A 57,671-nucleotide genomic window follows, 5' to 3' on the forward strand; every position below is an offset into this window, starting at 1 on the left:
ATAATTCAGAAACACTGCTGACAGTTGATTCATTCACCGCAGTGCAAGAAGTCAATAAAAATGTTGCTGTTAATAATGTCGCAAAAGCTTTCTTCATGGCAGACTCCTGTTATTCTTAATGCAAATCAGAACATATCAGGTGTGTATTCTTTAAATATCATATCATCCATCGAAAGAACACGCTCTGAATTATCCTGACTATTAACGAATACTAATTGGTTTTTATCGGCAGAGTAACAGACCTTATATTTATTGGCGCCAAAAGCTGTGCCAAGTTCTTTTTGGATCTTTTCCAGATCAATCATGCCTACTTCGACTGCTCCGTTCCTGTTGCGGAAAACATAGGCACGCTCAGCTCCGTCTGCGTCATAACAGCAGTTGCTTATCAGTTCATCACTGCCGTCACCATCAATGTCGGCTATTACGATATCAGGCTTGCTGTCGCACCCGTAAGAGAATTGGCAGGCAATCTCCTTGCCTTCAGAATTGAAAATATGCCAAATATAGTAATTGGAGGCACCTTGCTCGATCTCGGCATAACAATTCTCAAAACCAAGAACAGAACCCAGCTCGACTCTTTTGGATATCTCTTTTTCAGTTTCAGATTCTTCTGTAGTTGTTGTTTCTTCCGTCGTGCTTTCAACTGCTGTTACAGACTCGCCAGCTGTTATTTCATTCTTAATCTGTGAGCATGAACATGCAAGGAAAGCCGTTATGGTTCCCAACAACATGAAATAACATAAATGCTTTAAGTGCTTACACATTTTCCTAACCCCGTTCGTCAAAGAATTCATACTCAATTATATATAAGTGCTTCTCAGCAAATTAATGAAAACTGAATTAATACTAAATGGGGTTGAGTAAGTTTTACTGCAGTTATGTTGACAATATAGCAATGAGAACTAAATTCTTTGTTTTCTTCGAGCTTTTTTTACAAGATACATTTCTGCATCTGCCTGTTGGATGAACTCAATCAGTGTATCAGACTTGTCCGGGATCGCATTTATAAAGCCGACACTTGCCGAAAGCTCATATGGCTTATTCATTTCTTGGTTTTTCCTTTCGAGTTCAGCATCAAATCTTTTCTTGAATATTTCAGCAAAATTATCCCCACGGCCTATGATTACGAATTCGTCTCCGCCAATTCTTCCGCATACATCCATAGAGCCGCATGACAATTCAATAGTCTCTGACACGGATTTGATCGTAAAGTCACCCTCAGAGTGACCATAAGTGTCATTAATTATCTTGAGACCGTCAACATCGATGAAAATAACAGAGAGTGCCGCTTGAGCCTGAATACATTCTTCAAATATATATCCGGCATTGATATTAAATCCGTTTCTGTTATAGATTCCACACAGAGGGTCAAGCACATTCAGTTTGGATATAGTTTCTATAGCGTTGCCTATACTCATTGTTATTGTATGACAGTGATTGCTGTATATAGGAAAATCTGTGTTCGACATGATGTAATATCCTAATATACGTGGGCCAAAATGAAGCGGAATATAGTAACTGACCTTGCCGCTGGTCAATTGCTGTTCAGGATGGAGTTGTTTGCTCGGGAAGGATTTTACAGCACTTCTTTCGCCGTGATCCCAAATAAGCGGAGCAGTCATTGCTTCAGGATAATTACCGCCGTCGTCATAGGAAAGTGTGTTATATGTCTTCTCCCAGTTGCTTACAAGACACAGAGAAAACTCTCCGCAATCTATTGCTTCTAGCCATTTACAGATAGCATCAGAACATTCATCGATGTTCTTTGCGACAGCTAATGCTGCGATCAGTCTGTTAAGAATATGGATACCCATATATGTCCGTTCGATCTTTAATGCTGTCTCTTTTCTGAATTCCAGAGCGTTATCTCTGTTGTCAGGATTACATCCGCAACTCTCGGCAAAGACCGGTTCTGCATCCATTATCGTGCTGCGCGGACTCTTTTCTCCCTGCATAAGGGAATACAAAACCTCGCAAGCTTTTACACCTGAGGCATACAAAGGTCTTTTCACGGTTGTAAGAACCGGGAATGCATTACGAGCATTGAAAGTGTTATCGAATCCGGTCACTGCAACATCTTCAGGCACTTTAACACCATTCAACTGAAGCTTATTCATTGCAGTCAGAGCCATGCTGTCGTTAGCACAGACAAAAGCATCGGGCAAACTGATTCCGGAATGCATAAAGTCATCTATAGCCTTAATTCCATCATAGCTGCGGAATTGACCTTTATGAAGGCGTCTTTCATCAAATTCCAAACCGTTCTCAGAAAGAGCGTCACGGAAAGCTTTGTATCTCTCCTGAGCCTCAGGATTGGTTTCAGGGCCGGAGATATAATTGAACACTTTATAACCATGCTCATTTATAAGATGCTCCACCAATCTTTTCATTACGGCATAATTATCAATACTTACATCGTGGAACTCCTCATAGTCATTGCACTCGAAAATAACTGTAGGAATGTTTGCAGCTTTAACCTTATCAATGATCGAATTCCTTATATCCAAGTTTGAAAAAGTGTTTGTCAAAAGAAGTGCACCATCAAAACTCGCGAGCTGTGCCAGTTTGTATATGCTGTATTCTCCGTCATCAAATGAACTGTTTTCTACAACACCGCCGAAAGACGCAAAATACGAAATATTGATTGCATGATTTCTGGCAAATTCATTGATGCCTTTTATTATCTGATATGGGTATTCCTCATCCATACCGCAAACAAAGGCTGCTACATTAAATATCTTTTTCATATCATGCCTCCTAATCTAATCAAACCACTGCTTTTCAAAACTCTCCAGATCAACCGGTTTTGAAAAGTAGAAAACCTGATACAGCTTGCATCCCATAGCATATAATCTCTCAAATTGTTTTGCTGTTTCTACGCCTTCTATGAGAGTATCTACACCAATCTTCTTTGACATGTCTATAATACTGTTTATCACGACTATCAGTCGTGACAGTTTCCGTGCCTACATTCATGGTCTCCGTGACCACATTCATGTCCTTCTTCGTGACTGTGATGATCGCATTTAGCATCGGGGTCGTATGCCAGATTACCTGCTAAGAGAGCATTAACTGCTTCATCAGCATTTCCTCGAACACCACCATAAAGCTTGATGCCTGCCTCAGCCAAAGCCATCTGAGCACCCAGGCCGATACCACCGCAGATAAGCGTATCAACGGAATGTTCCTGAAGGAAACCTGCAAGAGCGCCGTGTCCGCTACCATTTGTATCTACAACCTGGCTGCCAACTACTTTGCCATCATCAACAGAGTAGATCTTAAATTGTTCTGTGTGACCGAAATGCTGGAAAACATTTCCATTCTCATATGTAACTGCAATATTCATGATAACAGTTCCTTTCTATCCTTTATCTATTAGTAATTATATCATCCAAGTAAAGAATCCTTGGTTATAAATATATTCCTTGCTCTCAAAACCATACTCAGTAAGGGTAATGGGACACCTTCCGGACGAAGAAGTTCAGGCGATAGCAAGCGCCATCGATTTGAATATCTGATTGCACGAATCTCCTTCTTTAATCTCAAATATTAGTTTTCGATTCATTTACAGTGCGTTAACCGATATATCCTTATAATATACTTATACGAATATATGAAAGGAGCCTTTTACTATGGAAGACGGAAAATCCTGTAAACTCTTAACTTTAGATGAAATAGAAAATGTTGCCGGAGGCATGGGGAGGCTGGAGGAGTTGATTACGCGCATAAAAGCGGACGGACATGCTAAAGAACTGAGAGAATTGCTTCAAACGCAAGGAAAGCCAGCCGCAGCTGCGAAATGCTGTGAATACTACCCGCAACTTTGTGGATTTGCTGGCGCTGCCGTAACTATGCTGTGATAGCATAAGAGAGTATTCCTATTATAGGCTTTATCGATATCAGGTGCTTATCATAATCAATATCTTGCCATTCAAGGCCTGCCGCTTCTCCCTCCCGGATACCCGTATTCAATACCAGCAAAATAAACATTCTTGCTCGCTGATCATGGTATTTAGGGAGCTTGGTAATAATCTTCTGCACATCTTCGAGTTGCAGAGCGTTAACATCTGAATGAGATTTGGCTGGACTCTTGATTCGCTTACAAGGGTTTTCATCTATGATTTCCCATTCGTATGCTTTGCCAAGAATAGCTGACAAAGTACGGAACCAACTGCCGGATGTATTTTGAGAAAGTTCTTCATCCCGACCATCCCTACGGTCAAGACTTGATAACCATCCTCGGATATCTAAGGGAGTAATATTCTTGATCAGCATATCTCCAAAATACGGCATCAATCTCTTTTCAATTACGATTTTATAACCGCTCGCCGTTTTAGGTTTCCCTAAATTATATCAATGTAGTTTGGTTCTCTTGATAACTTTTGAGCCCACATCTGCCAGCCTCGTTAGTAAGTTTTATTCAGGATTTTCTGTACTAAGGGACCACTCCCTCACAGGTCCATTCTGAACGTCCAGTTTCCAATAGATTTTGCATTGCATTCAAGCGTTTCTTCTTTTACAAGCTTGAACCCGTTATCAATATAGAAAGCCACGTTATTTTTAGAATTGGTGGTAACGGTGATCAGATTTCCACCATTGGATCTTACCAAAGGGATAAGAAAATCCTGTATCGCGCCCGATCCGATGCCCCGCTTCTGATATCCCGGATCAACTGCCAAGAAATACAAATGCCAACGGGGTTCAGGGATGCTTCTTACAACGATTTCCGTTATATCTGACATTTCCATAAACCTAAGCGTATCACTAAGCCCGATCCTCGCTATGATACCCGCCATTCCGCTTACAGCATAATCCCAAAACCCAACCGGTTTGTCTGATGGTTTCTCAACGATTACGATAGCTTTAACCTTTCCGTCCGCAATACCCATATAGCAGTCATCTTTGCGGACAGTAGCTCTGAATATCCCCTTCATCAGACGTTCATAAAAACTGCGCAGCTCAGTCTCTGACTTGAACCGGTCTTCGAAAACTCCCCAAAAAAGAGGATAGTTAACAAATGATTTCGTGAAGACCTTTAACACCTCGTCTTCATACGATCTGTCATAACGCTTATACTCGATCATAATATCATTTCCCCCCCTTCTTCCTGAGTCTCATCAGATATCTATCCATACGGAAATCACTCATCTTCAAAGGGAATTTGCCGCTTGAGATCCATACAATGACCAGATTCAGGATAAATGCCGCAAACTCTCCAACAGCTCCTCCCATACAAAAGCCGGCAACACCAAAGATCTCTCCGAGAAGGATCTTGGCTCCAAGCGGAAATAACAATGCTTCTGCCAAAAACAGAACATGAGCCTGAATATAGGCACCGATGATCTTGTAATAGCAGACCAGTTCCGAATTAAGCAGATAGAATACGAATCCGAGAGCACAGGATACGGTAAGCAAAACAGCACTCCCGGCAGCTGCAGGATCGTTATCTGTAAGGAACAGGGCTGTTGCGGGTCTTGCTGTAACGATAAGAAAAGCTGCTGTCACAACGGCACCTGTTAGGGCTCCTAATGTCAGTTTCTTTGCTTCCTTATCTAAGATCTCCTCTGCTTTTCTGATACTTGTTTCCGACGATGCGGCTTTATGCTTTCCGACGCATGTTCCCAGACAGGCGGTCACAAGGAAAGAAAAGCCTACGCAGATGATCTCCGGCAGATTATCTATTGCCTCAAATACCCCCAGACCGGCTATGACCGATTCTGAGAAGCGGCGAAGGATATAGAGATTTTCAACAAGATACAATACTGACACAAATGCGTATTCCATAAAATCAGGAAGTCCCGTAAAGAATGATTCTCTTATATCGGAAATCCGGAGACTTATGGCCGTAAAAGCTGCCTTTGAGCTCTTTCTGCGGATGATGAAACATGAAATAACGATATAAATATCCGCTGCCATAATGCTGACCAGATTAACCAAAATATATCCCGTCATTGACGGCCCTGTTGCAGTCACAAAACCGCATCCCGCAAACATCAGAGTATAAAGGATAATGTTAATGATCAGGAGCTGAACCTTTTCTTCAAAGAAAAAAAGACAGCAGGCAATACTGAAAATGCTCTGAGGCACAAAGCATAAAAGGAACATAGAATAACACTCACGGCTGAGTATCGCGAGAGTGTTGCTTCCGTCATTAGCTCCCAACAGATCAAGTATCGGAACCTTGAATATGGCAAACACCAATGTCAGTACAGCCGTTGCGACCAGCAGCCATGTATATCCCGCATTTCTGTGACGCTCAAAAGCTTCGTGGTCATTTGAGCCATAATCCTTTGCACAGACAGCCTGTATACCATTATATCCCAGGGCAACAAAGGCAGAAACGACCATGACACACGGCATGACCAGCTCATATGCAGCAATGCCTTCAGAACCAAGATTCCGGCTAACATAAAAGATGTTGATCAGATTCTTGACCACCAGATCCATCTCAGCGATGAGTGCAATTATAGGCGTTATTATCTGTTTCTTACTCATAATGACTTGTCTGACGCAAATTTCAGTCTTCGTTCTTATAGAAACGTATCATATTACGGTTATATCCTGTTGTGGTCTGATAAGCCTTTTCTTTATGCGATTCCATAAGTCCGCTCAGGATAAAGCTGCTCAAGCCGTCGATCTTAATATCAGGATCGGTAATGTCAAAGACTTTACCTGCGTCACGTTCGACCAAAAGAACGGATGTTTTCTCGAACATCAACGAGATCTCCACTAACACAGCATGCTTGTTGTCTTTGTTTTTCTCGATGATAGTCCGTCCGATCTCTTCAACAAAAAGCGCTGCCTTCAAAGATTGTTTCTTGGAGTATTCGTGTTCGAGCATGATCTTCTGCACCTGTTCGGAGAGTTCAGAACACTTATCAAGTGAGAGGATGTTTTCAAGCACAGTGATATCCGTGTGCTTCGGTATGAGCAGATCAGGGAATTGTGCTTTACCGTAATGCCAGCGGATAAAGATCATTGCGATTATCAGAGCCACAACCGGAGCTACAGCAAAAGCTGCCCACATTCCGTTCTTTCCGAAAACAAGTGAACCCAATACAGGAAGCACGGAGTATAATATCCCGTCTTTAAGGAATGTAACACCCACAGCCAGCCCGACACGGTCAACAAGCATATAGTATGATGTCATCAGAGATATCATGCTGCAAAATATCAATCCGAGTGAGACTATCCTTACAGCCAGTATGGTCGGTTCAAGTGCAATGCCGTCTTTAATGCCGAACAGTCCGCAAAACTGTTTGGCAAATATCAGTATCAGGATGTTGGCTATACCGCCTTCCACTGCGGCAGCTGCCTTGGCAGCATTCATAAGACGTTTGATCATGACATTGTTATTCTCGCCCAGATATGTCCCGAGCAGAGGCTGAACGGCAAGTCCGACACCGTCCATAACGACACCGAATTCAAGAAGGCTGATAACCACAGCCAGAGAGATAAGGCCGTTTTCGCCATAGCGTCCGGAGACATGCGCTATCAGAACATAGTCAGCTATGGCCCAGCATATATAGATAACCGCATCGACAGCACTGAATCTTACGGCCTGCATAATGTCTTTTACCGACAGATGCCATGTAAAGTGAAGAGTATTACACTTGCGCATAAAGTGGACAAGTGCAGGTATAAGTCCGAGGCCATTTCCGGTAATAGTACCGAGGATTATTCCCTGCATTCCCAAAGGTCTTACAAGTATTATCGATACCGCTATGTTTCCGATGATCTGAAGAACATATGATATGTTGGTACAGGTCTCATCTCCGTCTGTATATACCATCTGGCCAATGTATGAATTTAAGATCGTAAACACGGCACAAAGCGGTGTCCATTTATAATAATCCGAAGCGAGAATGTAAATATCTCCGGTAACACCGTTAACTGAAAAATACAGTTCCTTTCCCAGGAGCAGCATAACTGCGCAAAATAAAGAAACAGCCACGGAAAGGATCAATCCCTGTCCGTAAAGCTCATCAGCGTGTTTCTTGTTCATGGCACCTATGGCCCTGCTGTACAGGATTCCGGTACCGATCGTGATAATGTTGGCAAAAAAGGTGGTTATTCCCGTGACCGGTGTTATGGCATTTATGGCAGCGACACCGGTCTCGCCGATAAACATACCCGCAATGATACTGTCGCAAAGAAGCATCAGATAGATTATTGCCATCGTAAAAGTACCGGACAGCAGCATCGATCTGAACTTATTCTCACAAAAACCGTTTTTCACCATGTTTCAAATGCTCCTCCGTTCATCATACTGTATATCTTTCACGGAGCTGTTCCATGTCCGGTTCTGTGAGTCCGAGTTCATCCGTCAGATATCCGCACACGCAGCCATATTTGTTTTCCAAAGTATCAATCGCATGTGTCATATAGCGCTCGAAAACACCACCGGAGGCGAACTGCAGTGCCTCGATCTTCTCAGGAGGCATACCTAATGATTCACAGTCCTTACGGATCTTCCCGAGCTTCTCTTCCTTGCCTGAATTTGACATAAGATAATCTTCAATGATGGTCTGTTTGTCAGTACCTAATATACTAAGCAGAAGCATCGTGGCAAGACCTGCCCGGTCTTTGCCGTCAACGCAGTGCCAGAGAACCGCGCCTCTGCCGGGATCTGTTCTGAGCAGTATCCGGAAAAACTCCGCATATGCCTTCTTTCCCCTGTCTCCAAGGAGGAACATGACATACATATCCGGGCTCAGAAGGCCGCTCTCATACGCCATGTCTATCATGGCTCTCTGATCCGCATTTCCTGACATAAACTGCTTTGCCAGCTTAAGATCCTTAACCATGGAAAGATAGTCTTCCATCTCGACGACCGGCAATCTTATGTACCCGGCACCCGGGATCTCTTTGTCGGGAGCACCGTCACGCACACCGCTCATGCGGAAGTCGACAACAGTCTGAACACGATATTCAGTACTAAGGATGTCTATTGCTCCGGGTTCGGCTTTATTAAGAACACCGCTCCTTATGAGAACACCGCTCCTGACGGTTCTGTTCCCTGCGGGATAACCTCCGAGCTCTCTTGCGTTCAATACGCCGGGAAGATTGATCGTGTTGGCTTTCATTTTCGATCTCCTGAAGCGGTTACAGTTCGGGGATCGGATGAAGGGTATCGATCACCTTGAACATTGCCTTCTTTTTCGAAGCAGAAAGAGGCTTACGGAGAATACCGGGAACCGACGGCGAAGTTGCCAGTCCTCTGATAAGCTTGATCATCGAATAACCTTCGAGGATCCGGTTGATCTCAGCGATCTCTTTAGGATCATTGGTGTTGAAATACTTCCTGATAACGATATCCCAAATGCGCGAGAATTGTTCTTTGGTAATTCCCATGTTCGTCGACTTCCAATTCGTCTTGGCAGCGGTGACATAGACAAGATACATCGACGACAGATCGAGAACGGGATGACCGAGACCTGAATCTTCAACATCAATAAGGACGATCTCTCCGTTTTGCATCATCAGGTTGCCGGGATGGAAATCCTGATGGATAAACGTATTTCTGTAAGGGATCTGATCGACGATCTTATACAGGTGCTCGACTTGCGCCTCTGTGTAGAAACCCGCTTTGTAGGTCGCCTGTATGTCAGCCTTGCACCGTTCTCTTGAATCAGTGAGCGAGCCGGGTTCAAATTCAGTATGGTGAAGAACTTTCAATGTATCTGCGATCATGTCTGCATACATATCCAGTCTGTCAGGATTAGCCGCGATCTCCTGTGCCAGGGACCTGGCATTGATCATCTCGTAGACAACGCCGTAGTTCTCCCCAACCTTGACCATATCAAAAGCGATCGTCGTCGGGACACCGTGAACAAAAGCTTTCTTTGTCACTTCCCTGTTCTGATCAATCTTTTCCATACTGTTGCGCTTGCCGAAATAGACCTTAACTATGGTCTCAGGATCCAGCTTGTAAACAATGCCGTTCCCGCCTTTGCCGAGTACTTCGCAACCCTCTATCGAGATCTCGCGCATGGGTCTGTCAGTCATGAATATATCCTCCGATCCAGGTGCTTATAACCGTTTTATTTATCAACAGGTCCCTTATATTCCAGACAAAGCATGGTAAGATCATCAAACTGCGGCGCATTCTGTACGAATCCGTCAACTGCATGCCTCATATCTCCGAGAAGATCCTTGGCGGTATCTTTGGAATTGATGTTCAATGCTCTTACCATTCGCTCAACACCGAAAAGTTCATCACCATGGTTCGTTGCCTCGGGAACTCCGTCTGTATATACGAATATCTTGGAACCGGGTTCAAGCTGAACCACATATTCCTTATATTTCACACCTTCCATTCCTCCGACTACGAAGCCGTGCTTATCCTTAAAGAGCGAGAACGTGCCGTCAGGCGACATTATTGCCGGATATTCATGGCCTGCATTTGCAGCGATGACCTTACCGGTCGATATCTCGAGGATGCCAAGCCATACCGTTACAAACATATTGTTCTCATTGTTGCTGCAGATAGTATTATTCGTGTCCTCAAGTATCTGCGCAGGGGATTTGCCCGACTTGGCATTGTTGGCAAGGATGATCTTCGATGCCATCATGAAGAGTGCGGCAGGAACGCCTTTGCCGGAAACATCTGCTATAACCATACACAGATGGTCATCATCTATAAGGAAGAAGTCATAGAAGTCTCCTCCGACTTCCTTGGCAGGATTCATCGATGCGTATATCTCGAATTCTTTCCTCTCGGGGAATGCCGGGAAAAGATTCGGGAGCATGCTGTTCTGGATGTTCGATGCCATATCGAGTTCTGCTCCGATCCTTGCACTGCTCTCGGTAAGTTCCTTCTGCTTCTGCATGACATCCTGGCAATGTCCGACGAGCTTGACTGCCGACACGGCAATAATGACATACTGCAGGAGCTTGACGAAATAATTGGATATCATCGTATTCTGGATCATCAGCATCCCGTCATACGGAATGTCCCTTACAGCATCATCAAGCCACATCTGGTCATTCGTGACTATTGTCGTTCCGGGCTCATATTGGACAAAATTCAGATCGAGCATGCCGTGATTAGCGCCGTAAAGATAAGCTATGAAGAACACCACGATCGATAACACGGCTATAAACATCGTATATCTCTTGCTGAAATACCTTACCGAAAGGATGATGGGGATCGCGATAAGTAATGCCACATTGTAAGTAAGTGCAGAGGTCGTACCGGCATATACGAGAGTAAGCGTTCCCATCAGCAGATATTTGATCCATTTCTTCTCATACTTAAAGTACCGGCTGATACCGCTCGCAATGCCCATGATAACAACGTTGAAGATCATGAGAGCCCTGAAATGAATACGTATATAGAAGAACCCGCTCTCAAACAACAACCAGGTCACCACGACGACCAGGATCGTAACGTTCAAGATCAGCGTCAGCATGCGGTTCGCTTTGGTCTCGTTCTCTCTAAGGATACTTTCAGAGTTGACAGATACACCCTCTTTGCTCATAGATGCCTCCCTGGCACTTGAAAATCTGAATAGATCTATATACAGTCTGTGTTCTTCCTGAAAACAGTAAACGCTATGTTTATAGTACTATCATTCTGTTTTCAGAATATTGTGTAAGTGTAAACCGATAGAAAAATCTTATTGATTCAGCTCTCTGAAATTCGAGGCATTGGTCTTATAAAGCTTCTTGAATACTTTATAGTTGCGTTCATACACATCTTTATTCTTAGGATCCGGAACATAGATATGGTCGGCTTTAACGATCTTTTTCGCAAGTTCCAATACATCAACACCGTTTATGCCTGCAGCTACAACAAGAGCCGTCCCTATCGCGCCCACTTCCTGAGTATTATTTTCTCGACGAAGGAGCCCTTCGTCATCCCTAAGCTATTTTATCATATGAACAAATAGCCTATCCCTGAGTATCCTTATAGAACAAAAGCGTTCAGACTTCACCATTGGCGATATCGACCCATACTTCTGAGTCGCGCTTCTTCCTCTCACTTTCCATCACACTCACTGCATCTTCTTTCGTTTCATATAGACGATGCTTCTTAAGCCTCATATCACTTCCATCGACTTCAACAGAACGAAGAGTATAGAAATCTCCAGATATCCGCATTATCTGCATCTCCATAACATCGGAATCTTAAGACCTTTGCCTGATCTGACCTAAAAAACAATAAAGGCATTGATCATCAGAATGACCAGAGAAACGATTATGCTTACTGCATAAGGAACGGATATCAGTCTCTTGTCGATGTAATAAACCCCGATAAAACAAGCCATGTTACAGGCAATACAAATACAAATCTCTTTTTCATTGCTCATGTCCGGGGCACGAAGTTGTCTCCATAAGACAATCCGTACCCTTTTTCAAATAAGCAGTCATTCAGACCTATTATCTGCCTGTCTGATCCATACCACGGTGAGGGAAGACGTCCTGTAAAATCGGCATATCCGCAAAGGACATCCGAGACCCCCTTTCCTTCAGAACCGGGCAGATAACACATGACCACACTATCCCAGGTGTCATAATACGACTTGCCCAGGAAGAGGTGTCGTCCGGCTACGATGCAGGCAACAACAGGTTTGCCGAGCGACTTGGCCTGATTGACCGCGCGCATGTTATTGGTCAGGCCGTTATTCCCGTTCAGGCTGAGATCCATGGAATCGCCGAACCACTCGGCATAGGCATCTTCACCGACACAGAGGATGATCACATCCGCTTCGCCGAAACGATCCGGATCAGTTATGACTTCGATGCCGTATTCATCAGCATTCTCCATAAATGCTTCTTTTATGGTGGTAACGCCCTCGATATCGGCAACAGGACTCTTATTCCATCCCAAAGTCCATCCGCCGACCTGAGCCGCGCAGTTATCAGCTGCAGGTCCCAATATCAAAACTTTGGTTCCTTCTTTGATCGGCAGGGTGTTATTTTCATTTTTGAGAAGGACAAGACTCTTTTCAACAAGCTGCTCTGCCACTGCTCTCGATTCTGCTGAGCCCACTTCGCTGCTGACCGTTATGTTCTCGCAATACGGATCGTCGAAAAGACCGGCATCTTTCTTAACTTTTATTATCCTTGTGACTGCATCATCAACACGCTCTGTTGAGAGCTTTCCGCTGTTAACTCCGGCAACGATGATCTTCCGTGCTTCTGCATATCTTTCGCCTTCCATGAGCATATCGATACCGCTGTTGATCGCCGTGATGACCTGTTCCTCATAGGTGTCCGGGGAAGTATATTGTATGGCCATGCTGTCGCTTACGACAAATCCCTCAAAGCCCATCTCGTTCTTCAGCTTCCAGATGTATTCACCGTTCTCATGCATCTTTACCCCGTTGAGTGAAGAATAACTGACCATTATGGTCTGCACACCGGCATCGATCTGGGCCTGATAAACCGAAAGGAGCTCATTGATCTCTTCTTCTGAAAGCGAAGCATTACCTCTGTCTATAAGGCTTATGTAACTGTATTCTTCATGATCTCCCGTACCGAATAACACGTTACCGTCACCGAAAAAGTGTTTCGAGCAGGCTATGACTCCGCCGTCGACAAGGCCTCTCGTATATGCCGTGGAAAGTCTTTTTATGGTTTCGATATCCGAACTGTAGCATTCATAAGTCCTGCCCCATCTGGGATCTGCAGACTGGGCTACGCAGGGGTAAAGGTTCCACATCATGTGACACTGCTTGGCTTCATTGGCCGTGATGAGTCCCATCTGATAAGCAAGCTCCTCGTCACCTGCAGCACCTATTCCGATATTATGCGGAAAGTAAACAGCACCGGTGCAGTATCCGACACCATGAACATCATCCTGAGCCATCAGGAAAGGTATTCCGGCTTCAGACTCAATAGCGGCTTTCTGATAATCATCAACGATCTTACTCCACTCTGCAGCAGTATGTACTCCTTCATCACCATAGATGCTTCCGTAACAATAATCCTGCATTCCCTGGATCTTCGAATTATAAAGGATCGGCTGTACCATCTGGGCGGCCTTCTGTTCCAGAGTCATTTCCGCGACGATCTCTTCGGGAGACATAGCCGCATATCTCTGATACTTATAGTCGAAGTTATCTTGGGTTGTTTCAGTGGACATCTCAATCTCTTGCGGTCTGCATGCGGCCACAGGTAAGATCAGAGAAAAAACCAACACCGGAATGAGCGCTCTTTTCATAACAGTTTCCCCTCCTGTGGAGAAGCTCCTTTAACGGATCTTCTCCATGCTTATGAATGGATTATAACAACGCTGCCTGTTTTTTATGTGTAGGTATTATGTAATTTAAGTGAAGAACGGCAGAAAATATATGATCTTGAGCCTGTCAGCCGTCCTGTGCCGTCGTAAACAGCTCCTTCAGGTCAAAATAAGCGCCTGACACACCCGGCATTTGGTCCATTGACGCACCGGCCATCTTCCCGCCATCCCAGTAACTGACAGACCGGTTGCCGCCCATCATTCCGCTAAGGTGGCCCTTATATTCTTCCCACTTATCGATCTCATACTTTCTGATTATCTCCATGGCAGGCTCGATCACCGTTGCCGGGATGAAGCGGTAGTTTTCGCCCCGTTGCATTATGAGCCGGGTATCTGAGAATTTCCATATTGTTATGCCATCATAACTGGGAGGGTTATTCGGGATTTATCGTTCTAATTAATTTGCATCCACCCAAAGATGATATTTGTTGCAATGGATGCATTTGAACAGATATCCCGACATATCTCCGTCCTTATACAAATACTCTTCAACTTCTTCCAATGGATATGCGTCTTCACGCTTGGCATATTCCTGCAGCACTTCGTCTTTTATCCCAAGATCATTTAATTCATCAATTCCGACCCGCCCAAGATATTGGCAGTAATCATCACAACATGCAAGCCAGTTTTCATCTTGCCATCCAAGATATCCGGGGGTTCTATGAAACAGTTCATCACTTTTTTCAGGATCACTGACAGGTTCCGCCCACGAAACAAATTCCGCATCAAACTTTTGGGCTGCAGTTCCATCGCTTACACATTGTAAACATATGCAATCGACATCCTCTGCTGAATAAATATGTTCGATATACTCGCTTATTTGTTTACCGCAGCACTGACATATACCGCTCTTATGAACAAGAACGTCATCCTCATAAATATTGGGATGATATTTAAACTGTATTTTTCCCATACCTATATTCTCCTTAATCGTTAAAACTATTGATTATATGTTCCAATATACAATACGAGCCAGGATTGCTCCTGGCTCGTACAATTCCTGATTATTCTTTTTACTATTGTCCGCAAGTTCTTTTTGCGTTAATCCCTGAGCTTTTCTCTGAGAAGATATGAACGAACCTAATTCCTTTGTATCCATTTGAGTTCTCCCTTACATCTTTTCTTACATCTGTTGCCCCGAAAGGTATAGTGGGCAGGCGGAAGGCTTTATTCTTAACTGTTGATCGCCATGTCCTCGTCCCAGTATTTCTTCTTTTTGCCGAGCATAAACATTATGTCGTCATCACTGAATAGTCTGAAGTGGTTCAAGTCAACGCCGACATTAAATCCGAAAGGCTTCCATAGCCCGCCGTATCTGTGCGTGTGGCCGAACAGGGTCTGACAGTCTTTAGCGTGGTCAGTAGGCTTATGCGTCAGGAAGAACTTCTCACCCTTTATATCGACATAGTCATTCAGCTTTACGTCATCGAATTTGCATGAGGGATCATTCAGGCAGTATTCGCGGAACTTTTCAAAAGAACCGTCAAAATATACGTCGATGGCACGCTGCTCATTGTTTCCGATAATGAGGATGATGTGCGCATTTATCTGCTTTGATACGGCAATACCGCTCCTGAAATCGTTTTCAAGCTTAGGAAAGCAGTTACAAAAATCTCCGATGACGTATATGGTGTCATCCGAAGATGCCTGTTCGTTCCAGATCCTTATCTGCTCTTTTGTATACTCATTAATATCCTTGAACGGCCGGTTATCACGAACCAAGACCTCTTTTGAATCCGAGCCGAAATGAGTATCCGCAGTATACCAGTTGCTCATTATGCGCTGTCCCCCATCAGCAATGGTGTAGAAAAATTAATAAATGACAAGAATCATTATAGTACAGATAAGGCAATAGCGCCTTGGTATAATGAACGTGTTGGAGCAGAAATCTGATTATTATCCCAAAACATAAACAGTTTTTTCGCAAAAGCGGTCGTACTTGTGCGTTGGTATAAGTCGGCCTATTTTCGAATTTACTGAAATCAAAAGAACCCAATAGCCGTACGGTTTTCGGGCTCCATATTATTAATACTTTTAAGATGTTTTTTTGCGTCGGAAACTGCTCGAAAAATTTTTATTTCCGCTTACAGCTTCTTAAGTTCTTCGTAAAAACTTGTGACATCACATGATGCGTCACCCTGAAGTCTTCTTCCGATCCTGTTGTAAACGAACGCATTAGTTCCGTTGATATTTACACCATAACCGATATTGGAACTGATGAATCCGCCGCCGATATTTCTCCATATGACAACGCTCAAAAATCCGGACGCCTTTTTCATGATGTCGCCGCCTGCTTCAGGGGGGATCTTCTTTGTAAGTATAGCCTGGCTGAGAGCTGCGATTATCTGATCCAGCTTAGGGATCGATCTTACAAGCCTCAACGGGACCTACCTTCAATTCAAAATCAGCCATCTTTTTGCTCCTTCCTGATAAAAGAAATCAGCATAAGTATATAGCATACCGTCTTGGGAAGCATCAGCATCCCCAGTATAGGAAGCAACGGTGCAAATATCGCAACCGGAATATAAAACAGGAAAGACAATGTCGTATAGAGCCATAATCTGCCGAGATACTTGTCTTCTTTCCGCACTTTGAAATAGAGATAAACAACTATGCCGCCGATAACGATGAACGGCAGATTGCGGATAACTCCCCACAGCATTGATCCTTCACCCGTAAACCAGTTGTTTCCCGGCGCCAGGCAAAGAGCGATTCTCATCGCAGCAAGAATACAGATTGTGATGCCAACGTTTTTTGTGTTCTTGTCATCCTTGTTGTAGACGCATTTATAGAGCAGGAAAACAAGGATGTAAAAGATGGTCATGGTAATGGAAGTTACAAGCTTACCAAATCCCAGATACCACGTGAAATCTTTATCAATGAAATAATTCAATACTCTCGGAACAAGATGGAACGAATCACCGAGTCCTAATACCAATGCCGCCGTCCCCATGAGGACATCGTTTTTATTGCGATGCTTTATCAGTATCACGATGCCTGTAAGTATCGCGAAGACAAGATACAAGACATCAAATGTTGATTCGCCGTATTTCATGTTCTGTTCTGGCTCCTGATAAGATTTCTCCGACAGATGTATTTTACCATCTCATCAAGGCTTATACCTTAACCATATAAAGCGCGTGGAAATATTTCTTCATTGCCATCAGCTCATCGAAAGTTCCCTGCTCTTCTATCCTTCCGTCCCTCATGACGAGGATCTTATCGTATCTGCGCATTAACCTTTCTTCAAGCGAATGAGTGACAACGATCCTCGTTATGCCTGTAAGGTCCAGAATATCAGATGAAACTTTATATGCAGTCTGTGAATCAAGTGCTGCTGTGATCTCATCGGCAACAAGGACAGAAGATTTTTTAAGAAGACTTCTTGCAATGGATATTCTCTGCTTCTCTCCTCCTGATAATGCATTTCCGCTTTCACCGCAAAGATAATTACTTCCGCGTTCTTCTATCAGTTCGTTAAGATTGGATCTCCTGATGGCATCTTTTATCTCATCCTCAGGGAAATCACGGAACATCGTGATGTTGTCCCTGATCGAAGAATTAAATACAAACACATTCTGATCGATCGACGACACCTGGTCAAAAAACGAATCCGAAGACGAATCCTTAAGATCCGTGTCATCCCATCTGATCTTGCCGCTGTATCCGGCGCCGCAAGCACCGGACATAATGAGATTTAAAAGAGTTGATTTACCGCTTCCCGAAGCGCCTACGATCGCATAAGATTTGCCTGCTTCAAAATCGAATGACACATCGTGAAGGACTTCTTTTCCTTCTTCATATGAGAAAGATACTTCTTTAACCGATATTCCTTTTTCAAGAGCAGAAAGCTCTGTGCTTCCGCCTGTGCAAACGCTCTCGCCAAGAGATTTTGCGATCTTTTCTATCAGCGCTCTTGATGCTTTCCTGGCTGCTAAAAGACCCGGAAGTTCTGCTACGGGAGCAACAACAAAGTTCATCAGATTTACGAAGATCATGACCGTGCCTGCTGTAATTCCCTTCCCCGCAAAAGCCATATATGCTCCCGCGAAAAATACTGTGACCTGTGCAACTACACCGGCAAACTGGCCCAGCGTGCTGATCAGGATCTGAAGACTCGTTCTGGAAAATTTAGAGTTTTCAAGTTTTGTATTCTCTGATGAGAAAAGACCCGTAACAGGTTTCTCTGCACGGAATGCTTTCACTACTGAAAAACCGTTAAGACAGTCAGTTATTGTTGCCGTAAAACTCTTATTCATATCAGAAACATTAACTTCAGCTTTGCTCAGTTTCTTACCTGATGCAAGTGATACAACAAGCGGCAGCAAAGTCACGGCGATCGCAATCAGTGTCAGCAAAGGTGAGTAGTAGATCATCATGCCAAGCGATGTAAAAAACAACGTTAGCCTGTATATAAACCAGAACTCTTTATCCAGATAATTTGTCTCGATCGAGATGCTGTCATTGGTCAGTGCTGACAGATAAGTTGACTTGCTTTCAGAACGGAAAGACATGATGTTTTTCTTCGTGAGTTCGGCAAACAGAGTCTCCTTATAATTCCGCATAGCTTTCCTGATATATCTCGGTTTTGCATAGTAAGTCAGATATGAAGAAAACAGGAAAAACACAGCGATCAGAATGCATATTATCAGGAGCTCACTAATGCTCCATCTGCCGTTTCCGGAGGCCGTATCTATCAGTTCTCCCATAAACCAGGAGATAGCGATTCCCATCAGTCCCGACAGGAGTGCACCGATAACCGAAAGGATAAAAAAGACATGGTTGTCCCTATGGAACTGAGATTTCAGTTCCACATATAAGTTTTTGTTTTTCATGTGAATACCTACCTGTTGATCTTATTCCACAACGCGTTGAATTTCTTGTCATTGATCAGACAGAGTGTATAATCGATCGATTCTTTTGCAGTCTCACCTAGCAGGCTGAATGTACTAACAGCGTTGTGGCTTTCAAACAGCTTGATGATGTCTGTCGTTTTCTCTTCTGAAGTGTCGAAAACGTCTGCCAGATCTCTTGCTTCTATAAGAAGCTCTTCCGCTTTTTCTTTATCACCGCTCTTGAAATACGCATAACTTTCCGAGGTTAAATACGAACACTTCGTCTTATCAAAGAAACACATTTCGTCCGTTTTTCTGATAGTTTCAGTAAACTCGATGCACCATCTTGAGAGCATCTTGATCCTGTTTAGATCACCTATATTTTTATAGTAGAAGAGCAGTCCCGAAGTAGTGTTGATCATCTCGAAAGTGAGTTCGGTAAAACTTAAGATCAGCTTTCTGTAGCAATCATCTCCGCTATCGCCGCTCAAAGATGTAAGCAATCCGATCTTCGAATTGAAGACACCGGCTTCATTGTTTTTGAGCATCATGGAAATAGCTCTGTCACTATCACCTGTCAGGAAATACAGAAGCGCAATGCTGCCTATCAGCGAGAGCCTTCCAAAACGCGGATTGATATCATATGGAACGATCACCAATGCTTTTTCGAAAAGCGAAATCGCTCTCTTCATCATATCGTTATTCTTCTCTTCGATACCGAATGCGGAAAACACATTTCCGGCAGCAACGATCACACCGAAATCATTAGGATATTTAACAAGTGCTTTCTCCGCTTCTTCGAATACCGAACGGTCTTTTTTACCCAACAGTTCATAGATATGATCTGTGATCATTCCCTTTCTCTTATCCGCCATCTCATAACCCAAAAGGTTATCAACAGATGTATCAAAAAGATCGGCGATCCTGACGAGCATACTGATCTCAGGAGACGTAAGGTTTGCCTCCCACTTATAAACTGCACCCACCGTAACGCCCAAAGCATTTGCCAATGCTTCCTGTGTAAGCGAACGTTCTTTTCTCATTCTCTTGATGTTTTCAGCCAGTTTGAGTTCCATGTCCGTCACTCCTTTGAAACTTCATTTGATCTAATGATAGCGGAAATCAACTCCGGTTTGAACTGACTGCCAATACTATTTGGATATTTATTTTTATACCAACAGGGAGGGTAGTTTCACAAAAAGCAGACATCAATCTATTTTATTCTCTATAATTTCAGACAAAGAAAACATATTAATCAGGAGGCAGAGCCATGAAAGGAATGAAGAGAATCACGACACTCTTATTAGCAGGTTCCATGGCTCTTACTTTCAGCGCATGTGTACGAAATGACCGCATGAAGCGAACCCCGGAAGTTGGACGGAATAAATAAGCAGAAAAATCTCAGACGTTAACCAAAATCCTGAGCATGGTTATGTTTTTTACCATAGCATTTATTGTTTTCGAGAACTCGCGAAAACACCCCAAAAGACTTATCAGATATGATAAAGACCTGTCATCTCCCGCTCCATGTATTCAGAAGTTCCAACCATAACCCCAACAAGTACAAGATTCCCACTCCCATCAACACTTCCGAAATTAAGCCTGTAGATGACACCGTTATCGCCAAGATAATAGAGGCTATCGCCATAGAACGAATTATCGATCTCATAAGCAGGAGTTCCGTATTGCGCGATAAAATCTTCTTTAGTCATACCGAATGCAATGTCATTCAGTTCAAACCCGATTCCCAAATCATTTCTGATTTTTACAGCAGCGACCTGGTCAAAACCTCTTGTATGGGCATAGCTGTCATAACCGTAGCTTCTGTCTAAATACACAAAGAACTGCGGAGCATCGTAATGCATATTATCGCTGCCAAATATCCACAGCATAATACATCCGTCGAAATACTCGTAATCCGTGTCGTACCCCAATTTAGTCAGATCATCAACGGTACAAGGAAGCGTGACTTCATCTCCATCGATCTTAAACGTCCCAGAGATTGGTCTAGAGCCTTCGGCAGGAGTAAACTCTGTCACTGCAGGTATATTGCTGACTATAGTGTTTATTCCGATTATAAGCTGTCCAAATAATCCGTATACGAAAAAAATCATTCCGCAAAAAACGATCAAAGCGCCGCAAATGATTCCTGCAACAAATGTTTTTTTACCCTTTGCAGTGAAAACTATCGATACGATCAGCAGGACTGTTCCCACAAGAAATGCGATAGCACTGACCGTAGTGATTATCGAATAAACTAAAGTGTTATCCATAATCCTGCCCCCTCTGAAATCAATTAATTCAGACACTATGTATTTACTTCAGAAAACCGTCTTTTTCTTCACAACAAAACAATATGGCGTTATTGAGCATGTTGCTAGATGACTATCATTCGTTAACTTTTTCCTCTGTTGTTCTCAAAATCTGTTATAGCCTTGCGCACTTTAAAAAGGTCTTTTTTGATCTTGTCTCTTTCTTCGATAAGCGGTTTAAGCTTTCTTTCGAGGTCTTTAGCTGTAGATTGGGTTGCAGAATAACTTAATAACGGCTCGTAAACAATATATTCAGCAAAAATATCCTGGTATCTCTTGTAATGCTCCCATTTTTGTTTAACAGGCTTGATCTCCGTCTCTTTCTTCCAAAGGAGTTCAAACGTGTTGATAAGCTTTATGCAAAGTGAAAAAAACTCTTTGTCTTTCTCCCATGCGCGGAGCTTACCTTCTTCGGCACGTTCTCTGACATTCTTGATCCTGACTGTTGATAAAGCGGAAGGAACCTCAACATCGTTAAAAGATTTCCATTTGCCCGCGCAAAGGATGCGTCCCCGCAATGCTTCAAAATCGTAGGAGCATGTCATAAGAATACATTTGTACCATATGTCTGCGTCATTAAACTCTCCAATCGCTAAGGATTTTCTGGCCTTGGATGCAGCATCCCTGTCAAAGATGACCGAGCTTCCATACGACACGCCACAGTGAGTGCATCTGTAGATCTTATTCTCCTTGTCAGGGAGCAGTTCAGCACCGCATTGAGTGCAAGTCACCTTGATACTGTTATTCATTCCCTGCTCCTCTGAATAATCCTGAAGCGAGCTGTACACCGGTGCCTGCTTATCCGAGCCGGAATGATCCATCAACAATAACTCACGGTAATAGTTGTCATACTTATTCTCAATCTCATCGAGCTTTTTTCTGGTTTCAATTAACTCTTTCCTGATGTAATACATTTTCTTTTTATGGGAATTACTACCAAAATGTCCCGTCACCTTGACCAGTACTACAATAATTATAAATAAAACAGCACATCCTATGCCACAATATATGCCTGACACGGGGGTACCGCTTACGAAAACTCCCAGAGTCAACAGTATAAACAGGAACATGAAAAAGCACAGTAATCCACGACCGCTTTCCTCTGTCTGATTTTGTTTTGCAATCTCATTCTTGGATTTATTTTCTGCATTAGTCAGCTCACTTTGGAGCCTGGTCTGTTCTTCTATGGTAACAAGCAGTTCTCCGATCCTTGTGAAAAATGGAACATCTTCTTTCTTTGCGCGCTTCTTTACATCAGTCAGCTCATTAACCATGCCCGTCCACTCACAGGACCTAATCCTGTCCATCGACTGGAAAGATTCGAGACTTCTGAGTTTTCCCGCGCAGAGCACAATACCCTTAAGAGCATCGAAATCCTGTGGTTCACTTTTCAGAATGGAATCAAACTTATCTTTGGCGGCATTGAACTCCGTTTGCTTCATGTTTGTTTCCGCATCATTCAGGATCTCTCTTTTATGCATTTTGGCAGCATCGAAACCATTTCCGCAGAAAGGGCACTTAAATACTTCTTCGCTTCTGTTAACGATCAGAGCGCCGCCGCAAGTCGCACATGTATACCTGACTAATTCTCTCATTGGTCTTATCCCCATTAAATGAAAAGCAAAGTCAATTAGCAGATAGATATTCTTCCTTCAGTATCTCCATCTCCACTACATTCCATGGATCTTTTTTTACGATCTCCGTATCATGGAATCCGACTCTCTTATAACATGCATGTGCACGACTATTATTCTCAAAAACACCGATCGTAATCTTTTCTACTCCGAGGATCTCAAAGGCATATTTCATTCCCAGACGGAGCATCTCAGTACCATAGCCTTTTCCGCGTATATTTCCGTCAACGATGACCCAGCCGAACCTAAGCGTCTTATTATCACCGTTAAGATATCTCATGATAAAGTGTCCGACGGCACCGCTTTCATCAAAGGCGATCCAGGGATAGAAATTATCCTTTTCCATGCAAAGACCATTCTTGTTCTTATATACATCGGCTATGATGTCTCCATTAATCGGAAAATCACCGAAGAGTTCTCCGCCCCATTTCATAAAGGTATCTTTGTCCTGTATCCACTGTGAGATCGTCTCGGCATCAGCTTCCTTATACTGTCTGAGTCTTAACATAGATTCCTCCAACTCCCGATTTATCTAACAAATTGTATCATACGACCGATGGCTGGTCTGAAGTGAACCCCGGAAGTTGGACGGAATAAATAAGCAGAAAAATCTCAGACGTTAACCAAACGTTAACCAAAATCCTGAGCATGGTTACCAAATAGTTACCATTTCGGTCCTTTTATTGCTTATCTAACGATTCCCCGGGCAAAAGAAAAACCCTTGAAACGCTATGTTTTCAAGGGTTTTAGTAATGGAGCCATTTGTGGGACTCGAACCCACGACCTGCTGATTACAAATCAGCTGCTCTACCAACTGAGCTAAGATGGCAATTACGCCTTAAGCACGCAAGATTATAACTAATCGTTTATTCAAAGTCAAACAGATTTCTGCATTTTTTTCAGGTTTTTTATCAGATTTGCTTCTTTTCGCATTTTGAGCACCTATACTATTGGGGTATAATTGTCATATCAGGTCCTTTTGGGGGTTTTTATGGCGATAATCACAATCTCAAGGCAGAACGGAAGTTTAGGCGATGAGATCGCCGAAGAACTTGCCTTACGCCTCGGCACAAAGGTGATATCGCGCAAATACGCACTAGAGAATTTCTTTGGAGAGATAAACTGCGGAACTCTTGACAGACTGAACGAGAGCGCCAAATTCTTTTCGACAACAGTTCCAGGCGGCAAAAGAACATATGCGGACATACTCGTCGAGAGGATCCGTGAGATGGCAACCCAGGCAAAGGACAGGAATCTTGTCATCCTCGGAATGGGAGGCAGTGTTCTGCTTGCAGGTTTCCCGGGAACAATTCATGTTAGAGTCATTGCAAGCGAGACCACGCGTCTCAACTTAATAGCCCGGCAGTACAGGATTACGGCCGATGAAGCGGTTGAGGTTCTCAACATAGCCGACCGCAAGCACAGAAAATTCGTCCGCACAGTTTACGGTGCTGATATTACCAATCCGGAGCAGTTTGACCTTATCCTCAACACCGACAGGCTTAGCGTCGATGAATGCGTCGATTCGATAATCGAACTGGCCAGAAAGCACGATATCAGAGTCAGGCTCGCACAATCCAACAAAAAATCAGGTACCATAGATCATCAGACGCGTAAAGTCGTTTTCAAAAATGAGACTGAAGAAGAGTTCGCAAAGATACTGACGATGTACAACATCGAATGGCTTTATGAGCCCAAGACGTTTCCCGTCGAATGGGACGCTGAAGGCAATGTCACCATGGCGATATCTCCGGACTTCTACCTGCCAAAGTTTAATCTGTATCTTGAACTCACGACGATGGATCAGCGTTATGTGACTAAGAAAAACAAGAAGATGCGCCTTGTAAGGGAACTATATCCCGGCACAAACATCCGTATCGTTTATAAGAAGGATTTCATGGAACTCCTGGACCGTCTGAAGCAATTCGGGGGCCAGGGTGATACAACCCAGGGGGATTGATCTAAGTGGCTAATCTCGAAGAAACACTCAATATCGAACACGTTGTCTACAGCGAAGAAACGATCAAAGCCAGAGTAAAAGAACTCGGAGCACAGATAACTGAAGACTATAAGGACAAAGAACTTGTCGTTATCGGCGTCATCCGCGGCTCCTTATATTTCCTTTCCGATCTTACAAGAGCGATCGATCTTCCGGTAAAGATCGATATGGTCGGCTTTTCAAATATCCCGGATACAACATCAAAGACAGGCATTGTCAGGATAATAAAGGATGTCGATATCGATATCACCAATAAGCACGTACTCGTTGTCGAAGACGTAATAAGGACCGGTCTTACGACTGCCTACATAATCCAGAATCTTGAGATGAAAAAACCTGCAGACATCACGCTCTGCACGATGCTTCTCAATCCCGACAGACTGCTTATGACGATACCGGTCAAGTATTACGGATTCGAGATCAACGATCTTTGGCTCGCAGGTTACGGCCTCGATCATGACGAGATAGGCAGAAACCTTCCTTACATCGCCCAGATACCCAAGAAAAAATAATATCTCAAACACAAAAGATCCCGATGACCTGAATCACCGGGATCTCGTTTTTTGCTCCAACGAACCAAATTAGATTACTTACAAAGACCACGCATTCACGCTCATCTTCCTACGCACTTCCTTCCTACCAAAAGGCCCTTTACTAAACCTACCCGAGCTTTATGTGATATCGTCACAACTAATCGATCTGCTGCGACCCTCTATCACACCGTGCATTTCATGTTTCCTTTCACCGAACTTCACGCTATTCGATTCAGGTCTGCTTCGCATCTGCCATAACAGCTTATTGACGCTTGCAGTTCGACAGCCATATCGGCTACTCGGTTTGCACGATCCGGTGTAACATCCGCCGCGGCATCGGTTCTCTCCTGTCGATGGTGACATCTCACCTACTCGCGGTTCCGAATACCGAATCAACTAATTGTTACAACCTGTGGCTTGCATGTCCTAAGACACCTTCAACCACTCGCTCGTCACTCCCTCAGCTTCCTCTCTCTGACTTCGTATCCACCTTCGATATTATCATCTTCAGCTTCGTTTCCACGGCTTCGCCACAAGTTTTTTACCACTCTGGTTCTTCCCTGCGCCTGCTCGATCATCTGCTTCGGGCGGCCTTCCTCGGACTTGGAAGTTATCGCTTCCGTATTCCTTGGAGCTAGCTTAATGATATATGCTGCACTTTCACTTAGCAATATCGCAGAAGATACCAAATGAAAATCATTTGATTGTGCATTATGCACAATACTTGGTATATCAAAGTGTTGCCATTTTATGCGTAATGGCTTAAAAGCATTGATTTATATGATATTTAAGTTACAAACTCAGAAAAGATCGGAAACCGAAGTAATGCCCGCTTTTGCGAGGAGACTGATTACGAGCATGATGATTCCGGCCATAAGGACTCCGAGAACAACTGCCTTGGTCGTCTTTTTAAGATCAAAGTCGAGCATGGAAGCTGCTAAAGTTCCTGTCCATGCACCTGTACCGGGAAGCGGTATTCCTACAAACAGCATCAACGCGATAAATGCGCCATGCTTCTTAGAATTGGCGGTCAGCTTCTTTCCTGCCTTCTCGCCCTTCTGGAGGATCCATTTAAAGATACCGCTGCCATGTTTCCAGGTGCTTCCCCATTCAAGGACCTTCCTGGCAAACAGATAGATAAACGGAACCGGGATCATGTTGCCGACAATACATACAGCCAAAGTTATATATTCATTCAGACCGAAATATGTAACTCCGATAGGCACAGCGCCACGGAGCTCAATGATCGGGACCATCGAAATAAAAAAAACCAGAATGTATTTAACTATTGTCGGCATATTCGTTCCTCCACACCGCAATAATTTAACACATAACGGTCTAAAAAACCAAATAAAAGATCAGATGACTTTACTTTTATTAAGATGTGCTCTTATCTCGTCTCTCATGTGATACATCTTCTGCACACTGTTCTCAAGAAAATAGTAGTGCATGACATATCCTACCGACAGGCCGAAGAATATCAGCACCAAAAAGATCCCTGCAATAAGGAACTCAGGAGGAAGAACAAACAGACAGAAGATCTCGAAAAGGAGCCAGGATGCAAAAGCAAGCGTTACCATCAGGTGGATGAGCCTTTCATGCTGGAAATATGCGATCTTCGTCTCAAATTCGGAAAGGACTTCACGGGTCTTTTCCTCAGGCGCATTCTTCATCTCTCCGTCCATATACTGCTGAACCGCATTCATAGTCTGCTGTACGTATTTTTTCATAGACCAAACCTCCGGTTGATGTAGTTGATGACCTGTCTCTTGTTTTTTGTCCATTCCGGAGCAATGAGTATCTTCTTCGGACCATCACCCGTGAACCTGTGGACCACGGCCGTCTCCGGCAGAAGTCCAATAGCATCTTCCACAATATCAAAATACTCTTCCATCTCAAGTATCTCAACTTTATTATCTGCAAACAGTTTTTCCAAAGGAGTGTCTTTCAGCACATAAAGACACGTGAACTTATATCCGTCACTTCCTGCAGCAACACATGTCCTGACTGTATCCATCATCATTTTGCGCGTCTCGCCGGGAAGGCCGAAGATAATGTGCGTTATAACATCAGCGCCTATGGCCTTCAGAGCACTTACGGCTTCGACATATTCTCCGGTCTTATAGCAGCGGTTAATGAAGCGCGCAGTCTCATCATTTGATGTCTGAAGACCGAGCTCGATAAAAAGCGGCATTCTCTTGGCCTGTTTTTCGAGCACTTTCAGTATATCCGGACCAAGGCAGTCCGGCCTTGTGGCAATGGAGACTGCTTCTATCTTTTCTGATGAGGATGCTTCTTCCAAAACCTGTTCCAGATAGACAGGATCGCAGTATGTACTCGTAAAGCTTTGGAAATATGCGATGTATCCGGCGTCTTTTCCTGCCTTTTTGCTGACCTGGTCAATGGCAGTTTTTATCTGCTCTGTTACGCTTCCGCCAGCTCTGCAGTGAGCGGCGAATTCACCCGATCCGCCTTCCGAGCAGAAAATGCATCCGCCCGTACCTTTGCTCCCGTCTCTGTTCGGGCATGTGACATCCAGACTGACGGAAGCCTTATACATCTTGTGCCCGAACAATTCCCTGAAATACCTGTTTGCCGTTATCATCAAAGACCGTCCTCCGGGTGAAACGGGTCTGACATGGTCCCTGCCGTCCGGTTCTTTACCGGCACGGGTTCAGCTTCCGCCGCGCTTTTTATCACACTTGAACCATATCGCCTGTTCAGATCATCTATGGCTTTATTGAGCCTGCTGTCGCGCTCTGCCACCTGCGTTTCAGTAAAGATGGAAAGCTGTTCTCCGCAGCTGTCACTGACGAGTTTTGTGCATCTGACGCCAATGCTCCTGACGCCCTTCTTCCAGTCATACGACTCTTTGAAAAGTTCTTTTGCAGCTGCAAAGATAACTCCTTCATCATCTGTCGGCTTATAAAGGATGCGCTGCTTTTCATAGATCCCCAGATCCCTGTCCCTTACGGTTATCTGCACTACACTGCCTTTAAGCGAATGCTTGCGGAGTCTTCCGGCAACGCTCTCTGAAAGCATGTGCAGGGTTTTCTCGATCTGTCTGTCAGAGGTCATGTCTTCGGCTGTCGTTGTCGAATTGCCGATCGATTTCGGAGTGCGTTTATACCCCGATTCCGCAACCGGGGAATCGTCCATTCCGTTTGCATATTGCCAGAGCGTAATGCCCGCTCTGCCGAGATATCTGCTGATGTATCCTTCATCTGTTCCGGCAAGATCACCTATGGTGTTTATGTTTATCTTTGAGAGTTTTTCGGCGGTATGTTTCCCGACGAAAAGGAGATCTGACACTGGCAGCGGCCATACCTTTTCCTGCCAGTCCTCATCACTGAATACAGTCGTCGCGTCAGGTTTTTTGTAGTCGCTTCCGAGTTTTGCAAACACCTTATTGAAACTTATGCCTACAGAACAGGTAAGTTTGAATTCCTCCTTAACCCTGTTCCTTATCTCAAGCGCAAGTTCCTCAGCCTGAGCGTAATCACAGACTATCCCCGTCAGATCGAGCCAGCATTCATCAAGTCCGAACGGCTCTACCAGATCGGTATATTCCGAATACATCTCCCTGAGTTTTTTTGAATAAAACACATACTTCTCATGGTGGGCATCGACCAGCACAAGATCAGGACATTTTGCCTGCGCCTGCCATATCGCTTCGGCGGTCTTTATGCCGTACTTTTTTGCCGGTTCGTTCTTGGCGAGGATGATACCGTGCCTGACCTTCGCATCACCAGCGACAGCCATCGGAACATCTCTGAGTTCCGGTCTTGATATCATCTCCACTGAAGCAAAATAGCAGTTCTGGTCAATGTGAAAGATAATCCTCTTCATGCTGAACATAATAACATCAAACGAACATATTTTCTATATGTGGCATATCCGTAATAATTATGAAATTAATTGTAACTTATTGCTTTTAACTATATAAAAACACTTTGACGTGTTGTATACTTACTCTGTGAAAATCAAAAAATTGCTATCATATAAAACCGTGTGCCGGCATATCCGGCAGATAGCTAAAGGAATAATAATTTAAACGGGAGGTATTTTAATGGCAAAGCAAAAAGTATTTCTTGTAGATGATGACAGCGATATCTTAGTTCTCAACCGCGATTTCCTCGAGAGTGAGGGTTACGATGTTGTTACCGCTTCCTCATGTGCTGAAGCTATGGAGAAGATCAAGCTTCATAATTTCTCCTGCATCGTTCTTGATGTAATGCTCCCTGACGGAAGCGCTTTTGATCTTGCACCCAAGATCAAGGAATATACGGATTGTCCTATCATCTTCCTTACAGCAAAGGATCAGCAGGAAGATGTCATCAACGGATTTAAGGTTGGCGCAGATGACTACATCACCAAGCCTTATTCACTGCCTGAGCTGAGCCTTCGTATCAATGTTCACATCAAGCGCAACATGAAGAGCGAGGGATTCCTGGTAGAATATCCGCCGCTCCGCATCAACATCAAGACACGTGAGGTTACCCTTAAGGAGAAGCCTCTGCATCTTACGAACCGTGAGTTCGACATTCTCTGCCTCCTCGCAGAGACACCTAACGTCATAGTTCCTTTCACCAGGATCTATTCCCATGTATGGGGCGATGATTCACCGTGTGACAATCATCTCGTAATGGTAAACATCTCTTATCTGCGTAAAAAGATGGAGAAGATCGCACCGGAGATCACATTCGTAAAGACCGAGTGGGGCATCGGCTACTCTTTCGCTTATCCGCCGGTCAAGAACAGTATGAACACACAGTTCTGATCTCAAAAAATCGTTTTAAATTAATGCGGGGCTGTCATAGTCCCGCTTAATCATTTCAGGGAATGGCACAATACAAGCACAGCAGATCATTAAACGTCAGGCTTTCGGGTCTGGATAATCACGGCAGGACCTTCAGCGGTACCATGGTCGCTTTTATCTTCGCCCTGCTCCTGATGTTCGTGCTGGCCGGAATTATAGCTATCTCCGTTAGTTTTGCGAGTGATTCGCCTGAAGAGATCTCCGAAAGCGGAGCAATCGTGCTGAGCAGCGAGCTGGCCAGCGGCGGCATCTACAGCGATCACATCAACAGCGGATGGACATTCATTCCAAACCTGACACCAGAAGTCGCAAAGACAAGTCTGGACAATACATCAGGCTACGATATGGATGGTGATGTTTCCACCTGGCCGTCCTCCGTTCTCCTCAAGCACAGGACATATAATAACGGGATAAGCATCACTGACTCATGGCGCGGATGGTTTGACTACAACGGTTCACCCGACTGGCAAAATATGACCGGGGATATCGAATACCAGCACTTTTCCATTGATAACAACGACTGTTACTGTGCCGCATATATCGGGCATTTCGAGTGTGATCCCGATATCCGTTCCCTCACACTTACATTCCACAGATTCAACGGTGCTGCCTGGGTGTACTGCAACGGCGATCTCATGGAACGTATCGGAACCAACTGGCCGTTCTTCAACCTTAATGCATTTGCAGATTACTGCACACTGCTTCCAAACGAGGATGGAAAGATCGATCTGGTTATCATCATAGCCTGCGATTCCAACGTCTCCAATCCCGGCATCCTTTCAGACCCGATCATAGGAACCGCAGCAGCAAACGATGCACGCACGGCGATTACGGGCGGTCACTTTGCAATCGTAATAGTATTGTCGATCGTAGCCATCGCCGTTGTATCACACATCATTCTCAACTCCACAAAAAACAGGTGGCTGTTCCTTTGTTTCTTCATAAGCTTTGCAGCGATTCTTTTCTATTATCTGGATGACGCGCGGTTTTTGGCAGTCAACAGTCATGTCCGGGCAGATCTCAGGTATATCCTGATAATCGTCTCCTCTGCCGCATGCTTTTTTGAAAACTCCCAGTTCTTTGCGGGAACAAAAACAAGAAACAAGTACTTTTTCCTGAAGAATATTCACTTCCTCGTTTTCGCGATAGGTCTTTTATTCCTTATCGCCTATTTCTTCTTCAGTTTTGTATCCGGCTTCCTTCTTCCCGAATTCGTGGCATTGATGTTTGCCATAACGGCAGTAATGTTCGGCATCTTCATCGATCTGTTCTTCTATAACAAGGAAAACCAGCGGAGTCTTCTTTTCGCACTGCTTTACAGTCTGATGTTCTTCGTTCTTTATCTGTCCATCCTGCTGGATAACATGATCGCTTCGATTATTCCGACATACAGCAACCTCTTTGCGGTATTTGCCATCACGGCCGAGATCTTCCTGGCCATCTCATACATCAACCAGCAGCAGGAACTGAAACGAAGCGCTGCCGTTCTCAAGCGTCAGGTAAGGGAAAAGACCGTATTCATCTCAGAGATCAACCGCGACCTCGTCATCACGAACAAGAGACTCATGGAAGGCGAAGCGGCACGTAAGAACGTCCTCAGCAATGTTTCTCATGATCTGAGAACGCCGATCACCGCAATTAGAGGATACGCCGAACTGATGCTTTCCGCTCAGGACAGCATGAATCCCGAACAGCGTCAGGCATATCTGAGCAATATCGTACGCCGTTCCGAACAGATGGAGAGGATCGTATCGGATATCATGGAGCTCACGCGAATGGAATCAAGTGACTCTGACTTCCACTACACTTCCGTATCGATCGCCGAGATGCTCGATGAACTCGTAATGATGTATTCGATGGATCTTGAAGACACAGATAAGCACCTGACATTGGATCTCCCCATGCGCGACTCACTGATCGTCAAGGCAGATCCTGCCAAGCTTTCCCGTGTATTCGAGAATCTCATATCCAATGCGATCAACTATACGGGCCCTCAGGCCGAGATCGTAATAACGGCATGGCGTTCCGGAGAATCAGCAAACATCGTTACCCAAAAGATCCACATAACCGTGGAAGACAACGGCATCGGCATTCCAGAACAGGATATCCCCAGGATCTTCGACCGCTTCTACAGGGCGCACAATTCAGGTGTCAACATCAAAGGAACCGGTTTGGGTCTTGCGATCGTCAAGCTCATATGCGACAAGCATGATGCCGAGATAAATGTCACGAGCACGCTCGGAAAAGGAACGAAGTTCGAAGTAATCCTCTCCGCTTCCTATTAAAGACACGGACATAATTCAAGACAAGGAAAGGGACGCCCTAAAGACGTCCCTTTTATACATTATTATATTCCGGTACCGGTTATCAGCCGTTAGCCTGGAAATAGTTGTTGATCTCTTCGATAAGAGCATCACAATCCATTCCGTGAACCATGCATGCTTCTTCAATGGTCTCGCCGGAAGCCATTGCACAGCCGAGGCAGTGCAGTCCGGAAGCCATGAGGATAGGAGCGATGCCCTCATCCTGCATTACAATATCACCGATGATCGTATCTTTTGTAACTACCATCTCGTTACCTCCGATTTATTTTTTGCACCACAAGCATACACTATAAGCACAAATAAATCTTGTATAAAAATGCTGTTTTTACCATTTGCCCGTCAATTGCCTCAGCGGACTTGCGCTTTCATATCCTTCCGGATGTGTCATCTAATGCAGAAAAAGTCCCGAAAACCTATCATTTAGTGCTTTTTTTGCCTGATAACTCTTGACATCGCTTTGTGTTATATCAATAATGAAATCATCATAAAAAAGGCCCTTTTTGAGGCTGTTATAGGAGGAAACCCATATGAACAAGTCACAGCTTATTGACAAGATCGCAGCAGATACCGGTCTGAGCAAGAAGGATGCAGAAGCAGCTCTCAAGGCTACACTTGGTGCTATCGAGGGCGCACTCGTAAAGAATGACAAGGTTGTTCTTGTAGGCTTCGGTACCTTCAAGACAAAGAAGCTCGCAGCCAGAAGCGGACGCAATCCCGCTACAGGCGACAAGATCAAGATCGCAGCTTCCACAGTTCCTACATTCAAGGCAGGAAAGTCTCTCAAGGACAAGGTAAATGCCAAGAAGGGCAAGAAGAAGTAATCTCAACTTTTTTAACTTGATTTCTTCAAGGACTGTCTCATCGCCATGAGGCAGTCCTTTTTTAATTCAGCGGATCCATTAAACCCAGCCTTCTCTCGATCCTGGACTGTATGCATCTGACAGCCGCACGGCTCCTCATATTTTTGAGACTGCTCCTTGTTATCGCATATCTGACATCCCGCTCACACTGTTCATAGCTTAAGCTGAATTCCTTTCCCGTCTCACAATACAGCCCCTTCATGGTCGTCGGAAGCGGCATCCCGTTCCTGAAAGCGGTAAAGAGCGCCTTGGATATGATTATGGTTCCCATCAGAGCCATGTCGAATCCGTATTCTCTTAATACAGACTTTATGCACAGTTCGAGATAAGCTGCCTCTCTTTCCTGCTCCGTCGTATTATGAGGATTTATCGACGTCACCCTGCCAGGAACATCATATCTGTTGCTCCTGCCGTCGACTATATAATGAAGAACGCCGTATTCGTCTTCCACTGCGATCACGCCTTTCTTCTGGAGCAACGTGTTGATATTCTCCAGCAGGCTCAAGTCGCTGCATACGACCGACATCTCCACCTGGCCTTTTTTGATATCACGGTTTTCCATCTGTATTCACCTCCTCGGTCTTGACTGATGAAGAAAGTGTACATTCGAAAACCGCGTTTGTGGGGACAAATTGCTCCAGAATGAAAAAAACACCCGAAAATTGAGACTATACGGGGGTCGTGAGACTAGTCTCAATTTTTTTACGACTCAGTTTCCTTTGCCGGAACCTGTTCACCCTCCTGTTCGGAGTCGGTTACCTTGGTCCATTCGACCGTATATAACGAATACTGGGTGTGCTTTACTCTCACCGTATCACCCTCGTTAAGAGTGTTGCGCAGAGGATTTGCATAGTAATAATCACCGTCGATCACAAAGTAGTTCTTCATAAAACCTATCTTTGTGACAGTACCGGTATTGTAGTAGTAATTGCTGTTTATCATGGAGTTGATGTCCATCAGTCTCGGAGCGGTGTAAAGAGCGATATCGACTATGGCGATAAGCGCAAATGCGATCGGAAAAAAATACGTGAGGACATGCTTTGTCTTCTTCCTCTTGTTGCGTCCGGCGCAGATGCAGGTCAGGACGATGAATATCACCGTAACGAGCAGATGAGCAGCCAGATTTACAATAAAGTACCGCATATATACTTAATCTCCGTATACCTCTTCGGGTATTACCGCTATGAAATCGGCACTGATGTCAGTATCGCATGAAGGAACATCCGAACATATCTGGAATTCATAACAGATACCGAGCAGATAAGGTCTTCCTGCTCCCATGCTTCCGAAACAACGGTCATAGTATCCGCCTCCGGCGCCTAATCTCGTACCTTCTTCATTATATGCAAGCGCAGGCAGCACGACAACATCTATGTCCTTCAGAGCCACCGGAGCAGCCGTAGCCACGGGTTCCTTAATTCCCATCGATGACACTTCAAAATTCTCATCTGCGAGACTGCCGCAATCATAAAACACCATTTCTCCGTCTTCAATCCTGGGAAAGCAGCATATTATTCCCTTCGCCATAAAAGCCTCAGCCAGACCATCGACAGGCACCTCGCCCTTATATGACCTGTAAAGCGCGATCCTTTTAGCGTTCCCGAGCTTTGACATGAGCTCATCATCTGTGATCGAAAAGATGAAGTCAGGAAGGTCCTTGCCGATACCTGCCAGTACATCCTGAGGTATCGCGGATCTCCTCTTCCTTATCTCTTTTCTTATCCTTGCTTTCTCTTCACTGATATCCATAAACTCAACCCTTGGCGATCATTTCCTTAAGTTCTTCGAGTCTGATTATCGGAACGCCCAGTTCCCTGGCCTTGCGCTCTTTCGAGCCGGCATCAGCGCCCATGAGAAGATAGGAAGTCTTCTTCGACACTGATGATACAGGCTTTCCGCCGTTGCTCTCGATGAGGTTCTCGGCTTCACTTCTGGACATGCCCTCAAGCGTTCCCGTAATGCAGAATGTGAGACCTGAAAGCGCAGTTCCCTGCAGTTCATTTTCTTCTTTTGCGAAATTCAGCCCGAGTGCCTTGAGCCGGGACATCAGTTCTCTGTTCCCCTCATCACGGAAGAAACTGAAGATCGCTTCAGCAGAGATATCTCCTATGTCCTGAACGCTTACAAGGGCTTCCCTGTCTGCTTCCTCGATCGCGCTGATCGAACCGAATGTTCTGATCAGTTCCTTTGCGGTAGCTTTACCTACACCGGGGATACCGAGTCCTGCCAGCACCTTATCCGCAGGAGTCTCCACCCTTGCAGCCTCGATCGCCGCCAGAAGCTTATCCGTATTGTGTGCAAGGCCCAGCACCTTTTCCTCAATTAGTTCTTCCCTCTTGTCCTTAAGTTCGAAAACATCGGCGATATCCTTTAAGAACCCGCCCTCTGCAAGTTTTCTGATGTATTCTGTACCGAAGCCCTTGATATCCATGCAGTCGCGGGACACAAAGTTTACGATACGGTTTACGAGCGTTCCGGGACACATCATGTTGACGCACTTAAGATCTGCGCCTCCTTCATCCCTTACCAGCTTATGACCGCAGACCGGACAGCAGTCCGGCATCTTATATGCCTGCCACTCAGAAGGTCTCTTGGACTTATTTACTTCCTTTATCTTCGGGATTATCTCGCCGGATTTATATACGACGATCGTATCGCCTATGCCGAGACCCAGCTGGTCTATAAAATCCTGATTGTGCAGTGTCGCGCGTGATACCATGGTTCCGCAGAGACTGATGGGTTCAAATATGGCAACAGGCGTAACCCGCCCTGTCCTTCCGGTGTTTACCTCAACCTCAAGAAGACGGGTCTCCTTTTCTTCCGGCGGATACTTGTAGGCTATGGCCCATCTCGGGAACTTGATCGTGTTTCCGAGCTTTGATCTCTCGGACAGATTATTCAGCTTTACGACCGCACCGTCGATATCGTATTCGAGTTCGCCTCTCATCTCACCTATCTTCGTGATCGCGTCCCAGACCTCGTCCGCAGTCCTGCACTTAAAGCAGTTTTCGATTACCTTTACACCGTTGCGCTTAAGGTATTCATATCCTTCAAGATGAGTACTGAATGTAACGCCCTTAGTTTCCTGAACATTAAATATGAAAAGAGACAATCCTCTTTCCTTTGTGATCCTCGTATCAGTCTGTCTCAATGTTCCGGCAGCGCAGTTTCTCGGATTGGCAAAAGTCTTTTTGCCTTCTTCTTCAGCCTTTGCATTGACGTTCTCGAAGGCTTTCCTTGTCATGTAAACCTCGCCCCTGATCTCAATATAAGGGACAGGTTCTTTCATCTGTTTTACGACATCCGGGATCTGTTTGGCGTTCATGGTAACATCTTCGCCTTCCGTAATGCCGTCGCCTCTCGTAACAGCGAGCTTAAGTTCGCCTTCTTCATAACGGAGGGCCATCGACAGACCGTCGATCTTGGTCTCAACAAGGAACTCGGCCTCATCGCCGAATTCGTTTCTCATGGATTCCACAAACTCGTATACTTCTTCTTTTGAGAAGACATCCTGGAGCGAGAGCATTGGGACGTTGTGCTTTACGAGAACTCCCTTTTCGGCCTTCCAGCCGACCCTGACAGACGGAGAATCAGGAACTATCCAGTCGGGATGTTCCTTCTCTATCTGTTTGAGCCTGTTATTCATCGTATCGTATTCGAAATCCGATATCTCAGGTTCGTCCTGGGAATAGTAAAGCTCTGCATAGTGATTGAGTTTCTTTACAAGTTCCAGATATTCCTCATGAACGGGATCGGTATCCTGCAAGCTCGAAAATAAGTCCAACTGTTCCATATCATTTCCTCCTGCTCGAAGTGGCAAGATAAATTATCGGCAGTACCGCGAATGCCGCAAGGAAGAAACCCCATACCAGTTCAGGTATCCCTGCCAGGCCGCTGAAACTGCCCGTAATGTCCAGGTCATTATAATTAGTAATATAAAGGAATTTATCCAAAATGCCGTTCAGTTTTGAGAGCGGCACGAACAAGAGCGAATTGAGAAGAGCCACAGCCAGGGCATACGTATAGATGTCGGTAAACCACTTAAGCCCCTTCTCAAATTTGGTTATGTAGAATATCACTCCGAAAACTGCAGGTATCGCAAGACATATGGCATCCGAAAAGACAACTGACGAATTGATAAGGCTCTTTGCCACCAGCAATGCTATAAAGACCGTCGATATCGCACACGGCATGTATACACCGAGCTTCGTCGAAGCGAGTTTCTGCATCAGTATGATGACCGCTGCGACGATAAAGTATATCGCAAGGGACATGACTATTCCGCCTGCCCCTAATCCCCTGAAAGCATATGTGACGCCGCTCGCGATAAAACGCGCAAAAATATGGAAGGGCTCTGCTACCAGAGTCCCCCACAAAAACAGCATTACTACTGAAATAATACCTGCTCGTTCTTCGCTTCTCATACCGAATCACGACGCATTAGCACGCGCCTTCAAAGTAATAAACAACTTATCCCGGGTAATTCCTTGAGAGATTACTCGTCGAGAGAAGTGAAGTCACCTTCCTCAAGGAAAGCCTTGAGTGTGTTGTATTCTTCAAAATCAAGAGAAATGCCCTTGCCGACCTTCTCATGGTTCGGGCCCCAATCACGGATGTCGAGCTTCGGCTTACCGTTGTTCCACTTTACGATATTAAGCTCACGCTGCCAACCGGACTTGTTCTCCTTAAGAACACCGATCTGCTGGACGATCTCGTATGTGATTTCTGTCTTAGGCATCCAAATTTCCTCCTAACAAATACTAGTTTGATTGTATGAATTATAACACACGAATGCGGACTGCATATAATATAATTAAGAAAAAAGGAGAACTGTCCTCATAATGGAGAAGATTTACCCGGTTATTTTGGTATTGGCAGGTCTTATCCTGGTCTATATCCTGTGGTGTCTTTGCGAACCGTTCTTCCTTGATCTCGACAAAACAGTACTGAAACGTTCATCCCGGGGCAGGTCTTCAGACAGTGAAATAGCGGTCAAAAAGCTCCCGATGAATTCAAAGGGAACCAAGGAAACTCCGGATCTCCGGTTCTTTTTCTTTTCAGATATCCACGCAGAATGGTGTCCGGTCACCTCTAAGCGCTTATGTAAAGCCATAAGAAAGGCTCATGCGGAAGGCGGTCTTGATGCCGTCTTATTCGGAGGTGACATCGTCACTTCTCCCGGAAATGCACCCAAAGGCTATAAATACCTTAATAATATAAGCGCATGCTGCAAAGAACTCGGACTTCCCTTCTACGGCATATCCGGCAATCACGACTGCAGACTTGAGAACGCACCTGAAGCGTCCGGTTTTTCGAGCATCGATAATAAGGTTATTCACCTCACTTCACGCAAGAGCAGCGAAATAATCTCTCTGGCAGGCATCTCCGATACCGGAAGGAAAAACCGCGTATGGCAGCAGATGCCGCCCTGTGACGGCTCCGAGCCTGTCATTCTGCTCGTTCACGACCCTGATGCTTTTATACATCTCGAACCCTCCGGGAGACCTGATTTTATGCTGTCAGGACACCTTCACGGCGGTCAGATGAAGTTCCCTTTCAAGATCGAATTCACCGTACTCAGAAAGACCGATAAGCTTCCCAATATGGGCGCGGTACAGGGGTCCTACGACATCAGCGGCACGACAGTCTTTATCTCAAGAGGACTGGGCTGCGGCATCCTGCCTTTCAGGTTCTTATCATTGCCGGAAGCAACCGTTGTCGAGATCGTTCTCTGAAAACAGTCCTTAAATATATATCTGGTACCTGCGTCGGCATTCCGGCTTTTGCATCTTTTCAACCCTTTTTGTCCTCTCAGAGGGTCAGATTCCGGCACATAAAAGCGAAGAGCTGTCTGAAGTGATCATGTAACGCATTTAACAGTAAAAAAGAGGCTACACCGTAGTGCAGCCTCTGAAGGTTTGTACTTTAAGTCAGTTATTAGCCGAGCTCTGCGAAGTACTTGATTGTTCTTACCATCTGAGATGTGTAAGAATTCTCGTTGTCGTACCAGGAAACAACCTGAACGAGGGAGTTGCCGTCATCCATCTTGGAAACCATTGTCTGGTTAGCATCGAAGAGTGAACCGAACTTCATGCCTACGATATCAGAAGAAACAAGCTTCTCTTCTGTGTAGCCGAAAGACTCGTTTGTAGCAGCCTTCATTGCAGCGTTGATGCCCTCAACTGTAGCCTCACCAGCAACAACAGCGTGGAGGATCGTTGTAGAACCTGTGAATGTAGGAACTCTCTGAGCAGCGCCGATGAGCTTGCCGTTGAGCTCAGGGATAACAAGGCCGATAGCCTTAGCAGCGCCTGTGGAGTTAGGTACGATGTTAGCAGCACCAGCTCTTGCTCTCTGGAGGTCACCCTTTCTCTGAGGACCGTCGAGGATCATCTGGTCGCCTGTGTAAGCGTGAACTGTTGTCATGATACCGCTCTGGATCTTTGCATAATCATTGAGAGCCTTTGTCATAGGAGCAAGGCAGTTTGTTGTGCAGGAAGCAGCAGAGATGATCTTGTCATCAGCTGTGAGTGTTGTGTGGTTAACGTTGTAAACGATTGTAGGGAGATCGTTTCCTGCAGGAGCAGAGATAACAACCTTCTTAGCGCCGGCGTTGATGTGAGCCATGGACTTCTCTTTGGATGTATAGAAACCTGTGCACTCGAGAACAACGTCTACACCGAGCTCGCCCCAAGGGCAATTGTTAGCATCGGATTCCTTGTAGATCTTAAGTGTCTTACCGTCTACTGTGATTGTGTTAGCTTCGTCATCAGAAGTTACTGTGTGCTTATTCTCGCCGAATACACCAGCATATCCGCCCTGAGCTGTGTCATACTTGAGAAGGTGAGCGAGCATGGAAGGCTTTGTAAGATCGTTGATAGCTACAACCTCATAACCCTCAGCACCGAACATCTGTCTGAAAGCAAGACGACCGATACGACCGAAACCGTTAATCGCAACTTTTACTGCCATATTGAATTCCTCCTAAATTCCCTTAACCGGGATTATTAAACTTTTATAGTGCTCTATGGTCTGCACCTTAAGAATTCTACTCCACATATAGAGGGTTTTCCACAAGATTTTTGTCATAAAAATGTAAATTAAATAAAAAAGGGGCAGATTGCCCCGTTTTTCACGCAAACGATTTTTACTTCACTCAAAAGCCCGCCGAAAATGAGATCATTTCCCGATGACGATAAGCGGGATCCTGATCTCTTCAGGTGTAAGTCCGGCATGTCCTCCGGGCATTTCCTGCGCTTCGATATGAGTATTGAATATGCTCTTGGGCGTAACTGCCAGAGCCACATAATCACCGATCATCTCCGCAAGATCATTGCGATACCTGCCTGTCCCGAACACCTTGTTCGAGATAACCTCTTCCCTGGTCAGAAGGACAAACGAATCTCCGAAATGCTTTCTGAATATCTCCGGGAACGATTCCCTGAATTCTTCCTTAACGAAAAGGTTCAGCGTTCTCGGCTCAAATGACGGAAGACGCACCAGGCAGTTCATTATCTCGGGATAGTCGAGAATGCAGCAGTTATCACAGTCGATATGACCGTGATCTGCAGTGATAAGGAATAGTGTTTCAGACAATCCCGAGACAGTCTTCTCCACCATCTTCTCAAGTTCCGTGATCATTTCATGAGTCGCTTCGCTCGTTGTCCCGGTCTTGTGCATAGTCGAGTCAGGTTCACTCCAGTATGCATAGATGAACTTCTTACCGGGTTCTTTGCAGAGTGTTTCAATACGGCTCAATATCGCTTCCATGTCCTGCGGATTCGGGGGCAGGAAAGGCATCGATGAATAGGCGGTTCCGCCTGCAGCATTTATCTGATCGACGATATTCCTGTAAGGGGTATGTCTGAATCCGACGTGATAATCAGCGGCAGGCCCGGGGTTCTCAAGTGAATCGGGCATCCATTTTTTCGTGCCGTCAGGATAAGACCCCGTCGGTTCCGCTCCCTCCTTCTCCGTCAGCTGATCGGAATTCGTAAAGACCGTAACGTTTTTCCCCAGCGCAGGATAGTAGATATCCCATCCGAGCCAGCCGTGCTCATCGGGATATTCGCCGCTCATGACAGAGGTCGTGGCAGCGACCGTAGTCGGCGGATAAACGGAATCGAACGAGCCAGCCAGATGGCTTCTGAAAAAACCGTCCTCCTTCAGATGCTTTTCAAGTATCGAGATGCCCATCGCATCAAGGATAAGGAGAACCACATTCGTGTACTCCCCTTCAAGATAACGGTCAGCCAGCGGAAGCGTTTTGGCGTTCGTTTCCGCGCCAAACTTCTTTAATATGGAATTGGACAGATTAACGAGACAGTTATCGTAATCCGGCAGATTCATAAGCCCGGGATACATGAGTCACATCCTCGCAACGACTCTTTTGATGGTGATACCCTGGTCGGCAAATTTCTGCTCGAATTCAGTGCGAATATTCTCCGCATCGTATTCGCTGTTGTGAAGATCTCTCGTCTCCTCTTCAAGAGAAAAGCCCATCTCCGAAAATTCGCCCAATGAAAAATCGAACAGATCGTCGTTATCGGTCTTGAACTCTATTGCTCCGCCCTCTTTCATCATGACCTTGTACTTTGCAAGGAAATCCCTATAAGTAAGGCGTCTCTTGGGCTTGTTCTGTCTCGTCCACGGATCCGAGAAGTTCAGGAATATCCTGTCCACCTCGTCTTCGGCGAAATAGTTCTCGATTATTCCGGCATCGCCTCTGATAAAAAAGAGATTCGGTATCTCGAGTTCATGCGCTTTCTCGATCGCCGCGAGAGTAACCGAAGCATCTCTTTCCATGGCGATATAGAGCACCTCCGGATGTCTTAACGCCATCTCGGTGCAGAACTTTCCTTTGCCGCATCCTATCTCGAGCCAGACCGGAACATCTGGTGCAAAGCCGCAGGCTCCGCGCCAGTTTCCTTTATTCAGCATAGGCGCATCAAACCAGCGCTCATGGCATTTCTCCATGCGCGCGGGGATATTGCGCTTTGTTCTCATTCTTGCCATAGGATCAGATAAGTTTCTCAGTAAGAGATGTGCCGCCGATCACATGGAAGTGAACGTGCTTGACAGTCTGGCCGGCATCTTCACCGCAGTTATTGATCGTTCTGTAAGCCTCACTTACGCCGCTGATCTTAGCAACCTCTGCGATTGCCTTGGTGATCTCCGCAGAATAGAGAGCACCCTCAGGATCTGCTGCAAGTCCGTTCATGTCATCGAAATGCTTTTTCGGAACAACAAGAACGTGTATGGGCGCAACGGGATTGATGTCCTTAAAGCAAAGGACATAATCGTTCTCATATACTTTTGTTGAGGGGATCTTTCCCGCAACTATATCACAAAATAAGCACATAGCTTTTCTCCTTTAACCGTTAACCTGTGAAGCCAATACTTCTTCAGCCTTTGCAAGGGCATCAGCGAGCTTACTTACATCCTTACCGCCGGCCTGAGCCATGTCGGGACGTCCGCCGCCACCGCCGCCGCATACCTTCGCTGCTTCCTTGATAATGTTTCCGCAGTGAGCGCCCTTATCAACGGCAGACTTTGTGGCCATTGCCGTAAAGAGGAGCTTGTCTCCGCCGTTTGCAGCGAGGAATACAACACCGCAGTCCAGCTTGTCACGGATCTTGTCCGCAGTATCTCTCATTGCCGCTGCATCAGCTGCATCACATGCTGCGATGACTGCCTTAACTCCGCCGATATCCTTGGCACCGGAAACAGCGCTGTCGGCAAATGAACCTGCCTTGGCCTTCTCGATCTCGGCGAGTTCCTTTTCGAGAGATTTAACTTCTGCGTGAAGAGCGTCGATCCTCTCGACGATCTTATCCTTGGGAGTCTTAAGAGCAGTTGTTGCCTCATCGATGAGGGTTCTGTCTGCCTTGTTCATCTCATAGCATCTCTCACCGGTGACAGCTTCGATCCTTCTGATGCCTGCTGCGATACCGGATTCTGAAACGATCCTGAACTGGCCGATCTGTGCACTGTTCGTAAGGTGTGTACCGCCGCAGAACTCGAGATCGAAAGGAGCTTCAAAACCGCCAACTGCAACGACTCTTACGACCTCTCCGTACTTCTCGCCGAAGATCGCCGTAGCGCCGAGTTTCTTGGCATCCTCAATGGCAAGGACCTTTGTCTCAACAGGAAGAGCCTGAAGGACAACATCATTGACCATCTCTTCAACCTTGGCGATCTCTTCGGCTGTCATTGCCTGTGAGTTGTTGAAGTCGAATCTTAAGCGGTCATTGCCTACATAAGAACCTGCCTGCTCAACATGGTCACCTAAGATCTTTTGGAGAGCGGAAAGCAGGATGTGTGTAGCTGTATGGTTTCTTGCGATCGCAAGTCTGTTCTTCTTATCAACTTCGATGCTGACTGTCCCGCCGGTGGAAACAGTACCCTTAACGACCTTAAGCGTATGGAGATACTTGCCTTGAGCATCCTTATCAACTGAGATCACATCAGCCTCAAAGCCTGCTGTGGAGATCTTACCTTCGTCGTGGATCTGACCACCCATCGTAGCGTAAAGAACCGTCTTGTCTGTAACGAGGATGATGTCATCGCCTTCGGAAGCGCTGTCAACAACCTTAACGCCTTCTTCATCAGACTTCAGGATGTAGATGACCTTTGCATCGCACTTGAGATTATCGTATCCGTCGTATTCTGTTGCATTGGAATCCTTCGCAACTTCATCAGGGATCTCATTTACGGAAAGTGCGAGATCGCCCTTAGCCTTGGTAGCGGCTCTTGCTGTTTCCTTCTGCTTTTCCATTGCAGCCTTGAAGCCTTCCTCATCGACCTTAAGGCCTTCTTCGGAAGCCATCTCAACTGTGAGCTCTATGGGGAATCCGAAAGTATCGTAGAGATAGAATGCGGACTCACCGTCGATCTCGGAAGATCCTGCCGCCTTCTTGTCATCAAGGATCTTCTTGAATTCCTTGATGCCGTTCTCAAGAGTGCTCTCAAATCTTGCGATCTCCTTGTCGAGTTCGTTAAGGATGAACTCGCGGTTCTTTGCAAGAAGCGGGTAGCTGTCATCGTAAACGCTGTCGATATAGATCTTTGCAAGATCCAGGATCTGCTCTGTCGACATGCCGAGAGTTCTTGCGTGTCTTACGGCACGTCTGATGAGACGTCTCAATACATAGCCTGCGCCGGCATTGGAAGGAACGAGCTTTGCTGCGTCACCTATCAGCATAACGCTCGTGCGGATATGGTCTGCAAGGACTCTCATGGACCTTGTAAGCTTCTCGTCTGAGTCATACTTAACGCCTGAAGATTTCTCGATAAATGCGATAGCGTCAGTAAAGAGGTCTGTCTTATAAACATCCTTTGTTCCGTTAAGGAATGCAAGGATTCTCTCAAGACCCCAGCCAGTATCAACGTTTTTCTGCTTCAACGGTGTGAGAGTACCGTCCTGATGCTTCTCATACTGCATGAAGACATCGTTTCCGATCTCCGTGTACTTGCCGCATGAGCATCCCGGACCGCAGTTCGGGCCGCAGTCAGGTACGTCAGCAATATAGAACATCTCGCTGTCCGGACCGCAGGGACCATATTCAAGCCCCCACCAGTTGTCATCGGCACCGAGATAATAGATATTCTCAGGCTTAAATCCGGAAGCGATCCTGAACTGTGCGCCTTCCTCGTCTCTCGGAGCATTCTCATCACCTGCGAAAACAGTAGCTGCCAGGTGATCTTTATCGAAACCGAAAACACCGGTAAGGAGTTCATAACTCCACTTGCATCTTTCTTCCTTGAAGTAGTCACCAAGGCTCCAGCTTCCCATCATCTCGAAAAATGTGACGTGGCTCCTGTCTCCTACTGAATCTATATCGTTTGTACGTACACATCCCTGAACATTGCAGAGCCTTGTGCCCAGAGGATGCTTTTCTCCGAGAAGAAAAGGCATCAGAGGCTGCATTCCCGCTACGTTGAATAATACTCCGGTCGAACCGTCAGATACCAGAGATACGGCACCTACATCAACATGACCTCTCTCAATGTAAAATTCCTTCCAGGTCTTTCTAAGCTCTTTTGAAGTAAATTGTCTCATTCGGTGATACTCCTAAATAATAATAAAACTTAAGAATTATAAATCGTTTAATATCTCTTTGCAATCAGAGGCTTTCAAGTTTTGCGGCCATGGCTGCCTTCTTTATGTATTCGGCATATTCACGGCACACTTCATCGTTATCTATCTTTATGCTGACTCCTTCAAATGTCGAAAGTTCGAACAGATCGGTATAAAGGGTCGGCGCCTTTCCGGTCTCAACGCTGATCTTGAGAATCCCGCTGTCGAGTTTTGTATCGTCATCGATGCGGATCTCGTTGCGGATCCTCGAAGCAAATGCGCCATAGGCTTTGAGCGCATCCTTACGGGTTCTGCCGGTTATTGTAAGTCTGACAACTATTGCCTCATCGCTCGAAAAAGCTGAAAGAGAATTGTCTATGAATTTCTTCAGTTCCTGTTCTCTTATTTTTTCGCTCTTATAGTCAACATATTTTTCCTTTTGGGCATAAAGGACCTGCGCCATCCTGTCCACCCTGTAGCGCCTGAGCGCCTTTGAAAGGGACCTGTCCCTTTCAAGATCCGCCGCATCAGAGTTGTCGATCGCGATCAGGTAATAACAGTTGTTTTCCCAGTCCAGCGCCATGGGAGATACGATCTTCTCGGTTTTTTCGGTAAGTTCATTTCCGAGCTTGTAGCCGTAGATTATCTTCAGCGCGCTCCTGCTGTCTATACCGCTCCTTATGTTGTTGAGCCAGGAAAGCTTCTTCCTGTCGATCTTCTCATAGTGGGAGACAAGTGCCCTTCTCTTGTAATCAGTATCAAAATATGTCGGGAACATCTTTATTATCTTGTCACAGAGAACGGTATCAACAAAATACGTTGTGCTGATGGCATCGACTATGAGCCTTGCCTCATCCAGCGATATCTCGTCTGCCAACTGGTTCCTTCTGTATTTCTTGCCTTCGGATACGATCCAGTAATCGGATCCCACGACCTTTCCGGTCTTGTTTATGAAATCGTTTATCTTGTTGATATCGGAATAAATGGACTTTCTTTCGAATTCATAACCGGTCTTTTCTTTAAGGTAGGATATCAGTTCGCTTATAGATACGGTTCCGCTCTGGTCAAACGCATTCATCTGATTCTTGAAATAATCGTAAAGGAGCAGGATCTTGAGTTTTGATAGTTCTATGTTTGCCATAAGCCGCCTCCATGATTTTGATGTGATAATAGTACCATTAACCGTACTTTAAGTTAAGCGCGAAAAGGCCTGCGGCAGGCAATACCGTGTGTTGTCGGGAATGCGCTCATGAACATATTTTCAAGAGGCTCTGAAATATTAAAAAACACATATTTACTCCCAAAACGCTGTCCGACCGTGATAGAATGATAGGCACTTTAATCGTCAGACAAGGGGTAATGAGAATTGAGAGTCATCAATGGTCTCGGTTTTGCGGTGCCGGACATACTTATTCCGCAGCAGGGTACAGATCTGGAAAAATGGGCAGTCATTGCCTGCGACCAATACACGTCAGAACCTGAATATTGGGAGAAATGTTCAACGGAAGCAGGCGATGCTCCTTCAGCATTAAATCTCGTACTGCCCGAGGTATATCTGGGAACAGAGGTCGAGACTGAAAAACTCGCTTCGATAGCTCAGACAGCACGCAGATACTTAAGCGAAGGTATCCTGACAGGACTCGGAACAGGCTTCATCCTGACCGACAGATCCACTTCACTCCATCCTTCGAGAAAAGGTCTCATGGCCGCCATTGATCTCGAGGGCTATAGCTTTGAACCGGGCAATAAGAACATATGCAGGGCTACAGAGGGAACCGTTCTTTCCAGGATCCCTCCGAGGATCAGGATAAGGGCCAACTCCCCTGTTGAGCTTCCCCACATAATGATACTCATCGATGATCCTGAAGGCATCACCATAGAAAAAGCCTTCGAGATGGCAAAGGCAGAAGGCATTGAGCCTTTGTATGATACCGACCTCATGCTCGATTCCGGTCACATCACGGGAACATTCATCCCTGACGGATCACCTGTTGCCGAAGCCATTATAGACGGACTTTCTAAGCTCAAATCCGCCAACAGCGACGGACTCCTTTTCCTGGTAGGCGACGGCAATCACTCACTGGCTTCAGCAAAAGCTCACTGGGAGAACGTAAGACAGTGTCTTACCGAAGAGCAGAGGAAGGATCATCCCGCAAGATTTGCTCTTGCAGAAATAGTAAACATTCACGACAAGGGCCTTGATTTCGAGCCCATCCACAGAGTCGTATTCAATACATCCGCAGATGAGTTCATCGGCAAGGCAAAGGAATACTTCAAGGACTGCGGCTTAAGCTTCGGTCCCGCAGTCGACGGAAAACAGAGCTTTACCGTAGTCACGGAAGGCGCTGAAGATGTCGTCATCTCACTTGCAAACCCTCCGCATTCTCTTGCCATCGGCTCGGTCCAGATGATGATCGACGCTCTGGGTCTTGAATGCGATTATATCCACGGCGAGGATTCCGTAAGGAAACTTGCCACTTCGGGCAACACCGGCATTCTCGTTCCTGCCATTAGCAAGAGCACTTTCTTCGGCACGGTCGAGAAGGAAGGCGTCTTCCCCCGCAAGACATTCTCCATGGGCGAGGCTTTTGAAAAAAGATTCTACCTTGAGGCTAAGATCATCGAATGATAAATGCTGATAATGAGAATATAAATGAAAATAAGACGGTATGTATAATAGGATCCGGATTATCAGGTCTTACATGCGGCATGAAGCTGGCCAAAGCCGGTTTTAACGTAACCGTAGTAGAAGAGCTTGCATCACCGGGCGGTCTTCTGGCATATACCAGGATCGGCAGAGAATACCTGGAACTCCTCCCTCACCACCTCAGGAAGAGCGACAAATCACTGCTCGCGCTTTCCAAGGAAATGGGAGTCGACGATAAGATCACCTGGTACGATTCCACATGGTCAGGAAAAGCATCCCACCGCAAGGTCGGATACTATGACGTCGGCTTCGTATGTCTCGTCTCGAGCCTTATGCAGGCTATCACAGACCACGGCGGAAAGATCTATTTTTCGACCACCGTTGCAGAGATCGCCAGGCTTGGAAGCGGAATGTACCGCACCAGCTGCATACTCTCAAATTCCACACGCATGGTGATCGACAGCGCATATGTCATCTTTACGGGTTCATGCAGAACATTCATTAACGTAAGCCATGGTCTTCCCATCGCGATGGATGACAGGGATATTCTCATGAATGTCACCTACAGTGCAAAGATCACTGCGATGATGGTAATGAAGCACGAGATTTCCCAGATGTTCTATCAGGTTCCCGCAGAAGACTACGGACTTCCGTTCCGTTCCATAATCAACCACTCCAGCGCTTTCGGAGAGCGCGGTTACGGCGGTGCGGTCGTATATCTCGTAGGTTCCTGTTCCATAACCGATCCTCTCTGGATCAGTTCGGATGCGGAGATAATGCTCAAATATTTCGCAGGGCTGCGCAAGTTATATCCTTCTTTGCGTAAATCCGACGTAAAGTCCTGGCGTCTGACCAAGACCAGATACGCCCTGACTTTGCAGTATCCTGAGATAGACCTCACAAATCCATGCGAGAACCTTTATGTATGCTCGACCGGTCTCACCAAATACGCGACGAAGGATACTCCCGAGAATCACATGGATTCCGTCGTCGGACTTGCGGGTAAGATCAGTTCAGAGATAATCAGGTCATATGAGGAAATGATCACGAGAACTTCAAATCCCGCACCGGTCACAGAACTTACAATACAGGACAGTCCGGTCAAGAATCCCAGTTCTATCGAAGGAGTTCTTTCATGAGCCAAAACAATGCAACCGACTTTGCGTCTTCACCATACCGTTTCTTCCTGTTGCTGATACCTTTCGCGGTCGCTTCCGTGCTCGGCATGTCAACGATGGGAAGCAGCGACACCTCCATCTGCATCTGGTGGGCGGTATTTCTTCTCCTCATGGGAGTCGTCACACTGCCTCTTGCCGCAAAACTCTGGGAGAATTTCTCATCCGGCGGTTTCTTCTTATCCCAGCCGATGGGACTTATCTTTACATGTCTTATCTTATGGACGATGACGCATCTCAAGCTCTTCAGAATAAACGTCGTCTGCATCGTAATATCTGCAGTTATCGTTGCTGCCTGCTGTTATTTGCCGAAGTCACTTAGACAGGCTCTCATAAAGAAGCTCGACAGCAAAGGCTTCGTTGAAGCCGTAGTTATAGAAGAGACGGCATTCCTGGTCATCTTCTTCCTTATGTGCTTCTTCAAGGGATTTCTCCCTGACATCAACGGCCAGGAAAAATTCATGGATTACGGCTTCATAATGTCGATGCTGAGGAACGACAAGCTCCCTGCAAGCGATATGTGGCTGTCAGGCAAGAATATCAACTACTATTATTTCGGTCAGTACATCTGGGCTGTTGTCATAAAGGCAACCGGCATTCCCTCCGGAACAGGCTATACGCTCTCGATGTGCTCTGCCACCGCGATCCCTTTCGGCATGAGTTTCTCGATCGGAAAATATCTCATCGAAGCGGCTTCAAAAAAAGGATTCATGGAAAACAAGATCGTAAAATATGTAGCCGGACTCCTCACGGGTTGCGCGGTCTCACTCTGGGGCAATTCACATTCCTTCTACTATGACGAAAAGAGCATCGGCAACGGGCTTTTGGAATTCTTCAGCAGCCTCGGCATTAACGTAGGAAGGACGGATTCGTTCTTCTATCCCGACAGCACGAGATACATCGGCTGGAATCCGGAGGTTACGACCAACGGCGGAGATTTTACGATAGAGGAATTCCCGTTTTATTCTTATCTCGTCGGTGACCTTCACGCTCACGTCATTTCAATGATGATCGTACTGCTCATATCGGCGGTCATCCTTTCTATGCTAAGCGCGGTAACGCTTCCTTCAGCCGAAGATATAGCAACCGTTCATTCCATCGACAACCTCAACACTTCAAACGGACGGCTCTTCACAGAGATGAAGTCCACGCTTACTCCGCACCTCATCCTCTGCGCCGTTCTTCTCGGCTGCGCCCAGATGACGAACTACTGGGATTTCCTTATATATTTCATATTCTGTTCAATGGGTTTCTTCGTTGCGAACACGATAAGATCTCCAAAGTTCGCTACGCCTTTGGGTGCAATTATCTTTGCGGCAAATGTCGGAGGCATACTCCTTATTTACCTCTCTGAAGGCAGCAATCCGCCCGTGCTCTTCGCACTCGAGCTCGTGCTCCTGATCGCTTCTTTCCTTTTCTGTGTTACAGGTCCGTCGGCACTTCCCAGGACTTCATGCCAGATGAGCTTCCTATTCACGGTCGCCACGCTTACTGCGCTTCCGTTCAACATCAATTTCGACATGATATCCAACACGCTCGGTAAGGTTAAGAATCGCTCTTCCCTGTATCAGCTCTTCATACTGTACGGAACCCACGTTATCATAAGCGTCTTTTTCGTTGCCGTCGTGGCTTTGACAAAGAATTACAGATATACGTCACAGACAAAGTCCGCTAAAGCAAAGAACAAGTCGAACAACGGCGATGCCGAGATCATCGGCTCCGAGTATTCATTCACGAATCCCGTACAGAAATTCTTCGGTCAGCGCAACCTGATCGATGTCTTTGTATGCGGAATGACGATCGTAGGCCTGATGCTCCTTGCAGCTCCCGAGATCTTCTATGTAAGAGACATCTACACCGGCGGTTATCTGAGGTCGAACACCATGTTCAAGTTCGCTTTCGCCGCATTCATAATCCTGTCCACAACAATGGTCTACTCAGTCGTAAGACTGCTTTGGTATGTGACCAAAAAGGGCAGATATTCCATGGCGTTCTTCACATTCGCCATCCTGTTTGCGGTCATGATGCTCGTTCCCGCACACTACACGATGGCTTCACTGAAGCAGCGTTCGGGCGAGTTAAAGCGCGAAAACTACAAGACCATAGACGGCACCGCATATCTCAGCAATTATACGAGCAGTCTCGTAAGCGAGAGAAACCCCGGCAACCTTACTCCGTATACGGAATGCATAAACTGGTTTAACACATCCGTAGAAGGCAGTCCCGTCATCTGCGAAGCATACGGTGACAGCTACACCGACAGCTGCATCGTATCCGCTTATACAGGTCTTCCCACCGTATTCGGCTGGCAGACTCACGAGTGGCTCTGGAGATTCCACGGCATCGTTGATAAAGAGACTGACACCCTCGTATCAGATCCTGATAAGGACGTATGGAAGATCTATATCTCGCCGAGACACAATGATATCGATGTCCTCTACCTGAGCGGAAACGAATCCGAGATACAGGGAATAATCGACAAATATCATATCGAGTATATCGTAATGGGCGGAATTGAGCGTTTCAAATACGGTTACGACAATTCTTACATGTTCTATCAGCTCGGAGAGATAGTATACCAGTACGATGACCTTACGGTCTTCAAGGTAAATCCCGCTGCCACGTATTGATCAGACTTCGGGAAGTTCCTCCAGGGGATCGGCGGTTACCGTGACGGGCTCTGTTCCTTCACCCTCATCGTATGTCAGTTCAGCCATGACTAAAGCCACGGGGCACTTTATCCTGCTCCCGTATTTTCCGTCCCCGGCCAGCGGATGCTTTCTTGAGGCGAACTGCGTCCTTATCTGATGCGTCCGTCCGGTATCGAGAACAACAGAAGCGTAGGACAGATCTTTCTCTTCATTGTATGCAAGTATCCTGTAGGTCAGCCGGGCTTCCTTAACACCCTTTCTCATCCTCTTTACGGGAAAAGTCCTGTTGCTCCTCGAATCATGGAAAAGAAGGTCTTCCATCACTCCCTCTTCTTCTTCGAATCTGCCCTGGCAGACAAGGTAGTAACGCTTATTAAGGATCCTGATCCTTTTACCCGAATCCGCTGCCGCGATGATACCGGGGACCGGAACATCAAGTCTTGAGAGCACCGACAATCCGGCAGGTGCGATCTTCTCGCTGTCCTCCCCTCTCTCTTTATAAAGGATCTGATATCCTTTTCCCTTTGCAAGTATCCTGGTCATATCAGCAGACAAAAACGGACACCGTCTCCCGTCCTCCGTCAAGGAAGACTTCCACGGTTCCGACATCCTCTATTACGTTTATTTCCGGACATTCCCTGTAAGCTTTGTCAAACAGCGTCCTTCCCTCGAAATGCACTCTGAGTCTTCCGGCACCGAAGCTCACAAAACTGCTTTCCCTGACAGTCCTGTTCCTCAGTTCGCCATAAGGGATCATGCATATTCCGCCGTTACGGTTAACGGTGATCTCTCTCGGAATGCTTACCGCCGACGAGTTCATCTTCGTCGAAAACATCCAAGCCATCAGTACTGCAGCGCCTTCCCTGTCCGTAAAGGTTACGGGATTGAGCAGATCGTTTCCTATCTCCACGGGTTTAAAGGGATCTTTCTCATCATCGAAAACAAATCCGTCACCGTTAAGATCCCCCGTTGCAAAGAGCACCTTTGTCGGAAGATGTTTTTCACTCTGGATTATAAACACCCACCTGCCGTCCGCTTCAATGAGCTGCGGAGCTTCAATTACACTTCCGAAACGGCTGTCGGATAAAAACTCGCCTTTGTATCTCCAGTTGATAAGATTGTCAGACTCAAACATCAGGACCTTCGCAACACCTTCAACGCATGCCCCTGTAAGCATCAGGAAACCTTTCCCGTATCTCATGACAAACGGATCCCTGAATTTTGTTCCGCCGGCAGGCATTACAGCCACCGGGTTTTGAGAACATCTGGTAAAGCTCATGCCGTCCTCGGAATAAGCGGCGCAAACAGTCTCCGTATAATCAAAAGACAGTGACGTATAGAACAGCCATATCTTTCCGTCATGAACGACAGCCGAACCGGAATTACAGCTCAGTTCCTCATCGGGACTCAAAGCAACCGGGCATTCTTCCCATGAGATAAGATCATCCGATATGGCATGTCCCCAATGCATCCGGCCATATCTGGGGCTCTCCGGATTTACCTGAAAGAACAAGTGATATCTGTTCTTGAAATAAACAAGACCGCAGGGATTACCCAACCAACCTTCTTTTTTTGAATAGTGGTACTTCACGGGGCAAAACCTCTGCGGTCTGAATCTCTTTTTATCTTATTTCTTCTTTATTCGCCGAGCTCCAGGAGCGATACTTTGAGTACACCCTCAGCCTTTGAAAGCTCGTCAATAATCTCCTTGGATACAGGCTGGTCGATGGCAACGAATGCCTGTGCATGCGGGTTATCAGAACCATCCTGGTTCTTTCTTCCCCAATGCATGGAAGCGATGTTGATGTTGTGGCTTCCGAGAACTGTTGCGATCCTTCCGATTACGCCCGGAACATCGTTGTTCTTGAGAGCGAGAACCGTATCAGAAAGAGGGCAGTTCATCTCGTAACCGAAGAAGGAAACGATAACCTCTGTGTCAGGTCCGAATACCGTACCGTTGATCTTAAGCTCTCTGCCGTCTTCCGTAACGAACTTAACGTTAATGAGGTTATTGTACTTCTGGATGGACTCTGTCTTTGTCTCAACGACTTCGATGCCTGTCTCAGCCATACACTCCTGAGCGTTAACGTAAGATACGTGATCGTTGCCCATACCCTTCAAAAGACCCATCATGAGGGAAAGTGTGATGATGCCTGTGCCGGAGCTCTCAGCAAGTTCGCCTCTGTATCTGACTTCAACCTTTGTGATAGGTGTAGCTTCAGCCTGGAAATACATACGGCCGATCTTCTCAGCGAGTGAGCAGTAAGGCTTGATGTCTTCGATGCTGCCGGAGAACTGGGGCATATTGATAGCTGCAACGAGTTCGCCCTTCAGAGCGCCGTCGATGAGCTCAACGATTCCCTGACCTACCTTAGCTGTAGCTTCAACTGTGGAAGCGCCGAGGTGAGGTGTAATGTAGCAGTGGGGAGCGTGGAGAAGAACGTTATCGTACTCCTGCTCGCCGGGTGCCTTGTTGTAAGAAGGTTCCTTATCGAAAACATCGATTGCAGCTGCTGCGACCTGGCCGTCAGCCAGTGCATCAGCAAGATCCTGCTCGTTTACGAGGCCGCCTCTTGCAGCGTTAACGATCCTGACGCCTCTCTTGCACTTATAGAGCTGCTCCTTGGAAATGATTCCGTATGTTTCCTTTGTCTTAGGTGTATGAAGTGTGATGAGGTCGCAGATGGGAAGGAGCTCATCAAGAGTCTTGCATCTTGTAACTCCGAGCTTGTCGAACTTCTCCTGAGGTACATAAGGATCGTAAGCAACTACGTTCATGCCTACGCCCTTGAGCTTTCTGGATACGATGGATCCGATACGGCCAAGACCGATAACACCTGCTGTCTTGCCCTCGAGCTCGATTCCTACCCAGTTGCCGCGTCTGAAGTCGCCGTTATGAACGCCTTCATTAGCTGCGCAGAGGTTACGGAAAATGGAGAATGCGTGACCTACTGCGAGCTCGCCTGCTGCCATGTTGTTAGCCGTAGGTGTGTTAAGAGCGATAACGCCGTGCTCTGTACAAGCCTTAACGTCGATGTTGTCGATACCTGTTCCGGCTCTTCCTACTGCCTTAAGGCAATCTGCGTTATTCAAAAGCGTCTCGTTGATCTTTGTTGCTGATCTTACGATGATGGCATCAAAACCCTTGATGTACTGTTCGATCTCTTCCTGAGAATGGCCAAGGTATTCTTCTACTTCGTAGCCTCTGTCTCTCAAGTACTGAACGCTCTCTTCTGCAATGCTCTCTGTGATAAGGATCTTCATTGTCTGTTTCCCCCGTAATTTATAATGCGTTTTTATTATCAAGCTTTAGCCTTAAGCTCATCGATAGCAGCCTTAAGGTCACTAAGGTATGTCTTAAGTTCTTCTTCTGTAAGATCACCCATGTGTGCGATTCTGAAGGTCTTGTCCTTCAAAGGACCGTAACCGTTGCTCATGAGGTAACCCTTCTCGCCCATTGCCTTGATAAGGTCTGATGTAGGGATGCCTGTTGTGTTTGTTACACAAGTAACGGTAACCGAAAGGTTCTCGGGATTGGAATAGAGTTCGCAATTCTCTCTTGCCCAGTCCTGAGCGATCTTAGCGAGTCTGCAGTGCTTCTGATATCTGTTCTCAATGCCCTCTGCAAGAATCTTGTCGAGCTGGTAATCAAGAGCGAACATGTGTGACTCGGAAGGAGTTGAAGGATACTGATAAGGCTTCTCCTTAACGAACTTAACGAGTTCAAGGTAGTCGAAGTAAAGACCTCTGTTCTCTACTGTCTCAGCCTTCTTGATAGCCTTCTCCGATACGGAAGCGATAGCCATTCCCGGAGGAAGTCCCAAACACTTCTGTGTCGATGTGATGCAGACGTCGATTCCGAGCTCATCTACAGGGATATAATCGCCTGCCATGGATGAGACTGCGTCAACGCATACGATGACATCGGGATATTTCTTATAGACCTCAGCGAGCTTATCCATGGGATTGTGGATACCTGTTGATGTCTCGTTCTGTGTGATCGTAATAAGGTCGTACTTACCTGTGGAAAGAGCTGCCTCGATCATCTCAGGTGTTGTAGGCTGACCAAGCTCTGATTCGAAAAGATCAGCTGCGATGCCGTTGGATGTGCACATCTTGTGCCATCTCTTACCGAAAGCGCCGATAGAGAAAACGGCTGCTCTTGTCTTTGTGAAGCTTCTTACGGCACCTTCCATAAGACCACTGCCTGATGACGTTGATAAAACGATAGTGTTATCGGTCATCATTACCTTCTGGAGTTTCTCTGAGATAGACTGCTGAAGAGCGGACATATCCTTAGTCCTGTGTCCGATCATCGGTGTAGCCATCTTCTCCAGTACATCCTGCGAAACCTCGATAGGTCCAGGTATGAACAGTTTCTTATGCATGTTAAAACCCTCTTTTCGCGCGTTATTATTAGAGCAATAGCATTATATACTTGAATTTTTCTTTTTTGTTACAAAATGAGTTGACTAAATAGCCAAAAAACAAGCCGCCTGCGGTGAAATACACAGCAGGCGGTCTGATTGTCTTAACTGATGCTCAAAGCTTCGTATCAGGTGATGTGGATGGAACTCGTGATCTCGTCTCCGGCTGTTGTCTCTGCAGGAGCCGTTGTCTCATCAGAAGTAGCGCCTCCGACATTCCAAGTGATCGGGATGCTTCCGTCGAGAACTCCCGGAGGAGGCAGTAAGAGATGATCACCGCTGTTAGGACCTGTGTAAGAAGCGGGATCGAGCTTGTTGTATGTGATGATCTTAACGATCATCTCATCCCTTTCATTCTTGATATCGTAGTTGTAGACCTGATGGAACAGATCCCACCATGTTCTGAAGCCGATATCATCGGAGAATACGAAGTAACCGATAGGAGCGGAAGGATCCGGCAAAGTCGCCTGTGTTGACGGTGCCGTTGTCTCCGTCGTGGTCATTTCGGTGGAACTCGTTGCAACAGTTGTCTCTGTCGGCTTCGTCTTCTTGCTGCAGCCTCTTGCGATAAGGGCTATAACGATAACGATGCAGATGAGGAGTATCGCGAGGAATGCGATAAACATGTAGCCGTTGCGGTTGAGCTTCATCTTCTTTCCGCCGCCGTTTCCGCCTCTGCCGCCGGAAGCAGCCGTGCGCGGAGCGCTTCCGGTAGGTCTTCCGTTGTTATTCGGACCGGAACCGGAAGGTCTGTAAGATGTCTGACCCGGATTCGTGTACTGTGCACGCTGCTGTTCATCAGGCATTGCAGGCTGTGAATCGTCAGCCGAAGGAGTATAACCGTATGTCTGCTCTCCGCCGTATGCCTGGCCTTCCGGATTAACACCTAAGATATTGTTGAACCATTCGTCATCAAGTGATGCGGAAGAAGAAGCGGAAGCCTGGGGCTGTGCGTATTCGTCGCCGTATCCGCTCTGGCCCTGTGCAGTGAAATCCGTATATCCTTCCTGAGCACCATCAGGCTGATAGTAGGAAGAACCTGCATTGGGATCCTGGTATCCGGCACCCTGATATTCTGTGTAGCCGCCCTGAGGAGCCTGGTCATAACCCGGAACATATCCGTTGTTA

At 45.9% G+C, this 57,671-nt stretch carries 58 protein-coding genes, 1 tRNA gene and 1 pseudogene (1 of these 60 cut by a window edge); 10 read left to right on the forward strand and 50 right to left on the reverse strand.

All coding sequences use genetic code 11. From position 1 onward, the window contains the following. Positions 1–125: 125 nt before the first annotated feature. From BO18_RS16625 to BO18_RS16635, 4 genes are all read right to left on the reverse strand, one after another. Complete coding sequence (locus BO18_RS16625; RefSeq protein WP_185752482.1) at positions 126–764, reverse strand: hypothetical protein; 639 nt, start codon at positions 762–764, stop codon at positions 126–128. A gap of 138 nt (positions 765–902) precedes the next feature. After that, complete coding sequence (locus BO18_RS16630) at positions 903–2,747, reverse strand: GGDEF domain-containing protein (RefSeq protein ID WP_051688857.1); 1,845 nt, start codon at positions 2,745–2,747, stop codon at positions 903–905. Between the two features lie 15 nt (positions 2,748–2,762). Further along, positions 2,763–2,939 (reverse strand): EAL domain-containing protein, encoded by a 177-nt coding sequence (locus BO18_RS34375; protein ID WP_255350961.1) that lies wholly within the window; start codon positions 2,937–2,939, stop codon positions 2,763–2,765. A gap of 5 nt (positions 2,940–2,944) precedes the next feature. Then, positions 2,945–3,346 (reverse strand): NifB/NifX family molybdenum-iron cluster-binding protein, encoded by a 402-nt coding sequence (locus BO18_RS16635; RefSeq protein WP_034448142.1) that lies wholly within the window; start codon positions 3,344–3,346, stop codon positions 2,945–2,947. Positions 3,347–3,632: 286 nt separating this feature from the next. On the opposite strand from BO18_RS16635, the gene BO18_RS16640 reads away from it, so the two are divergent. Continuing rightward, positions 3,633–3,860, forward strand: a complete 228-nt coding sequence (locus BO18_RS16640; RefSeq protein ID WP_034448146.1) for a hypothetical protein — start codon at positions 3,633–3,635, stop codon at positions 3,858–3,860. Here the strand turns inward: BO18_RS16640 and BO18_RS36005 are convergent. From BO18_RS36005 to BO18_RS16740, 23 genes and pseudogenes are all read right to left on the reverse strand, one after another. Next, on the reverse strand, positions 3,850–4,122 hold the full coding sequence (locus BO18_RS36005; protein ID WP_255350964.1) for a tyrosine-type recombinase/integrase: 273 nt from the start codon (positions 4,120–4,122) through the stop codon (positions 3,850–3,852). The two genes, BO18_RS16640 and BO18_RS36005, sit on opposite strands and share 11 nt — an antisense overlap. Continuing rightward, a pseudogene (locus BO18_RS36010) lies at positions 4,105–4,329 on the reverse strand (phage integrase SAM-like domain-containing protein); the annotation flags it as partial. The gene BO18_RS36005 and the pseudogene BO18_RS36010, both read right to left, overlap by 18 nt. A gap of 122 nt (positions 4,330–4,451) precedes the next feature. Then, positions 4,452–5,084, reverse strand: a complete 633-nt coding sequence (locus BO18_RS16650) for a GNAT family N-acetyltransferase (RefSeq protein ID WP_034448149.1) — start codon at positions 5,082–5,084, stop codon at positions 4,452–4,454. A gap of 4 nt (positions 5,085–5,088) precedes the next feature. Continuing rightward, positions 5,089–6,495: an MATE family efflux transporter gene (locus BO18_RS16655; protein WP_034448151.1), complete on the reverse strand. Its 1,407-nt coding sequence runs from the start codon at positions 6,493–6,495 to the stop codon at positions 5,089–5,091. A gap of 22 nt (positions 6,496–6,517) precedes the next feature. Next, entirely contained in the window at positions 6,518–8,242 is a 1,725-nt protein-coding gene (locus BO18_RS16660; RefSeq protein WP_034448152.1) for an MATE family efflux transporter, read from the reverse strand. 22 nt (positions 8,243–8,264) lie between these two features. Further along, positions 8,265–9,086 (reverse strand): tyrosine-protein phosphatase, encoded by an 822-nt coding sequence (locus tag BO18_RS16665; protein ID WP_034448153.1) that lies wholly within the window; start codon positions 9,084–9,086, stop codon positions 8,265–8,267. Positions 9,087–9,105: 19 nt separating this feature from the next. After that, the gene (locus tag BO18_RS16670) at positions 9,106–10,008 is read right to left on the reverse strand and encodes a phosphotransferase family protein (RefSeq protein WP_034448155.1); all 903 of its coding nucleotides are present in this window, start codon (positions 10,006–10,008) and stop codon (positions 9,106–9,108) included. A gap of 35 nt (positions 10,009–10,043) precedes the next feature. Next, entirely contained in the window at positions 10,044–11,483 is a 1,440-nt protein-coding gene (locus BO18_RS32980) for a PP2C family protein-serine/threonine phosphatase (protein WP_051688858.1), read from the reverse strand. Positions 11,484–11,621: 138 nt separating this feature from the next. Beyond that, positions 11,622–11,822 carry a hypothetical protein gene (locus tag BO18_RS16680; RefSeq protein WP_034448157.1) on the reverse strand — a complete coding sequence of 67 codons (201 nt, stop codon included), beginning with the start codon at positions 11,820–11,822 and terminating at the stop codon, positions 11,622–11,624. A gap of 106 nt (positions 11,823–11,928) precedes the next feature. After that, positions 11,929–12,105 carry a hypothetical protein gene (locus BO18_RS34920; RefSeq protein ID WP_185752484.1) on the reverse strand — a complete coding sequence of 59 codons (177 nt, stop codon included), beginning with the start codon at positions 12,103–12,105 and terminating at the stop codon, positions 11,929–11,931. 205 nt (positions 12,106–12,310) lie between these two features. Beyond that, positions 12,311–14,170 carry a glycoside hydrolase family 3 protein gene (locus BO18_RS16685; protein ID WP_051688859.1) on the reverse strand — a complete coding sequence of 620 codons (1,860 nt, stop codon included), beginning with the start codon at positions 14,168–14,170 and terminating at the stop codon, positions 12,311–12,313. 145 nt (positions 14,171–14,315) lie between these two features. Continuing rightward, entirely contained in the window at positions 14,316–14,567 is a 252-nt protein-coding gene (locus tag BO18_RS16690; RefSeq protein WP_034448160.1) for a hypothetical protein, read from the reverse strand. Between the two features lie 78 nt (positions 14,568–14,645). Next, a complete protein-coding gene (locus BO18_RS16695; RefSeq protein WP_034448163.1) occupies positions 14,646–15,161 on the reverse strand; it encodes a CbrC family protein in 516 nt (171 codons plus the stop codon). A gap of 33 nt (positions 15,162–15,194) precedes the next feature. Further along, complete coding sequence (locus BO18_RS34925; protein WP_185752485.1) at positions 15,195–15,347, reverse strand: hypothetical protein; 153 nt, start codon at positions 15,345–15,347, stop codon at positions 15,195–15,197. A 74-nt stretch (positions 15,348–15,421) separates the two neighbouring features. Continuing rightward, positions 15,422–16,024, reverse strand: a complete 603-nt coding sequence (locus BO18_RS16700; protein ID WP_034448166.1) for a metallophosphoesterase — start codon at positions 16,022–16,024, stop codon at positions 15,422–15,424. Positions 16,025–16,332: 308 nt separating this feature from the next. Then, complete coding sequence (locus BO18_RS16705) at positions 16,333–16,629, reverse strand: hypothetical protein (RefSeq protein WP_034448168.1); 297 nt, start codon at positions 16,627–16,629, stop codon at positions 16,333–16,335. Between the two features lie 23 nt (positions 16,630–16,652). Continuing rightward, a complete protein-coding gene (locus BO18_RS16710) occupies positions 16,653–17,303 on the reverse strand; it encodes a hypothetical protein (RefSeq protein WP_034448169.1) in 651 nt (216 codons plus the stop codon). 61 nt (positions 17,304–17,364) lie between these two features. Next, positions 17,365–19,083, reverse strand: coding sequence for an ABC transporter ATP-binding protein (locus tag BO18_RS16715; RefSeq protein WP_051688860.1), 1,719 nt, complete (start codon positions 19,081–19,083; stop codon positions 17,365–17,367). 8 nt (positions 19,084–19,091) lie between these two features. Next, positions 19,092–20,159, reverse strand: coding sequence for a helix-turn-helix domain-containing protein (locus BO18_RS16720; RefSeq protein WP_034448171.1), 1,068 nt, complete (start codon positions 20,157–20,159; stop codon positions 19,092–19,094). 417 nt (positions 20,160–20,576) lie between these two features. After that, entirely contained in the window at positions 20,577–21,356 is a 780-nt protein-coding gene (locus tag BO18_RS16725; protein WP_034448173.1) for a hypothetical protein, read from the reverse strand. A gap of 122 nt (positions 21,357–21,478) precedes the next feature. After that, complete coding sequence (locus BO18_RS16730) at positions 21,479–22,990, reverse strand: hypothetical protein (protein ID WP_034448176.1); 1,512 nt, start codon at positions 22,988–22,990, stop codon at positions 21,479–21,481. A gap of 31 nt (positions 22,991–23,021) precedes the next feature. Next, positions 23,022–23,537 carry a GNAT family N-acetyltransferase gene (locus tag BO18_RS16735; RefSeq protein ID WP_034448177.1) on the reverse strand — a complete coding sequence of 172 codons (516 nt, stop codon included), beginning with the start codon at positions 23,535–23,537 and terminating at the stop codon, positions 23,022–23,024. A gap of 245 nt (positions 23,538–23,782) precedes the next feature. Then, a tRNA-Thr gene (locus tag BO18_RS16740) sits at positions 23,783–23,858 on the reverse strand. A gap of 162 nt (positions 23,859–24,020) precedes the next feature. On the opposite strand from BO18_RS16740, the gene BO18_RS16745 reads away from it, so the two are divergent. Together BO18_RS16745 and hpt are read left to right on the forward strand one after the other, a co-directional pair. After that, positions 24,021–24,989 (forward strand): cytidylate kinase family protein, encoded by a 969-nt coding sequence (locus tag BO18_RS16745; RefSeq protein ID WP_051688861.1) that lies wholly within the window; start codon positions 24,021–24,023, stop codon positions 24,987–24,989. A gap of 5 nt (positions 24,990–24,994) precedes the next feature. Beyond that, complete coding sequence (gene hpt / locus BO18_RS16750) at positions 24,995–25,540, forward strand: hypoxanthine phosphoribosyltransferase (protein ID WP_051688862.1); 546 nt, start codon at positions 24,995–24,997, stop codon at positions 25,538–25,540. Between the two features lie 473 nt (positions 25,541–26,013). On the opposite strand, the gene BO18_RS36015 is transcribed toward hpt, so the two are convergent. From BO18_RS36015 to dinB, 5 genes are all read right to left on the reverse strand, one after another. Next, on the reverse strand, positions 26,014–26,139 hold the full coding sequence (locus tag BO18_RS36015) for a hypothetical protein (RefSeq protein WP_255350962.1): 126 nt from the start codon (positions 26,137–26,139) through the stop codon (positions 26,014–26,016). A 222-nt stretch (positions 26,140–26,361) separates the two neighbouring features. Then, a complete protein-coding gene (locus BO18_RS16755) occupies positions 26,362–26,859 on the reverse strand; it encodes a COG2426 family protein (protein WP_034448179.1) in 498 nt (165 codons plus the stop codon). 60 nt (positions 26,860–26,919) lie between these two features. Next, positions 26,920–27,291 carry a hypothetical protein gene (locus BO18_RS16760; RefSeq protein ID WP_051688863.1) on the reverse strand — a complete coding sequence of 124 codons (372 nt, stop codon included), beginning with the start codon at positions 27,289–27,291 and terminating at the stop codon, positions 26,920–26,922. Next, on the reverse strand, positions 27,288–28,166 hold the full coding sequence (locus BO18_RS16765; protein ID WP_034448181.1) for a TIGR01212 family radical SAM protein: 879 nt from the start codon (positions 28,164–28,166) through the stop codon (positions 27,288–27,290). Before BO18_RS16765 ends, BO18_RS16760 begins: the two co-directional genes overlap by 4 nt. Further along, on the reverse strand, positions 28,166–29,419 hold the full coding sequence (gene dinB, locus BO18_RS16770) for a DNA polymerase IV (protein WP_051688864.1): 1,254 nt from the start codon (positions 29,417–29,419) through the stop codon (positions 28,166–28,168). Before dinB ends, BO18_RS16765 begins: the two co-directional genes overlap by 1 nt. Before the next feature lie 211 nt (positions 29,420–29,630). On the opposite strand from dinB, the gene BO18_RS16775 reads away from it, so the two are divergent. Then, entirely contained in the window at positions 29,631–30,341 is a 711-nt protein-coding gene (locus BO18_RS16775; protein WP_034448184.1) for a response regulator transcription factor, read from the forward strand. 62 nt (positions 30,342–30,403) lie between these two features. After that, entirely contained in the window at positions 30,404–32,665 is a 2,262-nt protein-coding gene (locus BO18_RS32985) for a sensor histidine kinase (RefSeq protein ID WP_051688865.1), read from the forward strand. A gap of 82 nt (positions 32,666–32,747) precedes the next feature. On the opposite strand, the gene BO18_RS16785 is transcribed toward BO18_RS32985, so the two are convergent. Next, positions 32,748–32,951, reverse strand: a complete 204-nt coding sequence (locus tag BO18_RS16785) for a DUF1858 domain-containing protein (protein WP_034448186.1) — start codon at positions 32,949–32,951, stop codon at positions 32,748–32,750. A 280-nt stretch (positions 32,952–33,231) separates the two neighbouring features. On the opposite strand from BO18_RS16785, the gene BO18_RS16790 reads away from it, so the two are divergent. Then, entirely contained in the window at positions 33,232–33,525 is a 294-nt protein-coding gene (locus BO18_RS16790; RefSeq protein ID WP_034448188.1) for an HU family DNA-binding protein, read from the forward strand. A 61-nt stretch (positions 33,526–33,586) separates the two neighbouring features. Here the strand turns inward: BO18_RS16790 and BO18_RS16795 are convergent, their stop codons facing one another. The 6 genes from BO18_RS16795 to BO18_RS16820 form a co-directional block, all read right to left on the reverse strand. Continuing rightward, a complete protein-coding gene (locus BO18_RS16795) occupies positions 33,587–34,126 on the reverse strand; it encodes a sporulation initiation factor Spo0A C-terminal domain-containing protein (RefSeq protein WP_034448191.1) in 540 nt (179 codons plus the stop codon). 140 nt (positions 34,127–34,266) lie between these two features. After that, on the reverse strand, positions 34,267–34,707 hold the full coding sequence (locus tag BO18_RS16800; protein WP_034448193.1) for a hypothetical protein: 441 nt from the start codon (positions 34,705–34,707) through the stop codon (positions 34,267–34,269). Positions 34,708–34,713: 6 nt separating this feature from the next. Beyond that, positions 34,714–35,313 (reverse strand): 5-formyltetrahydrofolate cyclo-ligase, encoded by a 600-nt coding sequence (locus BO18_RS16805; protein WP_034448195.1) that lies wholly within the window; start codon positions 35,311–35,313, stop codon positions 34,714–34,716. A gap of 4 nt (positions 35,314–35,317) precedes the next feature. Next, positions 35,318–37,357, reverse strand: a complete 2,040-nt coding sequence (gene ligA, locus BO18_RS16810) for an NAD-dependent DNA ligase LigA (RefSeq protein WP_051688866.1) — start codon at positions 37,355–37,357, stop codon at positions 35,318–35,320. A 1-nt stretch (position 37,358) separates the two neighbouring features. Further along, entirely contained in the window at positions 37,359–37,988 is a 630-nt protein-coding gene (locus tag BO18_RS16815) for a hypothetical protein (RefSeq protein ID WP_185752486.1), read from the reverse strand. 71 nt (positions 37,989–38,059) lie between these two features. Then, positions 38,060–38,302 (reverse strand): YdbC family protein, encoded by a 243-nt coding sequence (locus BO18_RS16820; RefSeq protein WP_034448199.1) that lies wholly within the window; start codon positions 38,300–38,302, stop codon positions 38,060–38,062. A 103-nt stretch (positions 38,303–38,405) separates the two neighbouring features. Between BO18_RS16820 and BO18_RS32990 the strand changes: the two genes are divergently transcribed. Continuing rightward, complete coding sequence (locus BO18_RS32990; protein WP_051688867.1) at positions 38,406–39,299, forward strand: metallophosphoesterase; 894 nt, start codon at positions 38,406–38,408, stop codon at positions 39,297–39,299. A 202-nt stretch (positions 39,300–39,501) separates the two neighbouring features. Here BO18_RS32990 and gap read toward each other — a convergent pair whose 3' ends face one another. From gap to BO18_RS16855, 6 genes are all read right to left on the reverse strand, one after another. Further along, positions 39,502–40,536, reverse strand: a complete 1,035-nt coding sequence (gap, locus tag BO18_RS16830) for a type I glyceraldehyde-3-phosphate dehydrogenase (protein ID WP_034448202.1) — start codon at positions 40,534–40,536, stop codon at positions 39,502–39,504. A gap of 207 nt (positions 40,537–40,743) precedes the next feature. Then, positions 40,744–41,928: an alkaline phosphatase family protein gene (locus tag BO18_RS16835; protein ID WP_051688868.1), complete on the reverse strand. Its 1,185-nt coding sequence runs from the start codon at positions 41,926–41,928 to the stop codon at positions 40,744–40,746. A gap of 3 nt (positions 41,929–41,931) precedes the next feature. Continuing rightward, on the reverse strand, positions 41,932–42,579 hold the full coding sequence (gene trmB, locus BO18_RS16840; RefSeq protein WP_051688869.1) for a tRNA (guanosine(46)-N7)-methyltransferase TrmB: 648 nt from the start codon (positions 42,577–42,579) through the stop codon (positions 41,932–41,934). Positions 42,580–42,583: 4 nt separating this feature from the next. Continuing rightward, on the reverse strand, positions 42,584–42,925 hold the full coding sequence (locus tag BO18_RS16845; protein WP_034448203.1) for a histidine triad nucleotide-binding protein: 342 nt from the start codon (positions 42,923–42,925) through the stop codon (positions 42,584–42,586). A gap of 12 nt (positions 42,926–42,937) precedes the next feature. Next, entirely contained in the window at positions 42,938–45,625 is a 2,688-nt protein-coding gene (alaS, locus tag BO18_RS16850; protein WP_034448204.1) for an alanine--tRNA ligase, read from the reverse strand. A gap of 64 nt (positions 45,626–45,689) precedes the next feature. Continuing rightward, positions 45,690–46,784, reverse strand: coding sequence for a WYL domain-containing protein (locus BO18_RS16855; protein ID WP_034448205.1), 1,095 nt, complete (start codon positions 46,782–46,784; stop codon positions 45,690–45,692). A gap of 225 nt (positions 46,785–47,009) precedes the next feature. Here BO18_RS16855 and BO18_RS16860 point away from each other — a divergent pair, with 225 nt between their 5' ends. From BO18_RS16860 to BO18_RS16870, 3 genes are read left to right on the forward strand one after another with little or no spacing between them, the layout of a single operon-like run. Further along, on the forward strand, positions 47,010–48,272 hold the full coding sequence (locus tag BO18_RS16860) for a DUF1015 domain-containing protein (RefSeq protein ID WP_034448206.1): 1,263 nt from the start codon (positions 47,010–47,012) through the stop codon (positions 48,270–48,272). After that, a complete protein-coding gene (locus BO18_RS16865) occupies positions 48,269–49,429 on the forward strand; it encodes an FAD-dependent oxidoreductase (protein WP_034448208.1) in 1,161 nt (386 codons plus the stop codon). The genes BO18_RS16860 and BO18_RS16865 overlap by 4 nt, the downstream gene beginning before the upstream one ends. Further along, the gene (locus tag BO18_RS16870; protein ID WP_034448209.1) at positions 49,426–52,095 is read left to right on the forward strand and encodes a DUF2298 domain-containing protein; all 2,670 of its coding nucleotides are present in this window, start codon (positions 49,426–49,428) and stop codon (positions 52,093–52,095) included. Before BO18_RS16865 ends, BO18_RS16870 begins: the two co-directional genes overlap by 4 nt. Here BO18_RS16870 and BO18_RS16875 read toward each other — a convergent pair whose 3' ends face one another. The 5 genes from BO18_RS16875 to BO18_RS16895 all read right to left on the reverse strand — a co-directional run. Next, on the reverse strand, positions 52,096–52,671 hold the full coding sequence (locus BO18_RS16875; protein WP_242856585.1) for a pseudouridine synthase: 576 nt from the start codon (positions 52,669–52,671) through the stop codon (positions 52,096–52,098). Further along, complete coding sequence (locus tag BO18_RS16880) at positions 52,661–53,707, reverse strand: glycoside hydrolase family 32 protein (protein WP_034448211.1); 1,047 nt, start codon at positions 53,705–53,707, stop codon at positions 52,661–52,663. Before BO18_RS16880 ends, BO18_RS16875 begins: the two co-directional genes overlap by 11 nt. Before the next feature lie 47 nt (positions 53,708–53,754). Continuing rightward, positions 53,755–55,380, reverse strand: coding sequence for a phosphoglycerate dehydrogenase (gene serA, locus BO18_RS16885; RefSeq protein WP_034448213.1), 1,626 nt, complete (start codon positions 55,378–55,380; stop codon positions 53,755–53,757). A 38-nt stretch (positions 55,381–55,418) separates the two neighbouring features. Next, positions 55,419–56,504 carry a pyridoxal-phosphate-dependent aminotransferase family protein gene (locus BO18_RS16890; protein WP_034448214.1) on the reverse strand — a complete coding sequence of 362 codons (1,086 nt, stop codon included), beginning with the start codon at positions 56,502–56,504 and terminating at the stop codon, positions 55,419–55,421. Between the two features lie 167 nt (positions 56,505–56,671). Further along, positions 56,672–57,671: the 3' portion of a hypothetical protein gene (locus BO18_RS16895; protein WP_034448215.1), read on the reverse strand. It continues 2,306 nt past the right edge of the window; 1,000 of the gene's 3,306 nt are visible here — the last part of the coding sequence; its start codon lies off the right edge, out of view — the gene reads right to left on this strand; it ends in the stop codon at positions 56,672–56,674.

The sequence above is a fragment of the Butyrivibrio sp. AE2032 genome, from assembly GCF_000702965.1.

What these genes read in the sequence shown, in the direction of transcription:
- BO18_RS16625 (WP_185752482.1), bottom strand. Translation starts at nt 764, where the DNA reads ATGTGTAAGCACTTAAAGCATTTATGTTATTTCATGTTGTTGGGAACC.
- BO18_RS16630 (WP_051688857.1), bottom strand. Translation starts at nt 2,747, where the DNA reads ATGAAAAAGATATTTAATGTAGCAGCCTTTGTTTGCGGTATGGATGAG.
- BO18_RS16635 (WP_034448142.1), bottom strand. Translation starts at nt 3,346, where the DNA reads ATGAATATTGCAGTTACATATGAGAATGGAAATGTTTTCCAGCATTTC.
- BO18_RS16640 (WP_034448146.1), top strand. Translation starts at nt 3,633, where the DNA reads ATGGAAGACGGAAAATCCTGTAAACTCTTAACTTTAGATGAAATAGAA.
- BO18_RS16650 (WP_034448149.1), bottom strand. Translation starts at nt 5,084, where the DNA reads ATGATCGAGTATAAGCGTTATGACAGATCGTATGAAGACGAGGTGTTA.
- BO18_RS16655 (WP_034448151.1), bottom strand. Translation starts at nt 6,495, where the DNA reads ATGAGTAAGAAACAGATAATAACGCCTATAATTGCACTCATCGCTGAG.
- BO18_RS16660 (WP_034448152.1), bottom strand. Translation starts at nt 8,242, where the DNA reads ATGGTGAAAAACGGTTTTTGTGAGAATAAGTTCAGATCGATGCTGCTG.
- BO18_RS16665 (WP_034448153.1), bottom strand. Translation starts at nt 9,086, where the DNA reads ATGAAAGCCAACACGATCAATCTTCCCGGCGTATTGAACGCAAGAGAG.
- BO18_RS16670 (WP_034448155.1), bottom strand. Translation starts at nt 10,008, where the DNA reads ATGACTGACAGACCCATGCGCGAGATCTCGATAGAGGGTTGCGAAGTA.
- BO18_RS32980 (WP_051688858.1), bottom strand. Translation starts at nt 11,483, where the DNA reads ATGAGCAAAGAGGGTGTATCTGTCAACTCTGAAAGTATCCTTAGAGAG.
- BO18_RS34920 (WP_185752484.1), bottom strand. Translation starts at nt 12,105, where the DNA reads ATGCGGATATCTGGAGATTTCTATACTCTTCGTTCTGTTGAAGTCGAT.
- BO18_RS16685 (WP_051688859.1), bottom strand. Translation starts at nt 14,170, where the DNA reads ATGAAAAGAGCGCTCATTCCGGTGTTGGTTTTTTCTCTGATCTTACCT.
- BO18_RS16690 (WP_034448160.1), bottom strand. Translation starts at nt 14,567, where the DNA reads ATGCAACGGGGCGAAAACTACCGCTTCATCCCGGCAACGGTGATCGAG.
- BO18_RS16695 (WP_034448163.1), bottom strand. Translation starts at nt 15,161, where the DNA reads ATGGGAAAAATACAGTTTAAATATCATCCCAATATTTATGAGGATGAC.
- BO18_RS34925 (WP_185752485.1), bottom strand. Translation starts at nt 15,347, where the DNA reads ATGGATACAAAGGAATTAGGTTCGTTCATATCTTCTCAGAGAAAAGCT.
- BO18_RS16700 (WP_034448166.1), bottom strand. Translation starts at nt 16,024, where the DNA reads ATGAGCAACTGGTATACTGCGGATACTCATTTCGGCTCGGATTCAAAA.
- BO18_RS16710 (WP_034448169.1), bottom strand. Translation starts at nt 17,303, where the DNA reads ATGAAATACGGCGAATCAACATTTGATGTCTTGTATCTTGTCTTCGCG.
- BO18_RS16715 (WP_051688860.1), bottom strand. Translation starts at nt 19,083, where the DNA reads ATGAAAAACAAAAACTTATATGTGGAACTGAAATCTCAGTTCCATAGG.
- BO18_RS16720 (WP_034448171.1), bottom strand. Translation starts at nt 20,159, where the DNA reads ATGGAACTCAAACTGGCTGAAAACATCAAGAGAATGAGAAAAGAACGT.
- BO18_RS16725 (WP_034448173.1), bottom strand. Translation starts at nt 21,356, where the DNA reads ATGGATAACACTTTAGTTTATTCGATAATCACTACGGTCAGTGCTATC.
- BO18_RS16730 (WP_034448176.1), bottom strand. Translation starts at nt 22,990, where the DNA reads ATGAGAGAATTAGTCAGGTATACATGTGCGACTTGCGGCGGCGCTCTG.
- BO18_RS16735 (WP_034448177.1), bottom strand. Translation starts at nt 23,537, where the DNA reads ATGTTAAGACTCAGACAGTATAAGGAAGCTGATGCCGAGACGATCTCA.
- BO18_RS16745 (WP_051688861.1), top strand. Translation starts at nt 24,021, where the DNA reads ATGGCGATAATCACAATCTCAAGGCAGAACGGAAGTTTAGGCGATGAG.
- BO18_RS36015 (WP_255350962.1), bottom strand. Translation starts at nt 26,139, where the DNA reads ATGATCGAGCAGGCGCAGGGAAGAACCAGAGTGGTAAAAAACTTGTGG.
- BO18_RS16755 (WP_034448179.1), bottom strand. Translation starts at nt 26,859, where the DNA reads ATGCCGACAATAGTTAAATACATTCTGGTTTTTTTTATTTCGATGGTC.
- BO18_RS16760 (WP_051688863.1), bottom strand. Translation starts at nt 27,291, where the DNA reads ATGAAAAAATACGTACAGCAGACTATGAATGCGGTTCAGCAGTATATG.
- BO18_RS16765 (WP_034448181.1), bottom strand. Translation starts at nt 28,166, where the DNA reads ATGATAACGGCAAACAGGTATTTCAGGGAATTGTTCGGGCACAAGATG.
- dinB (WP_051688864.1), bottom strand. Translation starts at nt 29,419, where the DNA reads ATGTTCAGCATGAAGAGGATTATCTTTCACATTGACCAGAACTGCTAT.
- BO18_RS16775 (WP_034448184.1), top strand. Translation starts at nt 29,631, where the DNA reads ATGGCAAAGCAAAAAGTATTTCTTGTAGATGATGACAGCGATATCTTA.
- BO18_RS32985 (WP_051688865.1), top strand. Translation starts at nt 30,404, where the DNA reads ATGGCACAATACAAGCACAGCAGATCATTAAACGTCAGGCTTTCGGGT.
- BO18_RS16785 (WP_034448186.1), bottom strand. Translation starts at nt 32,951, where the DNA reads ATGGTAGTTACAAAAGATACGATCATCGGTGATATTGTAATGCAGGAT.
- BO18_RS16790 (WP_034448188.1), top strand. Translation starts at nt 33,232, where the DNA reads ATGAACAAGTCACAGCTTATTGACAAGATCGCAGCAGATACCGGTCTG.
- BO18_RS16795 (WP_034448191.1), bottom strand. Translation starts at nt 34,126, where the DNA reads ATGGAAAACCGTGATATCAAAAAAGGCCAGGTGGAGATGTCGGTCGTA.
- BO18_RS16800 (WP_034448193.1), bottom strand. Translation starts at nt 34,707, where the DNA reads ATGCGGTACTTTATTGTAAATCTGGCTGCTCATCTGCTCGTTACGGTG.
- BO18_RS16805 (WP_034448195.1), bottom strand. Translation starts at nt 35,313, where the DNA reads ATGGATATCAGTGAAGAGAAAGCAAGGATAAGAAAAGAGATAAGGAAG.
- ligA (WP_051688866.1), bottom strand. Translation starts at nt 37,357, where the DNA reads ATGGAACAGTTGGACTTATTTTCGAGCTTGCAGGATACCGATCCCGTT.
- BO18_RS16815 (WP_185752486.1), bottom strand. Translation starts at nt 37,988, where the DNA reads ATGAGAAGCGAAGAACGAGCAGGTATTATTTCAGTAGTAATGCTGTTT.
- BO18_RS16820 (WP_034448199.1), bottom strand. Translation starts at nt 38,302, where the DNA reads ATGCCTAAGACAGAAATCACATACGAGATCGTCCAGCAGATCGGTGTT.
- BO18_RS32990 (WP_051688867.1), top strand. Translation starts at nt 38,406, where the DNA reads ATGGAGAAGATTTACCCGGTTATTTTGGTATTGGCAGGTCTTATCCTG.
- gap (WP_034448202.1), bottom strand. Translation starts at nt 40,536, where the DNA reads ATGGCAGTAAAAGTTGCGATTAACGGTTTCGGTCGTATCGGTCGTCTT.
- BO18_RS16835 (WP_051688868.1), bottom strand. Translation starts at nt 41,928, where the DNA reads ATGTATCCCGGGCTTATGAATCTGCCGGATTACGATAACTGTCTCGTT.
- trmB (WP_051688869.1), bottom strand. Translation starts at nt 42,579, where the DNA reads ATGGCAAGAATGAGAACAAAGCGCAATATCCCCGCGCGCATGGAGAAA.
- BO18_RS16845 (WP_034448203.1), bottom strand. Translation starts at nt 42,925, where the DNA reads ATGTGCTTATTTTGTGATATAGTTGCGGGAAAGATCCCCTCAACAAAA.
- alaS (WP_034448204.1), bottom strand. Translation starts at nt 45,625, where the DNA reads ATGAGACAATTTACTTCAAAAGAGCTTAGAAAGACCTGGAAGGAATTT.
- BO18_RS16855 (WP_034448205.1), bottom strand. Translation starts at nt 46,784, where the DNA reads ATGGCAAACATAGAACTATCAAAACTCAAGATCCTGCTCCTTTACGAT.
- BO18_RS16865 (WP_034448208.1), top strand. Translation starts at nt 48,269, where the DNA reads ATGATAAATGCTGATAATGAGAATATAAATGAAAATAAGACGGTATGT.
- BO18_RS16870 (WP_034448209.1), top strand. Translation starts at nt 49,426, where the DNA reads ATGAGCCAAAACAATGCAACCGACTTTGCGTCTTCACCATACCGTTTC.
- serA (WP_034448213.1), bottom strand. Translation starts at nt 55,380, where the DNA reads ATGAAGATCCTTATCACAGAGAGCATTGCAGAAGAGAGCGTTCAGTAC.
- BO18_RS16890 (WP_034448214.1), bottom strand. Translation starts at nt 56,504, where the DNA reads ATGCATAAGAAACTGTTCATACCTGGACCTATCGAGGTTTCGCAGGAT.